Genomic DNA, 42,690 nt, shown 5'->3' with positions numbered 1-42,690 from the left:
GGGCCGAACTCGTTCCGGACGGCCTCGAACACCGACGGCAGGTGCCGCAGGTAGGCCCGGGTGTCCCAGTCCTCCTCCTGCGGGAACGCGCCGCGGCCGGCGGGCTCGTAATCGTAGCGTTCCCCGGAGGCCTGGGCCTGCGCGGCGACGCCGTAGACGGCCTTGATGCCGGGGACGGCCGTCTGGATCCGCACCGACTTGTAGCCCAGGTCCAGGTGCTCCCGGACCGAATCGAACAGCGACGGAAGGTCCGAGCCGGAGGCGTGCCCGTAGGCGCGCAGCCCGTTCCGGGACGCCCCGCCCAGGAGCTGGTACACCGGCATGTTCGCGACCTTGCCCTTGATGTCCCACAGCGCCATGTCCACGGCGGCGATCGCGGCCATCGTCACCGGCCCGCGGCGCCAGTACGAACTGCGGTACAGGAACTGCCAGGTGTCCTCGATCCGGTGCGGGTCCTTGCCGATCAGCAGCTGCGCGACGTGCTCCTTCAGGTACGCGGCGACGGCCAGTTCACGCCCGTTCAGGGTCGCGTCGCCGATCCCGGTGACGCCGTCCTCCGTCGTGATCCGGAGGGTGACGAAGTTACGGGAGGGGCTGGTCACGAAGACTTCCGCGGCAATGATTTTCACGGCAGTTCCTTTCAAAATGGACTGTGTCGGGCTGGGTCGGTGGTGGCTAGTGGCTGGCCGGGCCGGGCGGCGTGGTTCCGCCGGAGCCGACGGCGGCGGCGTCGGGCGTTGCGGGGGTTCTGCCGGTTGCTGCCGTTTGGGCGGAGCTGTCGGCGGTCTTGCGGCGCTCCTGGATCTCGGCGAGAATCCGGGCGTGCATGGCATCGGTGAGGGTGTACCTGGACATCACCAGGACGGCCAGGATGGTCATGATGGCCGGCAGCGCACCGGCCGCGAACTGGATGCCGAAGACCGCGTCCGCGGTCTGGGCCGCACCGGACTTGTAGCCGCCCAGGGCCAGGGCGTAGGCGGCGAGGGCGCCCCCCACCGCCTGGCCGGTCTTCCGGGTGAAGGAGAACAAGGCATAGGTGATGCCTTCGGTGCGCACGCCGGTGCGCCATTCGCCGTATTCCACGGTGTCGGCTTCCAGTGCCCACACCACGATGTTGACGGCAAGGACCCCGACCAGGCTGACAACGAGGCCGGCGAAGCCGATCCAGACCTGGCTGGCCGGGGTGAAGAAGATGATCGCGCCACCCACGACGGTGAGCAGGGACGCGTAGACGTAGACGCCCTTCTTGCCCAGGCTCCGGACCAGCCTGGGCATCACTGCAGCCAGCACGAAGGTGAGCACCAGCTGGATGATGGAGAGGACGGGGTACAGGTCGAGGCGGTGCAGGACGTCGCGCAGGTAGTACAGCTGCACCGAGGTGAGGGCCAGGTAGCCGGTGAGGAAGAAGAAGGAGCTCAGGCAGAGCATCAGCAGCGGCTTGTTGCCTTTGAGCGTGTCCATGCTCTGCTTGAACGTGACGTTGGGGACGGCGCGGTGGACCCGCTCCTTGGCTGTCAGCACGGTGAAGAAGTAGAGTGCGGCGCCAATGACCACGAACACCAGGGTGATGGTGGTGAATGTTGACTGCAGGTTGGCGCCGGGCTTGATCAGCGGAGCCACGAAAATACCCAGGGCGGAGCTAACGAGCATTGCGCCGACCAACCTGGCGGAGCCGAGCTTGGCCCGGTCCCCCGGGTCCTGCGTCATGGCGCCGGCCAGGGAGCCGTAGGGGATGTTGACCAGGCTGTAGGCCAGGCCCAGGGCCGCGTACGTGACGTAGGCATAGAGCAGCATGCCGGATTCGCCGAGCTGCGGGACGGAGAACGTGGCCACGCTCAGCAGGAGCAGCGGGATGGAGCCGAACATGATGAACGGGCGGAACTTGCCGAACCGCTTGCTGAAGGCGCGGTCCACCACCCGGCCGGCAAAAACGTCAGCGAAGGCGTCGAAGATCCTGACCGCCAGCAGCAGGGTGCCGGCCGCTGCGGCCGAAATCCCGGCCACGTCCGTGTAGTACACCAGCAGGAACATCGTGGCGGTGGTGAAAGCGAGGTTGTTTGCCGCATCGCCGGCGCCATAGCCGATGATGCTGAGCTTGTTCAGCTTTTTCATGTTGTGGGCTCCTTTACCCGGTGCCGGCCCCTTGGGGACCAGCGAAAACGCATGTTAATAAAGGCTATGCCTTGGTGGAGTTCTTGATGCCGCCCAGCGCAGTCCAGCGCTGGCGCAAGGCATAGGCTGCGGGCTTGGGGCGGCGGTCGCGGGTGAAGACACCCTTCTTGTTGCCGTCCACGCGCATGATGCCGTTGGAGGTCTGGAAGTCCGCAAAATTCCAGACCTGTTCGCCGGTCATGGCGTCCACGCGGTCAAAGACCCGGTGGTACATGGCCAGGAAGGCGGCCTGGTATTCCTCGCTCCAGGGCTGCTCGTAGATGGAGTGGAAGCCCGGCATGGTGTCCGGACCGTACTCGGTCATGATCATGGGCTTGCCGTACTTGGCTTCCCACTCACGGAGTTCCTTCTCGAGGACCTGCTCGGCGGTTTCCAGGTCGCCGTTGTGCAGGTACCAGCCGTAGTAGCGGTTGAGCATGATGACGTCGAACAGATCGCCCAGCAGTTCCTTGTCCGGAGTGTCGAACATGACGTTGACGTAGCCGACGGGGCGGGTGGGGTCCAGTTCCCGGGTCAGCTCCGCGAGGGGCTGGAAGTATTCGCGGGCGCCTTCCTCGGAGCCGTTGGGTTCGTTGGCAATGGACCAGATGACAACGGAGGGGTGGTTCTTGTCCCGGGCCACGAGCTCGGAGATCGCCTGCCGGTGGTTGGCCGCCGTCTTGGCGTCCACCCCGCCCTCGACGTAGGTCTTCTTGGAGATGCCGCCGAAGACGGCGCCGAAGCCGAGGTGCAGGCCCACCGCTGCGGTTTCGTCGATCACCACGATCCCGTGGCGGTCGGCGAACTCCATCACCTCTTCGGCGTAGGGGTAGTGCGAGGTCCGGAAGGAGTTCGCGCCCACCCAGTCCAGAAGCTGGAAATCATTGACCATCTGGGCGTTGCTGTGGCCCTTGCCGATGCCGATGTGGTCCTCGTGCATGCCGAAACCCGTGAAGTAGAAGGGCTCGCCGTTGATGAGGAATTCCTTGCCGCGGACCTCCACGGTCCGGACGCCGACCGGCAGCGTGTAGCTGTCCAGCAGCCGCCCGCCGTCGCGGATCTCGGCGGTCAGGCTGTAGAGGTAGGCGGCGCCCGGCTTCCACAGTACGACGTCGGCGATCACCAGGGTGCCCCGGGCGCCGTCGGCCCGGGCCACTTCCACGCCGTCGGCGTCCTTCAGGACGACCGTGACCGCTTCGCTGCCGCTGCCGCCGGCTGTTCCGATCGTGTAGTCGACGCTGCCCGTGGCCCCGTCGAAGCCGGTCACGACCGTGATGTCGTCCAGCGTCACCGCCGGGGTGCTGTACAGCCAGAGGCTGCGGTGCAGGCCAGCGTAGTTGTAGAAGTCGTGGAGGTAGCCCTGCTGGCGGCGGCCGTCCTCCGTGACCGTGATGCTGCCGGGCGGGATGGTGGCCTGGGTGAGTTCGTTGTTGACGGAGACGGTGAGGCGGAACGTCTGCCCCGGTGTCACGTGCTCCGTGATGTCCGCACTGAACGGCATGTAGCCGCCGGTGTGCTGGGCCACCAGGACATCGTCAACCCACACCATTCCCTCGTGCGTTGCCGAGTCGAGCCGGAGATGGATCCGTTCCCCGGCCCAGCCGCGGGGAACCCGGACGTCGCGCTGGTACCAGACGTAGCCCACGTGGTCCCGGATGGCCTTGTCCGGGAAGACGTCGTTGTAGCTGGCCGGGACACCCATTTCCAGCGGCGACGCCAGGGGCGCCTTGAACCATTCCTCCTGGTGGCCGGCGCGGTCAAAGTCCACTTTGAACCGGTAGAGCCCGTCGAGGTTGACCATCTCACGGGTTTCACTTGCCTGGGGCTTGAGCATCTGGGGGGAATCCTTCGCATCGTTGCGGGGTGGGACCGTTGGGAGATCCGCTGGGCCGTGCTGGCGGCCCGCGTTTTTGTCTGGCTGTAATCCTAGTCACGTGGCAAACATTTGGCAAGCGGTTGCCAGATATTCACATCGCCGCGCCCGGACATGGGCGGCCTAAACGGACACTGCCCGGGCCTCCGGCAGGTGCCGTGGGCCCGGACAGTGCCGCCTGCAGCGTCGGGGCTACTCCTGGACAGCCGGCCCGGAGAAGGTGCCGCTGAGGTCTTCAACGAGGCGGACCACGGCGTCATCGGCGGCGAGGTCCGGATTGAGCAGGGCCAGCAGGGCGCGGACACGGTCTGTGCCGCCGAGCCTGTTGGCCGCGGCCACGTCTGTGGCCAGGGGGTCGTGGAACTCTGCCGCCGCCGCGCTGAAATCCATCCAGGCGGAGATCATGAGGGCTGCGGCCTCCCCGGAACGGCCCTGCGCCCGCTCGGCGAGCAGCACCGGGACGGCCCGCATCCGCAGCTTGGTGCTGCCGTCCATCGCGATCTGGGCCAGGTGGTGGGCGATCCGGGTGTTCCGGAACCGGGCCAGCAGTTCGGCGCGGTATTCGGGGATCCGGAGGTCCGCGCCGTGCAGGTTGGCCTCGGCTTCGCCCCAGAACCGTTCCACGGCCTGCAGGCACAGCGGGTCCGCCAGGGCCTCGGCCACCGTGGTGTGGCCGCGCAGCTGCCCGGCATAGGCCAGGAGCGAGTGGGCGCCGTTGAGGAGCCACAGCTTCCGGTTTTCGTACGGCTCGATCTCGTCCACGAACACCGCGCCGGCGTCTTCCCAGCGCGGGCGTCCGGCCGGGAAGGCGCCGCTGAGCACCCAGTTGCGGAACGGTTCGGCCACCACCGGCGAGTTGTCGCGGTAGCCGCACTCGGCCTCCACCGCTGCGAGGTCCGCGCCGGTGGTGCGCGGCGTGATGCGGTCCACCGAGGTGCTGACAAAGCTGATGTTCTCATCGATCCAGGCGGCGAGGCCGGCGTCCCAGGCCTCCGCCAGGCCCACCACTGCATGGCGGGCAACCGTTCCGTTGCTGGACAGGTTGTCGCAGCAGACGACGGCGAGCGGTCCGGCGGCGGCAGCCCGGCGGGCGGCGAGGGCAAAGACGAGCCGGCCCAGCGGCGTCGTCGGCGCTCCGCTGCCCGAAGCCAGCAGCGCAAGGTCGGCGACGACGTCGGGGGCCGCCCGGTCCAGGCTGCCGTCGGCGCCCAGGCGGTAGGCGGCCTCGGTGATGGTCAGGGTGATCACCGCCGTGGCCGGTGCGGCGACAAGGGCGGCGAGCCGGCCGACGTCGGCGCCGTCCACTGCCTCGACGATGCTGCTGACGATCTCGAAGGAATCGCCGCCATCGGCCCGCTCGACCACGGTGTACAGGCCGTCCTGCTCGGCCAGTGCCAGCGCCGCGTCAGGCCGGCGGCCGGTGAACGAGGCGATGCCCCACCCGGCGGCGTCACCGGCGTGGTGGGTGTACCAGGCCTGGTGCGAGCGGTGGAAGGCACCCAGCCCCAGGTGGACGATCCGCACGGGCGCCTTTGCCGAGGGCCGGATGGCCCGGCTCAGCTGCGGCAGCCGGGCGGGCGGCAGCCCTGTTGCGTCCGGAGCGGCTGTCGCGTCGGGAGCATCGGGAGCGGCTTTGGAGTCGGTCTCGTGGATGGTCACAGCTTGAAAACCCTTCGCGGGGAGGAATCGACCAGGTCGACGATGATTTCGTGCGCACGGTCCTCGCTGACCCGGTGCTCCGCCACGAGCCGGGCCAGGAAGGAGGCCTCGATCCGGCGGGAGGCATCGTGCCGGGCCGGGATGGAGCAGAACGCGCGGGTGTCGTCGATGAAGCCCGAGGACCGCGAGAATCCGGCGGTCTCCGTGACGGCGGAGCGGAAGCGCAGCATGGCGTCCGGGGCATCGAGGAACCACCACGGCGCGCCGAGGTAGACGGAGGGGTAGAAGCCCGCCAGCGGTGCGAGTTCGCGCGAAAACACGGTCTCGTCCAGCGTGAACAGCACCAGGTGGAAGTCCTTGGCGGTGCCGAAGTCCTGCAGCAACGGGCGGATGGCCTCGGTGTAGTTGGTGGCGACGGGGATGTCGTGGCCCGTGTCCGCCCCGAAGGTGTTGAACGTGGGCTCGTGGTGGTTGCGGAACGAGCCGGGGTGGATGGTCATCACCAGGCCGTCCTCGACGGACATCCGGGCCATCTGGTACATCATGTGGGCCTCGAAGTCGTCGCGGTCCTGCGCGGTGGCCTGGCCGGAGCGGGCGCGGTCGAACAGCCGTGCCGCGTCGGCGGCGTCGAGCTTCAACGTGGCGGGCGTCCTGACGCCGTGGTCAGCGGAAACCGCCCCGTGCTCCACGAAATAACGACGCCGGTTCTCCAGTGCCGTGACGTAGCCGGCATAGCCGGTGGCGCCGTCGCCCGCAGCCGCGATGAGCCGGTCGACATTGGCGGACCAGGTGGGGTGCGCGATGTTGAGGTAGGCGTCCGGGCGGAACGTGGGCAGCACCCGGCCGTGGAAGCTGGGGTCCTGGGCGATCGCCTGGTGGCTGGCGAGGTCGTCGAGGGGGTCATCCGTGGTGGCCAGGACCTCGATGTTGAAGTCCTTGAAGAGCTGGCGGGGCCGGAAACCGGGCTCCTGGAGCCTGGCGGAGATGGCGTCGTAGCTGGCATCGGCGTTTTCGGCGCTGATCTCCTGCTGGAGGCCGAAGACGCTGTGGAACTGGTTGCGCAGCCAGTAGCCGGAGGCGGTCCCCTCCAGCAGCGGCCACGCCGTGCAGAACTCGCGCCAGACGCTGCGGGAATCCGGCGCTGCGCTGCTCGAGCCGCGCAGCTTGTCAAGGGAGACACCGCTGGCATGGATCAGCCGGGTGACGTAGTGGTCCGGGCTTACCAGCAGCGCTGCGGGGTCAGGGAAGGGCGTGTTGTGCTCGATGACGGCGGCATCAACGTGGCCGTGCGGGGAAATGATGGGAAGATCCTGGACCCGGGCCAGGAGGCCGCGCGCAATGCTTCGCGTTCCGGGATCCGCGGGCAGGAGCCGGTCTGGGTTGGCTGCAATCGACTGTGACATGGATCAATAATCCGGCCTGGCTCGCTCGCTTGTCAACCGGTTGCCAAAATTTGCCGCCGGGATGCCGGGAGGGGTCACGATGCGGTCTCTGCCCGGCAGCTAGCCGGAGGGAAGAAGCCGGCCGCTGGAGCCCCGCAGCACGAGCTCCGTTTCCACCCGCAGGATGGCCGCCGGATGCTCGATGCCCTGCAGCGCGTCCAGGAGCAGGCTTGCCGCTTCCGTGCCGCACTCCGCCATCGGAGAGCGCACGGTGGTGAGCGGCGGGGTGGTGAAGTCCGCCCCGAAAATATCGTCGAAGCCGACAATGCTGATCCGGTCCGGCACCACGACGGCGGCGGCCTGGAGTTCCTGCATGAGGCCGATGGCCAGGAGGTCGTTGTAGGTCAGGACAGCCGTGGCTCCGCTGGCCAGGACGCCGCGGGCCACCTCCCGGCCGCCGGAGACCGTTGGCCGGGAGGACTCAAGCCGCACGGCTTCCAGCCGGGACCACTCGCACGCGGTTTGCACGCCTTCCCAGCGGCGGCGTGACATCCACGACTCCGGCGGGCCGGCCACGTAGGCGATCCTGCGGTGGCCGTTGGCGGCGAGGCTGCGGATGGCTTCGGCGATTCCCGTGTTGGCGTCCGGCACCACGCACGGCACGCCGTCCACCTCGCGGTTGATGACCACCACGGGCTTGCCCCTGGCGAGGGCACGGATGTTGTCGTCATCCATGCGCGGGCTGGCCAGGATGAGCCCGTCCACGGTCGTCATCATGCGCCGGGCCGCGGTCAGCTCGGTCGCGGGCGATTCGGAGGATTCGGCGAGCATCAGCGTGTAGTCGCGCGCCGTGACCGTTGCTTCGGCACCCCGGATGACGCCGAAGAAGGTCGGGTTGGTGATGTCCGCGACGATCAGGCCAAGCGTGCTGGTCCGCCCGGTGGGCAGGGCGCGGGCAAAGGGGTTGACGTGGTAGTTGAGCTCGGCGGCGGCATGCTCGATCAGCTTCTGTGTCTTGGCGCTGACCCGGCCCGGTTTGCTGAGCGCCCTGGAGACCGTGGACGGATTGACTCCGGCAACCCTGGCGACGTCGTAAATGGTGGCGCTGGACTTGCCGCCCAGGCCCTTCCTGCTGACCGGGCCCGTTGATGCGGCAGCTTCCGGATTCTTGGGTTCAGTCACCGCCCCATCCTATCGATGAAACCCACCCGACTGGCTCGCAGTTGTTGCCGTTTTGAGCGCTCAAAACGGCAATAACTGCGAGTCAGTCGGGCCGGGATGCGGCCGCGGGGCGGCCCGAGGTCAGACGCGCTCGGGGAATTTGCCTTCTTCGCTGATGCGCTTGTTCAGCTCCGCGAGGAACTCGTCCTCGTCGAAGTCCAGTCCAACTTCCTTGCCGGTCCAAGCGGAGAGGTGGATGGCGTTGGCCAGGCGGACACCGTTAATGCCGTCCGAGCCCGGAGCGAGCAGCGGGGTGCCGTCCAGGATGTTGGCCGCGAAGTTCTCCAGGACGCCGGAGTGCTGCGCACCCCAGGCGGACTCGAACTCGATGACCTCGGTGGTGTAGTAGTCCTCCGGATTCAGTTGGCCAGTGAAGAGCTTCATGACGTCGCCCATGTCCATGCCTTCGCTGAGCTCGCGCTCGGGCTTCTTCAGGCGGGTCACGGTGGCGGTCTTGCTGTTCTCGACCACGATCTTGCCCTGGTCGCCCAGAATCTCGAAGCGGTCGGTTCCGGTCAGATCGTGGGTGGCGGTGACGAAGACGCCGGTGACGCCGTCACCATAATCCACTACCGCAGTCACTTCATCTTCGACGGCGATGTCGCGGCGGAAGCCGAAGGCAACCTTGGAGTAGACAGACTTCGGGACGCCACAGATCCACTGCCACAGGTCCAGCTGGTGCGGTGCCTGGTTGACCAGGACGCCGCCGCCTTCGCCGCCCCACGTCGCGCGCCATTCGCTGGAGTTGTAGTAGCCCTGCGGACGCCACCAGTTGGTGATGATCCAGTTGCTGCGGCGGATCCTGCCGATCTCGCCGTTGTCGACAATCTCCTTGAGCCGCTGGTACAGCGGGTTGTTGCGCTGGTTGAACATGATGGCGAAGGACAGCTCCGGCTTGCTGGCAGCGAACTCGTTAAGTTCCTTGACCTGCTTGGTGTAGACGCCGGCGGGCTTCTCCACGAGGGCGTGGATGTTCCGCTTGAGCGTTTCGATGCCCATTTCGGGGTGCAGGAAGTGCGGCACGCAGGTCACGACGGCGTCCACGTCGCCGCTTTCCAGCATGGCGATGTAGTCGTCGTAGAACGGAACTCCTGGGTACTCTGCGGCGAAGCGGTCCTTCTTGCCGGCGTCGTGATCGCACAGCGCGCCGATCTCCATGTTGGGGACCAGTCCGTCCGTGATGAACTTGGCGTACATGCCGCCTTGCTGGCCCAGGCCGATGATGCCGAGGCGTACTTTATTGCTCATGTGGTGTTTCTCCGTATCGTCTTAGAACAGCTGGGAGTGGCCCATGGCCACGAGGTTGTCGTGGGAGGTCTGCAGCGCCTCCCAGACGGTGCGTCCGTAGAGTTCGTCCTGCTCCACGAGCAGGTATTCGGCCCCGGCGGCCCGGGCGGCGTCGATGATCGAGGGGAAGTCGAGGTTGCCCTCACCGACCTCGGCGAACTGGACCACGTTCTTGAACTCGGCCATGAAGCCCATGATGTCGCCGGTGTCCAGCAGCCCGAAGGCGGCTTCCGGGAGTTCGCCGATCCGGTAGTCCTTCAGGTGGACCATGGCGGTGCGGCCTGCGTACTTTTCCAGCGTCCGAACCGGGTCCAGGCCGCCGCGCTGTACCCAGTGCACATCGATTTCCATGCCCATGGCCGGGGAGTTCTCCGCGATGATGTCGAGCATGTACTTGCCATCGAACTTCGCGAACTCGATGTGGTGGTTGTGGTAGTACAGGCCGATCCCGTGTTCGGCCAGGCGTTCGGCGTACCCGTTGGCCTCCTTGGCGAAGTCGATCACGGCACCAAGGGACTTCATCGCAGGGAACGGCAGCATCCCGATCCGCAGGAGCTTGGAGTCCAGCCGCTTGGCGTCGTCGACGATCTTGTCGAAGTGGTCCTTGAGGGAGTCGCCGGGGCGCCCCTTGGGCATCTCCATTGCCACGGACAGCGCGGCGATGTCCATCCCGAGCTCTGTGCGGGAACTGTCCAGTTCCGCGACGTTCTCCGGGGTCATGGGGATCTGCGAGATCTCGACGGCGTTGTAGCCGATCGCGCTCACCTTGCGGAGCGTCTCGAACGCCCCGATTTCGCTGAAGCTGTCCTTCAGCATCATTGCCTGTACGCCTATTGTGGCTGTTGTTTCCACGGTCTTCCTCCGTTGTGGGCCGGGTCCGCAATCGTAGCCGGCTGCTTGGTTCTTGTTGGTGGTTGGTTCCTTTTCCCGCCCGGGCCGCGCCCTCAGGCGAGGGCGACGGCCTGTTCGTCCTGCATCCGCTGGATCTCGAGCAGCCGGTGACGGTCCGCGCGCCGCTGCTCCTGGCGGTCCGGGTCCGGCACAGGTGAGGCCAGCAGGAGGCGCTGGGTGTAGGGGTGTTCGGGGTCCCGGGTGACGACGTCGGCCGGGCCCTGTTCGACGATCCCGCCGTGGTACATCACGGCCACCCGGTGGCTGATGTGGCGGACCACGTCGAGGTCGTGGGAGACAAACAGGTAGGAAACCCCGGTGTCCTGCTGGATCTGCAGGAACAGGTCGAGCACGCGTGCCTGGGTGGTCAGGTCCAGGGCGCTCACCGGTTCGTCGCAGACGATCAGCTTCGGGGACAGCGCCAGGGCGCGGGCAATGGCCACGCGCTGGCGCTGGCCGCCGCTGAATTCGCGCGGCAGCCGGTGGATGGCGTCGGCCGGCAGGCCCACCTGGTCCAGCAGTTCCCGGACGCGCTTCCTGGCCTCCGCCGGCGGCTTCCCCTGCACGCCCAGCGGCTCGGCGAGGATGTCCCCGATTTCCAGGGCCGGGTTCAGCGAGGTGTAGGGGTCCTGGAACACCACCTGCAGGTCACGGCTCAGGACGCGGCGCTGTTTACGGCTCGCATGGCTGATGTCCCGGCCTTCGAAGGTGATTTTTCCGCCCGTGACGGGCGCGAGACCCAGCACGGCCCGGCCCAGCGTGGTCTTTCCGGAGCCGGACTCCCCCACCAGGCCCAGGGTTTCGCCCTGGCCGATGGAGATGTTGATGTCCGTCAGGGCGCGGAACGGCCTGGCGCGGAAGCCTTTGCTGGGGTATTCCACCACCAGATTGTCCACCCGGAGGAGACTTTCACGTTCGCCGGCGGGACCTGTTGCAGGGTCGGTGGCTACGGTTGCACTCATGATGCCGCCCCCTTGGCGGTCGATGAAACAAGCATGGACATGGGTTCCTTGCCTTCCAGCATGGACCCGAGCAGTACCTGGGTGTAGGTTTCCTGCGGGTTGCGGAGGATGTTGCGGACAGTGCCCTCTTCCACCAGGCGTCCGTTCTGCATCACCACCACGCGGTCGCAGAGGTCGGCGACCACGCCGAAGTTGTGCGTCACCAGGATCACGCCGATGTTCAGGCGGGAACGGAGTTCGCGGATCAGGTCCAGCACGTCGGCCTGCACCGACACGTCCAGGGCCGTGGTGGGTTCGTCCGCGATCACCAGGTCGGGTTCGCAGCTGATGGCGCCGGCGATCAGCACGCGCTGGGCCATGCCGCCGGAGACTTCGTGCGGGTAGGCATCGAAGGTCCGCTTCGGGTTGACGATTCCGACGTCGGACAGCAGTTTCATGGCACGGGACGTGGCCTCGGCCTTGGGGATGCCCAGCACACGCACCATGGGCGTGACCAGCTGGTATCCGATGGTGAAGGCCGGGTCCAGGTTGCTCATGGGCTCCTGCGGGATGTAGGAGATCCGCTTGCCGCGAAGCTTGGAGAGCCTGCCCTGGTTCACGACGTCCTCGCCCGGAGCCGCCGTGTAGTTGCCCTCGAACTGGATCGAGCCGGCAACAATCCGTGCGGTGTCCGGCAGGAGACCCAGGATGGAGAAGGCGGTCTGGGATTTCCCGGAGCCGGATTCGCCCACGATGCCCAGGATCTCGCCGCGGTCCACGTGGAAGGAGACGTCATCCACGACCTTCTTGATGGAGCCGTCGGCCTGCGGGTACCCGACGCCGAGGTGGGTGACCTTCACCAGGTGGTGTTCGGTCCCGGCGTCGACGGCGGGAGCCACGGCGTACCGTGACTGGCGCGCGGGGGCCGGGGCCGCCGTCGTGCGTTTGTCTGTGCCCTTAACAGGCTTCTTGCGGTGCTTGATCTTTTCGCCGTCTTCCAGGGCATCGCGGATGGCGTTGCCCAGGAGCACCAGGGCGCCGATGGTCAGGGCCATGGCCAGTGCGGGCCAGAACAGGAGCGTCGGCGTGAGGTAGACGTTCTTGAAGCCTTCGCTGAGCATCACGCCCCAGGTTGCCTTGGCCGGATCCCCCAGCCCCAGGAACTCAAGGCCGGACTGGATGGCGATGGCCACCCCGGCGATCGCGGCGGTCTGTATGATGATGGGCGCGCGGACCACGGAAAAGATGTGCCGGGTGATGATGCTCAGATCGGACAGGCCCGAGACCCGGGCGGCATCCACGTAGAGCTCGTTCCGGACCGACTGCACTGCGGAACGCGTCAGGCGGAAGTAGGAGGGGCTGATCAGGATGCCGAACGCGATCATGGCGATCCACACCGACGGTCCGAAGGCCGCACGGATGGTCAGCAGCACGATCAGGCCGGGGAGGCTCATCAGGATGCTGACGATCCAGTTGGAGACTGCTTCGAACTTGCCGGCGTAGTAGCCGGCCAGCAGACCGGCCGGGAGGCCGATCGCGATGGCGACGGCGGCGCAAAGCAGCGCGGAGAGGAGCGTCAACTGCGCCCCGAACAGCAGCCTGCTCCAGACGTCGCGTCCTGAGCTGTCCGTTCCCAGGATGTTGACGGAGTCCGGGGCGGCGAGGGTCTTGGAAATGTTGGCGAAGTTCTCGTCGAACGGGGCCAGGACATGGGCGAACACGGCCAGGAGGGCCATCCCCAGCAGGATCACCATGGCGATGATGCCGAGCGGGTTCCTGAAGAGCCGCTTGAGCACCGTTGAACGGACCACGGTTCCGGTCTGGCCGGCGGGAGCCCCCTGCCCCGGTAAAGGCGTCAGGGCTGAGGTTTCGACGGACTCGGTCACGAGGCACGCACCTTCGGGTTGAGCCAGCCGTTGAGCAGGTCAACGATGAGGTTGACCGTGATGACAACGGCGACGGTGTACATGACAACGCCCATGACGACGGGCAGATCAGTCTGGCTGGTGGCAGCCACGGCAAGCGGGCCCATGCCGGGAAGGGCAAAGATCTGCTCGATGATGACCACGCCGCCGAGCATGCCGATGAGCTGCAGGCTGAGGACGGTGAGCCCCGCCGGCGCAGCACTTCGCAAGACATGCCTGGACAGGATCTCGCCCTCACCGATGCCGCGGCTGCGCAGGGTTCGGACGTAGTCGCGTTCGAGTTGCTTGATGACGGCACTGCGGATCTGCTGCGCGCCGCCGGTGACTCCGTTGATCAGCAGGGCGATCACCGGAAGCGTCAGGGACAGCACCCAGGCGGACGCAGGTGCGCCCGGGGAAATGGTGCTGGTGGCGGGGAACAGGCCCAGCTGGATGGCCAGCACGGTCACCAGGATGATGCCGATGACGAACCCGGGAATGGAGTCGCCGATGATGGCGCCAATCTGGACAACACGGTCGACCCAGCCGCGCTTCACTGCCGCGGCAACACCGATGAGGGTCGCAATGATGGCGATGAGGATCATGGCCGCGAACACCATGGTCATGGTGACGGGGATGCGGGTGGCGAGCGCGTTGGCCACCGGTTCGGAGGTGAACCAGGATGTGCCCAGATCCCCCCTCAGGGCGCCCGTGAGCCAGCTGAAGTAGCGGACGGGCATGGGCTGGTCGAGTCCCAGTTCGGCTTCCTTCACGGCCAGCTGCTCCGGTGTTGCCTGGTCTCCCAGGATGTTCCGGGCGATGCTGCCGCTGGATATGTAGAGCAGGAAAAAGGTGAGGACCGAGACGGCGAACAGGACCACGAGTCCGCTGCCGAGGCGTTTGAGGATGAATCTGATCATTGCTGGCTCCATTGAAATGGCATGGTGGGCTGCCTTGTTCCGGCAGCCCGTCCTGTGCTGGACGGGCTGCCGGAACGGGAAGCTACTGCGCTGGCTGCTATTTCGCCGGCGAGTAGTTGTAGATCGACGGGACAGCCTGCTGGATCTGCGGCGTGACGTTGATCTTGGAGTTGTGGTAGTACATCTGGTTCACGCGGAACATTGGGGCGAACCAGGCCTGGTCAACCACGTACTTGTTGACTTCCTGCGCCAGCTTGGGAGCATCCTTGCCGCCGCCCTGCACGGCATCGATCTTGGCCTGCAGCTCGGGACTGGTGGTCTTGAAGGGGTTGTACAGGGCCTTCGTGGAGATGATCTGGTTGATGGCAACCCACGGCTCACCCTGGAAGAGCGAGAAGTACATGCTGGTGAACTTCTGCCCGGCGACGTCCGTGGTGTAGGTGTTGGTGATCGCGGCGCCAATGTTCACGGTGATGCCGACGTCAGAGAGCTGCTGCTTGATTACTGCCAGCTGGGTTTCAAACCCGGGAACGGACGGGAGCTCGAGGACGACGCCGGTTTCGAAGCCTGCTTCCTTCAGCAGTGCTTTGGCCTTGGCTGGGTCGTAGGGGTACTTGTTCTCAAGGTCTTCAACCCAGGCTCCGCTGGCCTTCCCGAAGGGCTGGGACGTGGGTGTGCCCTGGCCCAGCAGGACCTGGTCGAGGATCGTCTTGCGGTCAAACGCGTAGTTGATGGCCTGGCGGACGCGGACGTCCTTCAATGCGGGGTTCTTGGCGCCATCGCGGTCGAACAGGGTCAGGCCCTGCCAGTCCACCTCGTTCGCGGCGAGGATCATCTTGGCGCCCTCGGCCTGCTTTCCGGTCTTGGGGTCCAGCAGTGTGGCGTCAACCTGTCCCGAAACCAGTGCGTTGGTGCGGGCGGTCAAGTCAAGCAGGATCTTGAAGGTGATCTTCTCGAACTTCTGGTTGTCCTTGTTCCAGTAGTCCTTGCGGGCTGTGAACACGGACTGTGAGTCCTTGACCGTGGCTGCCTTGTCCATCACGTACGGGCCGCTGCCCACAGGCTCGGTCTTGATGCCCTCGGTGCCCAGCGCCTTGGGACTGCCCATCAGGCCGGCGGCCTGGCTGAGGTAGAACTCCAGCGAGGGATCCGGCGTCGTCAGGTCCAGCTCAATGGTGTCGGCATCCACAACCTTGATGTCCGAGACTGCGGTGAGCTGGGCCATCTGCGGGCCGTTGGCCGTCTTGAAGTGGTCCAGGTTCGCCTTGGCCGCTGCGGCGTCGAACTTGGCGCCATCACTGAAGGTCACGTCCGTGCGGAGATCAACCGTCAGCACCGTGTTTGCCGCGTTGTACTTCCACGCGGTGGCCAGCATGGGGCTGAGCTTGCCGTCCGGTTCCCGCAGGAGCAGGGAATCGTAGGCCGCCTGGTACGGCTGCAGGAAGTGGCCCACATGCGCCTGGGCCGGGTCCCAGGAGCGGATTTCCTGGACGGCACCCAGGGTCAGCGTCGTGGCCGCCGGGGCGCCGGCGCCGGCGGGCGCGGCAGAGCCGCCGCCGCAGGCTGTCAGCGCGAGGGATGCGCTGAGGATGAGGGCAGCTGACGCTGCCTTGGGACCTAACTTCATTGTTGGCTCCTATGAGTCTGATGGAACTGGTGACTTCAGCAGTGAGCGGGTGTGGCCTGGGCCACATCCGATCCGTGTGATTGACAGTACGCATTGTTGCCCGATTTGGCAACCGATTGTCACATTCATTTCGAAAGTTTCGCGGACGCGGGAATAAAGCCCGACAACACGCCGGAAAGGAGGTGATTCCATCCCCTTGACGGTCGCAACCGTTTGCACACGGGCGTGTGCCAGCCCTCGCCGGGCCAAGGGACGAAGACGGTCTCAGCGCACGGCGTCGAGCGACTCCGGGTAGCTTTGCCGGTAAATCTCCTTGACGATCCGCAGCGACTTCGCGGCCTCGGAGGGGTTGATCCAGAACGGGCCGTCCTCGCCCAGCCGGGCATAGAAGTCGGCGATCAGCAGCTCATGGGACACGCCCCAGTACGCCCTGCCACCGGACTCCATCACGCGTTCGGGCACCACCTCGACGCGTCCGTCCCCATGCGTCACCGTGAGGTCGCCGCGCAGGCTCAGGGTGGCCTGCTCCGTGACGATGTCCAGGGTCACGGGGGCATTCACCGCGTTGGCGAGCGTGGCGTAGAAGGCGCTGCGCGCCCCGTTGGCGTGCTCCGCCACGAATTCGGCGGTGTCTTCAACGTCGATGGTCCCGCCCAGGAAGCGGGTGGACGCATTGCCGTTCAGCGACACGACGTCACCCACCAGCCACTGCAGCAGGTCCACGGTGTGGATGGCCTGGTTCATCATCAGCCCCCCGCCGCCGCCGGCCCAGCTGCCGCGCCACGGCCGGCTCCGGTAGTAGCCGGCACTCCGCTGCCACATCACGGTGGCCGAGGCGCCGAGGACGGCGCCGAGCTCACCGGAGTTCAGGAGTGCGTGCATGGCCTGCGCGGTGGCGTTGTACCTGTTCTGGAAGCACACGGCGATCTTGGCGCTGCTGCGTGCGGCGGCCTCAATGAGCCGGCGCCCCTCCTCCAGGGTGTGCGCCAGCGGCTTTTCCACGATGACATTGACGCCGCGCTCCAGGCAGTCCGCCGCGAGGGCGGCGTGCTGGTCATGCGGGGTGCTGATGTGGACCACGTCCGGCTTCTGCTCCGCAAGGAGGCTGAGGTGATCCGCAAAGCCGGGCACACCGTAGGCGGCCACCGCCGCAGCCAGCCGTCCCGGATCCGTATCGCAGACCGCGACCAGTTCGACGTCGTCGAGCTTTGCGATGGCTCCGAAGTGGACGGTCGAGACGTCGCCGCATCCGATCACTGCCGCCTTGACGGTCATGACAGCGTCACCCCGTGCTTGGCGGCGAGCCCGGCGAAGGCCCGGGCAGCGGTGCCGAAGGCCACCGGCCCGGAGAAGCCGCCCAGTTCATGGGCGCTGGCCAGGTGCGGTTCGAGCGAGGCGAACCCGGCGAATCCGTCGGCTTTCAGCGCGGCGATGGTGGCGTCCAGTTCGCCGTCGCCCTCGCCGGCAGGCACCACCTCGCCGGTCGCCAGGATGGCATCCTTGACCTGGAAGTACTCAAGGTACGGGCGCAGCATCGCGTACCCGTCCGTGTAGGGCTTGACCCCGACCTGGACGAAGTTGGCGTTGTCCCAGGCGATCCGCAGGGCCGGCGAATCGACGGATTCCATGATGTCCAGGACCCGTTCGGGCGTATCGCCGTAGATGCCCTTCTCGTTTTCATGCAGGAGTACGACGCCGGCCTCCGCAGCTTCCGCCGCCAGCGCGGCCATGCGCGTGAGGACATCCTCCCGGATGTCTTCCTGGCTCTGGCCCTCGGCGCGGTAGAACGAGAAGATCCGGATATAGGTGGTGTCCAGGGCCTTGGCGACGGCGATGATCTGGCGGAGCCGCTGAACCTCGTGCTCCACCGGCAGGCTGACGTCCACCTTCCCGATCGGGCTCGCAACGGCAGAAACCTTGAGCCCCTTGTCGTCCAGGATCGCCTTCAGCGTGGCGACTTGCTCAGGCTCCAGCTCGGAGACGTTGGTGCCCCAGGCGCTGCGGACTTCGATATGGCTGGCGCCCAGGGCCAGCAGCACGGCCGCCTGCACGGCCGGGTCCGGATCCACCTCGTCGCCAAATCCGGAGAGCGGCCACACGGCTGTTGATGTTTCGGTCACGGGAAGCTCCTTTGGGTTGCGCCAACGCTTGGCCGGCAACCGGGAACTCCGGCTCCGGCCCGCGGTGACTCAATTCACAAATCAGGTATCGGCGCCAGTCTAGCCCGGCAGACACACTCTGACAACCGGTTGCCAAACCGTGCTGGGATATGGCAACCTTGACCCCATGACGCTGTGGCAAGAGTCACAATGGCGATTTCCGCTGCCGGGTCATCACGTTCAGAGAGGAACGCTGTGGCTGCACCAGCCGGGGTCAACCGCCCCGCCACCATCCACGACATCGCCGCCATGTGCGGAGTGGCGGCGTCGACGGTTTCCCGCGCGCTCTCCACGCCGGACCGGGTTAACTTCCGCACCCGTGCGCGGATCGAAGCCGCGGCAGCGGAGCTGAACTACACCCCCAACAGCCAGGCCAAGGCGTTGAGCTCGGGCCGGACCGGGGCCGTGGGAGTGCTGGTTCCGGACATCACGAACCCGTTCTATTTCGACCTCATCAGGGGAACCCAGCTCCAACTCAAGGCGGCCGGCTACACCCAGTTGCTGGTGGACACCGAGGAGTCGGACGAGGTGGAGGCCAGCACCATGGAGCAGCTGCGCAAGGGTGCCGACGGCATCATTGTCACCGCCCCGCGGCTGGGCGATGACGTCCTGCTGGCCGCCGCGGCGAAGATGCCGATGGTCACCATCAACCGGGATGTACCCGGCGTGCCCGCGGTCATCATCGATACCCCCACGGCGACCGGCCAGGCCCTGGATCACCTGGTCTCGCTGGGTCACACGCGCGTCGCCTTCATGGCAGGTCCGTTGACTTCCCAGTCCAGCTCGCGGCGGTGGGCTGCCCTTTCGTCGGCGGCGGAGGAGCGCGGCGTGGAGGTCCTGCGGCTCGGGCCGTTCGCACCGAAAACACAGTCGGGCGCGGCCGCGGCCGATTCCGCCGTGCACAGCGGCGTGACCGCCTGCATAGCCTTCAACGACCTGATAGCCATCGGAATGCTCCAGCGGCTCCGTGAACGCGGCATCCGGGTTCCGGAGGACATGAGCATCGTGGGCTGCGACGACATCTTCGGTGCGGACTTCTGCAACCCCCCGTTGACCACCATGACGTCCCCGATCGAACAGGCCGGGCGGGTGGCCGTGTCGATGCTGCTCGGCCGGCTCAATCCCCTGGCCGGTGGCTCCAACCGCAGCCGTTCCGTCATGCCGACCCATCTGACCGTGCGTGGATCGACGGGGCCCGCCAGGGTCGTCTGATGCCGGTTCGTCGGCGTCTTTGGCAGCCGGCGTCTTTGGCAGCCACTGTCTTTGACTGCCGCTGGTCCGGGAAGCGGTCTGCGGCCTGGTCAGGGTGTGCCGTAGTGCACCACGATGGTCCGGCCGGGCTGGCCGTCGTGGGAATAGGCGACTGTGCTCACCGGCACTCCGTAGAGTGCGGAGAGCGCCGTGTCCGTGAGCAGCTCGGCAGCCGGCCCGGTGCGCGCACCGGTGCGGCCCAGCAGGACAACCCGGTCCGCCAGGTACAGGGCATGGTCGGGATGGTGCGTGCTGAGCAGCAGGGCCATTCCGTCGGTCATCAGTTCGCGCAGGAGCGTCAGCACCCGGACCTGGTTCTTCAGGTCCAGTCCGGTGGCGGGCTCGTCCAGCACCAGCACCGGGCAGCCAGCCGCGATGGCCCGCGCGATCAGGACCAGTTGCTGTTCCCCGCCGCTCAGGGTGGGGAAAAGCCTGTCCTGCAGTGCGGCCACGCCTACCCGTTCCATCGCGTCCAGCGCGGCGGCCCGGTCCGCGGACCCGGGGCTCCGAAAAACGCCCACCTGCCTGGCGCGGCCCATCAGGACCATGTCCAGCGCCCGGTACGCGAAGGCGCTGCCATGGGCCTGCGGGACGTACCCGGCACCCGTCTGCCGGCGGACGGTTCCCTCCGCCGGCGCCAGGAGCCCGGCGGCGCAGCGCACCAGGGTGGTCTTGCCGCTGCCGTTGGGGCCCAGTACGGCGGTGGCCGTGCCGGGGCGCACCCGGAAGCTGACGCCCCGGAAAACCCAGTCCGCCCGCGAGTAGGTGTAGCCCACGGTGTCCAGCTCAAGCACTTTCCCAGATCCTGTCCCGGTTCCGGCGCAGCAGCAGGAAGAAGACGGGCGCGCCGATCAGGGCTGTGAGCACGCCCAGCGGGATCTCTCCGGCGGTCGCCGTGCGGGCGACGGTGTCGACGAGCACAATGTAGGCGCCGCCCAGCAGGAAGGACACCGGCAACAGCACACGATGGTCCGGTCCCACCCACATCCGTGCCAGATGGGGAATCACCAGGCCCACCCAGCTGACTACCCCGCTGACAGCGACCGCCCCGGCCACGATGAGCGACACCGCCACCAGGACAACCCAGCGCAGGGGGCGCGGCTGCACGCCCAGGGCTGCGGCGTCCTCGTCGCCCAGGGACAGGACGTTGATCCGCCAGCGCAGGGCCAGCAGCACGACGGCGCCGCCCAGGACGGGGATCAGCGCCACCAGCACTTTGGTGAAGGTTGCCGTGGAGACGCTGCCAAGCAGCCAGAATACGATCGCCGGCAGCGTGGTGTTGGGATCCGCAATATAGGTCACCAGGGCGACCAGGGCCGAGAAAAAGGACCCCGTCACCACACCGCCGAGCACGATCATCAGCATCGGCGTTCCGCCGCGGCCCGAGGTGATGAGGACCAGGGTGGCGAGGGCAACCAGGCCGAACACGAAGGAGCCGGTGACCAGCAGGACAGAGCCCAGGCCGAGCAGCAGGGCCAGGGCGCCGCCGAACGACGCGCCGGCGGATACGCCGATAATTTCCGGGCTGACCAGCGGATTGCGGAAGATGGCCTGCAGCGCGGCCCCGCCGATGGCCAGGCCGCCGCCCACGAGCAACGCGAGCAGGATCCGCGGCATCCGCACCAGCAGGACCACATTCTGTTCCGTTCCGCTCGCCTCGACGGGGAACGGGACAAGCTGGGCGGCGAGGATCTGCACGACATGCCAGAGGGGCACGTTGTAACGTCCGACGGTCAGCGCCAGAAGCACGACGGCGCTGAGGACGGCGGCGGTCACGGCGATGGGCACGAAGACTGCCGGCTCCCTGCGCCGGTCACGCGGTCCGTGACCTCTTTGCCGGCCGGATTGCCGGGCTGTTTGTCGTCGCTCCGCCGGGGTACGGTTGCTGCTCAGCCGCGGGACCCGGGCGTCATGCAGCATTGAACTGCTGATAGTCGGCGGACTTGCTGTTGGCCGCCGTCCACAGGATCTTATCCAGCTCTTCACCGGTGGGCTCGTGGTTGTAGAGGAAGCGGAAGTAGTCGGTGACCTTGGCGCGAAGTCCGGATTCCGGCCGGGGAAAAGCGATATCGGTGAGCCAGTGCCACATGAGCGGTGATTCCTGGCCCGGCGGGTCCCAGCGGTAGCCGCCGAGGGGAACCTTGTAGACGCGCCGGGAGCGTACCGCCGAGATGCCCTGCCAGACGGGGTCCGCATAGATGTCCTGGGGCATCGCCGCGTCGAAGTTGCCCAGCAGGATGACTTCCGGGTCCCAGCTCAGGACCTGCTCGATGTCCAGGCCCACCATGCCGGTGCCGGGCAACGGGTGCGCTCCCGTGGCGGGGTTGGTGCCTCCGACGAGCTTGATGTAGAAGTCGTTGTAGGTGTTGGCCGCGGCGGCCTTGAGTCCGCCGGTGTAGCGGTTGAAGTAGAGAATGCTGGGGCCGGCGGAGGTCCGTCCTGCTGCGAGTGCCTTGATTTCGGCCAGTTCCCGATCACTGCGTGCCTTCATTTCGGTGGCCCGCTCAGGCTTGCCGAGCATGGCGGCGAACATTGCCACCCAGGCGTCCACATCCTCCTGTTTGCCGGTGTTCGCCAGTCCGATGACCTTCAGCCCGGCTTTTTCGAGGGGCTCGATCAGTTGGGCATCGGACCACTGGATCACGACGTCGGGGTTGAGGGCGCGGACGCTCTCGACGTTCGCGATGAAGTCCTGGCTGGCAATGTCATGCGGCAGGTCCAGGGCGGCGGGGAACATGGACCCCATGATGCCGTCGCGCATCGCCACCCACGATGCGTTGTGCATGGCGCCGAGATGGTCCGCGCTGCGGTCGACGGCGACCAGCAGTGATGCCGCCGGCATCGGTATGGTCACCACCTTGGTGACCGGCTTGTCGAACGTGACCGTCTTCCCGCGCTGGTCGGTGATGCTGATGCTGCCGCCGGCCGCGGCGCCGGACGGGGCACCGGACGGGGAGGCCCCCGGCGCAGGGCCGGCGCCGCACCCGGCCAGGACGGCCGCGGAGCCGCCCGCCACGAACACCTGCAGTACCGTGCGGCGGTTCAGTCCGGCGTTCGGATCGGCGTCCGGCATAAGTTTGACCCCCTGTGCGTAGGTTCTTCAAAGCATCCGCTCGAAGGGCATGGCTGTCAACGGCGCGAGCCGCCGGCTCCCGGTCCGTGCTGCCTCCTGTTCCACCCGGCTCCCGCCCTGTTCCCGCCCTGCGGTCGGCTACTTGTCGCGGACCGGGCCCGGTGCTAGGTTCAGAAGACGTTTGCAGAAGGTGGCCAGGTGATGGTTGTCGACGGTGCCCAGTTGTTTGTCCGCTATGCCTACCCTCCGAATTCGAGGGGCAGCTGCGGGCCGCCGGACAGCGATGCGCTGTTGCACTATGGCCAGTCCGGCGTCACGGACCAGGGTCTCCGCGACCTGGCCAAAGGCTTCGCCGGCGCCTGGCCCTACCTGGAGCTGATTGCCGCCGCCACGGGCATCCCCGATCCGCTTGATGCCCGTGTCGTCGAAGCGTACTGGGTCGGAAACAGCCTGCTGGACGCCGTGGGCATCACCAACATCGGCAACTCGATGGAGGACCGCTTCCGGGCCCGCACCGGACGGCAGTTCCCGCATCTGGTGGAAGGCGTCCTGGCCGGCGGGGTGCCGCACCACAGTTTCCACGTGTTCGAGATCTATCCCTGGCTGGGGCTGCTCCACGACGACCGCCGCCACGCCACGGCGCTGGCTGTGCTCGACCGGTGCCGGATCCGTTGGGGCGAGGTGCTGGCGGTCTCCGGCGATGACGCCGTGGTTCGTTCCCGGCCGCTGGTTTGGGATGGGACGGCGCTCGCCGTGGGAGACCCCGTCGTGGAGTCGGCGAAGTACGCCGTGAACGGAACAGGGTTCGTGGCGGGCCTCGCGGCGGGAGACGTCGTTTCGCTCCACTGGGACTGGATCTGTGACCGCCTGTCCGCCCAGCAGCTGCACCGCCTGAAGCACTTCACCGCGCGGCACCTGAGGATCGCCAACAGCGGCGTCGAACACCGCGGCGCAGCCATCGCGCTCGAACATTAGGAGCGCGCTGAATACGCGGCGGGATTAAAGCGCGGCCGCCGGAATCCCGAACACCGGGCCCCGGAGGCCGGAACCCGCGCTGATGTCGCTAGGGCGACTGGGGCGCGGCGCTGTCGGGATCCTCCGGAGGATTCACGCCCGTCGCATCGCGCGGGGACGATTCGCCGGTGGGGCGGTCCGCCGGCGTCGGGTGCGTTCCGGTGTCCTCCCTGCCGTGCTCCTTGCCTTCCCCTTTGACCACATCCTCACCCCGCCTCGTGGTGCTCTCCCCGACTCCCTCTGGCGGCATCGCCGCGTCCTCAGGGGTCTCATCGGACCCGGGCTGGGCGGGCTCCTTCACCGGCGGTTCGCTCCCCCAGGCGCGCGCCGTGCCCGGGGCAGTCCCGTTGTCCGGCTGGGTCGGATTGGACGGATTGGACGGATTGGACGGATTCGTGGGTGACATCGTGCTCTCCTCGCTGTGCTTGTATGCCTTGCCCGTGACGGGGGGTGCCCTTATGCCGGGCCGCCCTGCTCCCTGGGACGGCCCATAAGTTCCAGACCGCTCATCGCCTGCTCGGCGCCGGCAGCGTCCACCCGTTCCAGGGCGAAGCCCATATGGATCAGGACCCAGCTGCCGGGCGGCAGCGGCCCTTCGTCCAGGAGCCCGATATTGATTTTCCGCCGCACCCCTGCCACGTCCACGAGGGCGAGCTGGCCGCCGTAGCCCTCCACCAGTCCGATGACCTGGCCCGGTATTCCAAGGCACATGTGCGCACTTCCTTACGGATTGGCCGAAGCGTGGAGGGCAAGAAGTTCAGCGACGGCGGCCAGCGCCTCCGGCACCGCCGCTGCTACCGGCGCGGACAGGCCGATGCCTTCCGCGAGATCGGCGGGCACGCAGCCCACCACGTACGTGAGTGGCAGCTCACCCCCCAAGGAACGCAGACGGCCCAGCACTGCCACCGGATCCATGCCGTGCGGGTCGAAGGACGCGCTGGAATCCAGGTCCCCGCTCCGTACCTGCAGCACCCTGATGCTTCCCGGGGCCGTGTCCTCGTCTGCGTCCGGCGGCATGGCATCCACCAGCACCAGGACGTCCACGCCTGCGAGCAGATCGTAGGCCAGGTGCATGCCGCGGATGCCGTAGTCAACAACTTTAACGCTCTGACCCACCGCAACCGCTGCCGGGTCTGCGGCCGAGTCCGAGTCCGAGGCCAGCCGGCGGGCTACCTCCGGGCCGAATCCGTCATCACGCAGGAACATGTTTCCGACGCCGGCAACGAGGACGCTGGCCCCACGCTTCGGGGATTCAACGCCGGTCCGGCCGCGCGGGAGCACGTGCATCACATCCGGCGCGCTTTGAGGTATCGCCGGATGTCCGGCACGGAACGAATCCCGACGTATACGGCGCCAAGGGCCACCGCCACCACAAGACAGACCGTGGCCATTCCAACAGCTCTCATTGTGCGTCTTCCTTTCCATCCTGAATCCTGGGTGCCGTCATGCCTGGTCCTGCGGTCCCTGGTCCCGTCATGCCTGGCCCCGCGGGCGGGGGCCCGGTTCCAGCGGCTCCAGTTCGTCCGGCGCGTAGTAGAAGGACCTGCCGTAGCCTTCGTGGAGGTCCGCGGCCGGATCCTGTTCCAGGACCAGGCCCACGTGGGTGCTGCCGTCGACGTCGAAATGGACGCTGGTGACCCGGCCCGTCTGGCCGGCAAAAAAGAGGTCCTGGGCATCGGCGCGCCGGCGCGGATGGACCCTGACCCGGCTGCCGCGGGCCACCGGAATCCCGTCGATCAGGACGGCGTCCATCTCGGGCCGGACGCTGGCTTCCGCCTCCGGCCGCCACCAGCTCAGGTCCCCGTCGCCGCCGCCGGGTGAGGCGCTGCCGGCCGGCGGCCCGATACGTGGCGGCCCGATAGTTGGCGGCCCGGCCGGCAGGGTGGGGTCTGCCGGCAGGGTGGGGTTGGCCAGGGCATGCGGATTCCGCAGGACGCCGTGCAACTGCTGCAGTTCCTCCGCCGTCATGGCCTCGCAGCGGTCGATGACCGCGGCCGCCCGCGGATCGGTGGCGCGGGCCTCGGCTTTTTCCTCGTCGGTCAGCGTCAGCACGCGCAGCGTGAGGATCTCGTCGATTTCGGTGGAGTCGTACAGCGCCACCGAGCTTTCCGGGGCCACCGCCGGGTGATCGTAGAGAATGATGGGCGAGACCAGCAGCACGTCGGTCTGTCCCTCCGGGCCGGCCAGCACCGGCCAGCAGCGGTGCTGGGAGCAGTGCCGGGCCGTGTCCGCGGCCCATTCGGGCGGTTCGAGAAGCGAGACAAAATCCCCGTCCTGCACGCTCAGCAGCAGATGCGAGCCGATGAAGGACCGGGCGATCGCTTCCTCCTTGCTCCAGGCGTGCGGAGCCAGGGCGTGCGGAGCCACGGAATCCGGAGGTGGCGGTGCGGTATTCGACACGGTCACGCGCAGCCGCAGCAGCCGGCCGGTGACGGCGGCGGCCTCCAGCCTGACTTCCGCGCTGAGGGCGTGGCGCCGTCGCACCAGCCGGCCGGCCGTGCGCCCGCCGGCGTCGGTAAGTTCCTCGAGGTCCATGCCAGCGGGTATCTCCACCGGCAGCGTCTCCTCCGTGCCGGTCAGCCGCCCCAGCGGAAAGGGCCCCAACGTGATTTCGTGCTCCACGGCCTCATCCCAGCTCAACCAGCGCGAGGCGCCGGCGGCGAGCTCGCCCACGGGAGTGAACCCGCCGGCGTCGTCCGCTTTTTCGGCGGTGCGCGTCTGAAGCTGCAGAAAGCGCAGGTGGACCTCCAGCCCGGACGCCGGGCCCGGGCTCAGCAGGCAGTCGGCGAACATGGCCGGCTCCTCCCCGGTGCCGGCGGCCGCCGCGCCCGGCGGCCCCAGGATGCCGAACTGCCAGCGGGCCTGGTTCTTCTGCGAGGACGCCCGGTAGGGGTACAGGAGGTAGCCCTCGTAGAGGACGGCGTCCGCGACGGCGCGTGCAAGGCTGAGGCTCATGTTCATCGGAGCGGGTCTCCCGCCACATCCGCGGCGGCGCCGGCCAGCAGACCCTCCACCGCAGCTTCCCAGGACGTGAGTCCGCGCGCGGACTTGTACTGTGCCAGGGCTGCCAGGACGTTCCGGTCCAGGCGGATCCACCCCGCGTTGGGGAAATACTGGTCCATCAGCAGGCGCCAGGCCTCCACGGGAAGCCGGTACGAGGCCTCGAGATCCCAGGGCACCGGTTCCACCCCGAATCCCGTCTGGCCTCTCGTGAAGACGGTCCCCGAGAACAGCAGCTCCAGCGGGATCTCGCCGTCGTGCAGGGCATGCAGGTACTTCGAGGCGGCAACGTCGAAATCGAAGGTGCACGGCAGCGGAAGCTCGATTTCCGTCTCCCCGGTGAAGCCTTGCACCACGGTGCTGCACTGCATCCAGAGGAAGGACTTCAGGGTAGTGGGCCAGCGGCCGCGGTCACCGAAGAGGTCCAGCAGCCCGGGTTCCTCCCCGGCGGTGTAGCCGCGGCGCTGGGGCAGGATGCGGACCTGGCAGCGCAGCGCGATGGCATGGACCACTGCTCCGGTCGCCTCGGTCAGCCTCAGGCGGGCGGTCAGTTGCGGGGCCGCGGCGTACGGTTCGGGTTGGATGTCCAGGACGGCGAAGGCCAGTTCGGTCATTAGGAGCCTCCGGGGACGGCGTCGCGGTTTTCCTCGTGCACCGGCTTGCTGCGGCTGCTGACCCGGGCGAAAAACGCGGCGAGCTGCTCGCGGGCCTCCTGCCCGCCGTCGAACCCGCGCCACCGGCGCCGGAGCTGCCCGACCAGTTCATAGCAGGCGTCCACGGGGACGAGGTGGCAGTCGGCCTGGGGGCGGCCCGGCCCGGGACCGCGGATCAGCAGCGCCTCGGTGTCCGGGGCCGCGCGGCCCAGAGCCGGATTCCTGGCCAGCACGGCGGCCCAGGCGTCCAGCGGAAGCTCGGATTCGGTGGCGCCGGCAGGACCGGGATAGAAGGCGACGGTGCGGTCAAGTTTGGAGCTGCGGAAGAAGAAGGCGAGGCCCACCGGAATTTCCAGCTCGTCCCACTGGCCCGGACCCAGCTCGAAATCCGGAAAGGAGAAGTACCGGTCCGGCACGGAACGGTACCGGAGATGGGCGGTGCTGTCGGTGAAGAGGAGGTAGCACGGCCGGCACGTGCACATCATGGCGTGGCTGTCCAGATCCACGACGTGCTGATGCGTCTCCGGGATGGGTTCCCCGCACATCTCGCAGCGTTCGCCGGCGGCGGGGGCGGGCGGGGCGACGGCGATCCGGCGCAGCAGCGCCACCGGCAGGCCGCCGGAGCCCGGCGTACGGCCGGAGGCGGCGGACTCCGCGGGGTTCATCTCAGCCGCCCTGTCCGGAAGGGACCGGCACGGCAACGGACATCACGCCGTGCCGGACCAGCAGGGGCAACGGGTCCAGGTGCAGGCCCTTGTCCTCCAGGCACGCGCCGGCCTGCCGCACATCGAAGTGGGCCCGGCAGCCCGGGCAGCGCAGCAGGCCGCCGCCGGACGGTGCCGCGAGCGCGCGCTGCAGCGTGGCTCCCGCCATGGAACCGGCGCAGCGGGGGCAATAGTCGCGGTAGGCGTACACGTCCTGCCCGGTCCGGCAGGCGAGCACCGGGTACCCGTCGACGAGGAACCCCGCCACGTCGCCGGGTTCCAGCCGGGCGATCTCCGGGACGGGTTCCCAGGACCCGCCGGCATGGAGCTGCCAGCTTTCTTCGGCCGTCCCGCCGTCCTGGGCCGCCAGCTGGTTGACCCGGACGAGCAGGGCGTCGACGGGGATCAGTGCCGGCGTGGCGGCATGTTTTTCCTCCTCGACGACTTCGATGGCCGTCACCTCCGGCGCTGCGGATTCAATGGCCTCCTCGACGGCGAACTTGAGCGTGACGGCCGACGACGGGCAGCCCTGGCAGGTCCCGAGCAGCCGCAGCCGCACCACGCCCTCGGTGCTGATGTCCATCAGCTCGACGTTGCCGCCGTGGGAGCCCAGGTAGGGCCTGACGCTGTCCAGCGCGGCTGCCACGCGGGTTTCCAGGTCCTGGGGGTGCAGCCCGTGGATGATGAGCAGGCTGGACACCAGGTCGTCGGAGGTCAGCGCCGCCAGCGTGGCGCCGTCGAGTTTGCCTTGTTGGTCGAGGATTTCCAGGATCCGCTCCAGGCCCGAGCCGTAAAGGTCCGTGACCTGCCGCACCAGGTCCTCGGCCCGCCCGCGCGCCACCGCCCCGCCGGCGCCGAGGGCGTCGAGGAGGGTGCCGATCCGTTCGCCGGCCTGCAGCGCCCGGTCCTGGCCGTGCATGGCCGGTTACTCTCCGGTCAGGGACTGGGTCGGGGAATGCAGCTTGTCCAGGGTCTGGCCGTTGCCCAGATACATGTGGACGCCGCACGGGAGGCACGGGTCAAAGCTGCGGACAGTGCGCATGATGTCGATGCCCTTGAAATGCTCGCGGTCATTCTCCTCGAAGATCGGCTGGCCCTGCACGGCATCCTCGTAGGGGCCGGAGACGCCGTCCGAATCCGTGGGACTGGCGTTCCACGGGGTCGGCGGGTACGGATGGTAGTTGGCGATCTTGCCGTCGCGGATCACCATGTGGTGGGACAGGACACCCCGCACCGCCTCCGTGAAGCCGCAGCCGATCGCTTCATCGGGGACCTCGAAGGTTTCCCACGTCTTGGTCCGGCCGGCGCGGATTTCCTCGAGGGCCTTTTCCGCGAAGTGCAGGGCTGCGGCGGCGGCATACGCCTGGAAGTACGTGCGGGCCCGGTTGCGTTCCAGCGTGTTGCTCCACTGCGGAATGTTCCACTCGAAGGACACCGGCCCCTTCAGAGCGGTCTTAGGGAGGTTGATCTGGACGCTCCTGCCGGTGGACTTGATGTAGCCGATATCCACCAGCCCGGCGAGCGCCGTGGACCAGAGCCGGGCCAGCGGTCCCCCGCCGGTATCCAGCGCCAGGTTCTTCTCGCCGTCGAACCAGCGCGGGGACATGACCCAGCTGTATTTCTCCGCCAGATCCCGCTTCTGCGGTTTCGGGTTCGTGTGCTGGTTCCAAGGATGGCGGCGGTCCACCGGATTGCCCAGCGGATCGTGGGTGACGAACATCTCCTGGTCTTCCCAGTCCTCGTAGTAGGAGGAGCCGAGCATGATCCGGATGCCCAGATTGATCCGCACCAGGTCAGTGGTGACGAGCTTGCCGTCCACCACGACGCCGGGGGTGACGAACATCTTCCGGCCCCACTCGGTCATGTCCTTGTACTCGAAGTTGCAGTAGTCCGGGTCCTGGAACGAGCCCCAGCAGCCGAGCAGCGTGCGACGCAGTCCCACCTGTTCGTAGCCCGGGAGGGCCTCGTAGAAGAAGTCGAACAGGTCGTCATGCATCGGGACGACTTTTTTCATGAATTCGACGTACCGCATCAGCCGGGTGATGTAGTCGGTCATCAGCTGGATGGTGGCCACCGTTCCCACGCCGCCCGGGTACAGCGTGGACGGGTGGACGTGGCGGCCTTCCATGAGGCAGAACATCTCGCGGGTCAGCCGGCTGACCTGCAGCGCCTCCCGGTAGAACTCCCCGGTGAACGGGTTGAGCGAGCGCATGATGTCGGCGATGGTGCGGTAGCCGTGGTCTCCCTCGTGCGGGGCGCGGGTGTTTTCCGCCTTGGCCAGCACGCCGGGGTTGGTCTCGGAGACCATCTTTTCGCAGTAGTCCACGCCGACGAGGTTTTCCTGGAAAATGTTGTGGTCGAACATGAATTCGGCAGCTTCGCCGAGGTTCACAATCCATTCGCCCAGATTCGGCGGCTTCACGCCATAGGCCATGTTTTGCGCGTAACAGGAGCAGGTGGCGTGGTTGTCGCCGCAGATTCCACAAATGCGGCTCGTGATGAAGTGGGCGTCCCGCGGGTCCTTGCCCTTCATGAAGATGGAATAGCCGCGGAAGATCGAGGAGGTGCTCTTGCACTCCACCACCTGGTTGTTCTCGAAATCGATCTTGGTGTAGATGCCGAGGCTGCCGACGATCCTGGTAATGGGGTCCCACGCCATCTCCACCAGCTTGTTGTTACCCGCTTCGCTCCCGGACTGCATTGGAATCGTGGAGGTCATTGTGCTTCACCTGTCTGGACGTGTGGAGGGGTTTCTACCAGGTGCGCTGGGCGCCGGTAAGGAGCTCGGGTCCGGGCCGGCGCCACTTCGGCTCCTGGTCCAGGGTGTGGGTGGTGATGCCGCGCAGGGCCCTGATGGCGGCCCCGTAGGGGCGGATGCTGTTGGTGGACAGCTTGCCGCCGGGGGGCTCATCCATGAAGGGCATGAACTTGTCCGGGAAGCCCGGCATGGTGCAGCCGATGCAGATGCCGCCGACGTTCGGGCAGCCGCCGATGCCGTTCATCCACCCGCGCTTGGGCACGTTGCACTTGACCACGGGACCCCAGCATCCGAGCTTGACGATGCACTTCGGGGAGCCGTACTCGGTGGCGAAGTCGCCCTGCTCGTAGTAGCCCGCCCGGTCACAGCCCTCGTGCACGGTCTTGCCGAACAGCCAGGTAGGCCGCAGCGCCTCGTCGAGCGGGATCATCGGGGCCTGGCCGGTGGCCTGGTAGAGCAGGTACGTCATGGTCTCGGAGAGGTTGTCCGGCTGGATCGGGCAACCCGGGACACAGACGATGGGGATGCCGGCCTTGGACTTCCAGTCATAGCCGAGGTAGTCCGGAACTCCCATGGCACCGGTAGGGTTCCCCGCCATGGCGTGGATGCCGCCGTACGTCGCGCAGGTACCGGCTGCAATGATGGCAGTGGCTTTCGGCGCCAGACGGTCCAGCCACTCGCTGGTGGTGATGGGCTGGCCGGTCTCCAGGTCGTTGCCGAAGCCGCACCAGTAGCCCCCGGGGTCGTGCAGTTTTTCGTTGGGGATGGACCCCTCGACGACCAGCACGAACGGCTCCAGCTCCCCGCGGTCCGCCTTGCGGAACCATTCCAGGAAGTCGTCGGCCCCTTCCTGGGGTCCGCACTCGAAGTCGATCAGGGGCCAGTGCATGGCGATCCGTGGCAGGCCGGGCAGTGCGCCCAGGGCGATCTCCTCGACGCTGGGCTGGGTGGCGGCCGTCAGGGCGACCGAATCGCCGTCGCAGCTCAGTCCGGCGTTGATCCACAGCACGTGGATCAGGGCTTCTTCGGCCTTGAGGGAAGTTTCAGTAGGCATCGTGGCCTCTTTCAGTGGCCCGCCAGGGGCTTAATGTGCGTCTGTCAGGGATTCAGTCAAGGTGTCTGACCGGGTGCTGGCGTTGTCGAGCCAGTCATACCAGCCGGCGAGGCCTTCGCCGGTGGTGGCCGAAAGGACCAGGAAGTGGGCGTGCGAGTTGAGCTGCCGGATCTGGCGCAGGCACTCGTCGACGTCGAATTCAACATAGGGAAGCAGATCCGCCTTGTTGACGATCACCAGGTCGGCTGCCCTGAACATGTGGGGGTATTTCTGTGGTTTGTCATCACCTTCCGTAACCGAAACGACTACTACTTTGGCTGTTTCGCCGAGGTCAAACAGTGCCGGGCATACGAGGTTGCCGACGTTTTCGATGAAGACCGTGGATCCCGTCTGCGGGTCGAGGGCGTCGAGACCGCGCCGGAGCATGTCGGCGTCGAGATGGCATCCGGCGCCGGTGTTGATCTGGATCACCGGGCGGCCCACGGCACGGATCCGGTCGGCGTCCAGGGACGTCTCCTGGTCCCCCTCGATGACCCCGGCGTTCAGGCGCGCTCCCAGTTCGGCCAGGGTGCGGACCAGCAGGGTGGTCTTGCCTGCCCCCGGTGAACTCATCACGTTCAGCGCCCGGATTCCCCGGCCGGCAAGCCAGCCGCGGTTCCGGGCCGCCAACAGGTCGTTCTTGGCGAGCAGGTTCTGCTCCAGGGTGATCGTCTCGGGGTGGTGGACGGTGTGTTCATGACCCGGGCCGTGTCCGTGCGGATGCGGGTGGTCATGACCCTCGGCGTGGACGTGCGGGTGCTCGTGCTCCAACATTCCTTCGGGTTGCTGGAGGGTCGAAACCCGCGTGTTGGCCTCATCGCCGCAACCGCATGTTGTACACATCTTCTACGCCACCTCCACCGACATCAGCATGAGTTCGCGGCCGCTGAGCACTTCGACGTCGGCGCTGCCGCAGGGGCACAGGAGGATCAGGTCAGCCAGTACGAATTCCTCTGCACAACTCCGGCACCGGGCCACCCCCTCCGGCTCATCGATCTGCAACCGTGCGCCGGCCAGCGGGGTGCCGGCAGCAACTACGTCAAAACAAAAACGCATGGCATCAGGCAGTACACCTGACAGGGACCCGACCCGAAGGTTGACCGCCGCAACCGGCCGTTCGCCCGTGCGGTCCAGAACGGCGTCAACCAGGCCCTGCATGATGGAAAGCTCGTGCATGGTCGCGCTCCTTCCTGCCAAGATAGGCTCGCAGCGGACAAAGCGCAACCATCTAAATTGACACCGGCGTATACTTCCGCTAAGTGGACGAAGTCATCCCGGCAATCTGCATCTTCTGTGGAATCAGAGGCTGGAATCATGAAGCAACCGGAGGAGCAACCGGAGGCCGCGCGACCGGCCCGGGCCGGTGGCCCACGAACCGTCCTGACCGGCAGGGAGCGGGCATCGCTTGGCGGGATGGCCGGGTTTGTCGCCCTCCTGCACCTTCTCGGCTGGGGCGTGCTGGCAGGAGTGGCGGCGCCAGGGAACTTCCCCGCCGGCGCCACCGGCGCCTTTGGCATCGGTCTCGGCGTGGCGGCCTACACGCTCGGCCTGCGCCATGCCTTCGACGCCGACCATATTGCGGCGATTGACAACATCACGCGAAAACTCTGCAGCGAGGGCAAGCGGCGGATGTCCGTCGGATTCTGGTTTTCCCTGGGCCACTCGAGCGTTGTGTTCGGCATGTGTGCCCTGTTGGCGGCCGGAATCCGGAGCCTGGCGGACCGGACGGCGGCGGGCACGGCGGACCTTCATTCTTTTCTGGGGCTCTTCGGCACCACCGTCTCCGGGCTGTTTCTGTACTGCATCGGCATTGTGAATCTGGGGGTCCTGCTGGGTACGATCAGGTCCGTCCGGCGGATGCGCAATGGTGACTACGGTGCGGCCGAGGCGGACCGGCAGGTGTCCGCGAACCGGGGTCTGGTGAACCGCGTTCTCGGCCGGGTAACGCGATCGGTCCGGCGCCCCTGGCAGGTGTACGGCGTCGGACTGCTGTTCGGTCTCGGGTTCGATACGGCCACGGAGGTCAGCCTGCTGATCCTGGCAGGCGGAGCGGCGGCGTCGACGCTTCCGTGGTACGCGATCCTCACGCTGCCCGTCCTGTTTGGCGCCGGAATGAGCCTGCTGGACTCCGTTGACGGCGCCTTCATGAACTTCGCCTACGGCTGGGCGCTGTCCAAGCCGGTCCGCAGAATCTACTACAACATCGTCGTCACCGGACTTTCCGTCGCCGTTGCCCTGGGCATCGGCTCGGTCGAGCTGATTTCCATCGCGGTGGAGCGGATCGGGATCAGCACGGGCCCCTTGGCCGACATCGGCGGACTTGATTTGAGCTCGGTCGGGTACACGATCGTTGCCTTGTTCGTCACCACGTGGATCCTCGCGCTGGCGGTGTGGCGGTTCGGCCATATTGAGGAACGGTGGACCAGCCCCGTCCGGGACGCCGACGCCGGCCGCGACGGCTAGCACGGGCCGGCGGAGGCGGGGCAGCGCACGGCCCGGCGGGCTGAACCGTAGCACAGGCCACGGACGGCGCCTTAAACGACGCCTTCTACGACGCTGCCTTCGAATCACCGTCGATAGGGAGCATCTGCCCGGAGATGGATCGGCCGTGCGGACCGGTGAGGAACAGCACCATGGCGGCGATGTCGGCCGGGTCCACGAGCCTCTTCACCGCTTGGAGGGCCAGGGCATCCGCCAGCTCCTCGTCCACCGTGCGGCCGGACAGTTCGGCCCTCCCGGCGATCACGCTCCGGAAGCGCGGCCCGTCCACGGCCCCGGGGTGTATCGAGTTGGCCGTGATACCGTACTGGCCCAGCTCGAGGGCCAGGGTTTTGGTGAATCCCACCAGCCCCCATTTGGTGGTGGAGTAGGCGACCCGGTTGGGATAGCCGAACCGGCCCGCGAGCGAGGACATGACGATGATGGATCCGGCCGCGGATTCCTTGAGCAGGGGTATGGCCTGCTGGGTGACGTTGAAGGTGCCGTTGAGGTTCACGGAGATCACGCTGTCCCAGGCATCGGCGGGGAGGTCCTCCACCGGTGCCGTGGGGCCGGAGATTCCGGCGTTGTTGACCAGCACGTCCAGTCCGCCCAGGTGCTCCTGGACGTCGGCGATGATGCGGGCGACGTCGGCGGCCTTGCTGATGTCCCCCGCGGTCCCGCTGACGGCGTCGGACCCGGACGTGATCCGGCCGAGCGCATCGGTGTCGACGTCCGCGATGTGAACCCTGGCGCCGGCGTCGTCGTAGGCCTGGGCAATCGCCTGGCCGATCCCTCCGGCTCCTGCGGTGATCAGCACGCGCTGTGCGGTCACGGTCCGTTTCCTTCCACGGAGGTCGCTGCAGCGGGGGTCGCTGCTGCGTCCAGCCCCAGCAGCCGGAGGGCGTTCTCCCGCATGATGAGGGGACGGACCTCAGGTTTGATGGCCAGTTTCTCGAAGTCCGCGATCCAGCGGTCCGGCGGGATCATGGGGTAATCAGAGCCGAAAAGCACCCTGGTGCGCAGGAGCGAATTGGAGTACTGGACCAGGTTTGCCGGGAAGTACTTCGGGGACCAGCCGGAGAGGTCGATGTAGACGTTGGTGTGGCGGGCGGCGACCGCCAGGGCCTCATCCTGCCAGGGGAAGGACGGGTGGGCCATGATGATCTTCAGCTCGGGGAAGTCCACCGCGACGTCGTCGAGGACGATGGGGTTGGAGTATTTGAGCCGGATTCCGCCCGAGCCCGGCATGCCGGAGCCGATCCCGCTTTGTCCCGTGTGGAAAAGCGCCGGCACGCCCAGCTGCTCGATCGCTTCATAGAGCGGATAGGCCACGGGGTCGTTGGGGAAGAAGCCCTGCAGGTTCGGGTGGAATTTGAACCCCTTGATCCCGAACTCCTCCACCAGGACTTTCGCCTCCTCGATGCCCTCGGCGCCGCGGGCAGGATTGATGCTGGCGAACGGGATCAGCACGTCCGCGTGCTCGGCGGCCTGGCGGGCGATCTCCCGGTTGGCGATCGGCGGGTGCCCGGTCACGGACTCATGGTCCACCGTGAAGACGACGGCGGCCATGTTGCGTTCGCGGTAGTGCGCGGCCACGCTGTCCACGCTCAGGGGCTCGTGCGAAGTCCCGAAGTGCTTGCGGGCAGCCTCGCGGAAGTCCTCGGGCATGTCGGTGTGGCCGTGGCCGTCCGATTCGATATGCACGTGCATATCAACGGCAACGAGGTCTGCAATATTCGCGGTGGCATTCACATTCCTGGTCGTGGTCACGCGGCAAAGGCCTCTTTGATGATCCGGACGGTGTCTTCGACGTCGTCGGGCTTCACAAGCACTCCCGGGTCCAGGACATCGCCCAAGACGGCGCCCTGGATGACGCGCTTGAGGGGGATTTCCAGCCGCTTGCCCGATGGGTTGCGGGGAATGCTGGGGACAAATACGACGTCGTCCGGCACGTGCCGGGGCGAGAGTTCCGTCCGCAGCGAACGGCGCACCGCAGCCTCCAGCACCACCTTGTTGGCGCCTTCCTGCGGTTCGATCAGCAGGACCAGCCGGCCCATCCCGCCGTCGGGATCCTCAAAGTGCAGCACCATGCTGTCGTTGACCTCGGCCAGCCCGTCGAGCACCGCGTAGAACTCCGCCGTGCCCAGCCGGACACCGCCCCGGTTGAGGGTGGCATCGGAGCGGCCCGAGATCACCCAGGTGCCCCGCTCGGTCTCGATGAGCCAGTCGCCGTGGCGCCAGACCCCCTCGTAGGCGCCGAAGTAGCTGCCGCGGTAGCGCTCCTGGTCCTCGTCCCCCCAGAAGAAGACGGGCATGGACGGCATCGGCCTGGTGGCCACGAGTTCGCCGGCCGCACCGTGCAGCGGCCGCCCTTCGGGGTCCCAGGATTCGACCGAGACGCCCAGCGGCCGGCAGGACATCTCGCCGGCGTAGACTCCGGTCAGGGGGCTGGCCCCGAGGAAGGCCGCGCAGATGTCGGTTCCCCCTGAGGTGGGGGCCAGCAGCAGGTCCGGGCTGACGTCGTCGTGCACCCAGCCGGCGACGTCCGCCGCGAGCGGCGAACCCGAGCACTGGATTTCCCGCAGCCGGCTGAGATCCCAGGTGGCGCCCGGCGTGAGTCCCACGTGCGCACACGCTGCAAGGTAGGCGGAGCCGGTGCCGAGGTAGGTGGCCTCGGTTTCGGCGGCCACCGCCCACTGGGACCACTCCCCGTCCAGCGAAGGCCAGTTCGGGTCGCCGTCCATGAGCACCATCGCAGCGCCGGTCAGCAGCGTGGAAACCCCCAGCGTCCACACCATCCAGCCGGTGGTGGTGAACCAGAACGCGGTATCCTTCGGGCCCATGTCAAAGTGCAGCCCCATCGCTTTGAAGTGCTCCAGCAGCAAGCCGCCGTGGGAGTGCACGATGGCCTTGGGCTTGCCGGTGGTTCCGGAGGAGAACAGCACAGTGAGCGGGTGGGAGAAGGGCACCGCATCACAGCGGATGTCCCCGGACTCGCGGGTGAAGTCCTGATAGGAGACGGCGCCGGCAGGAATGTCACAGTCCGCATCGAGGTACGGCAGGAGCACCACGGGCGTCTGCGGGAGCTGCTCGCGGATCCGTGCCAGATCGTCGGCCCGGGAGAGGTCTTTCCTGCCCCACCGGTAACCGTCAATCGCGAGGATCAGCGAAGGTTCCAGCTGGCTGATCCGGTCCAGGACAGATTTGGGGCCCATCTCCGGAGGGACCGAGCACCAGATCGCACCCAGCGCGGCGGTCGCCAGGTAGGCGGCCAGCGTCTCGGGAATGTTGGGCAGATAGCCGGCCACGCGGTCCCCCGCGGTGATGCCCATGCGGATCAGGCCCTGCTGGATGCGGCCGATTTCCTCCAGCAGGCGTCCGCCGGTCCACTCGGAGCTGCCGTTGGTCTGGCTGCGGGACTTGACCATGACCTCGTCGCGGCGCTGGCCGACGGCGCGGACGATGTGTTCGGTGTAATTGATCGTTGCGCCGGGGAACCAGTCGGCGCCGGGCATCTTCTGCTCGCGCAGCACTGTTTCATACGGGGTGTGCGTGATGATCTCGAAGTGCTCCCAGACGGCCCCCCAGAACTCCTCCAGATTGTCGACGGACCATTGCCAGGCGTCGTCGTAGCTGGCGAACCGCCGGCCCGTCTTCTGCTCGGTTTCCTGCAGGAAGACGCCCATGCGGGACTCGGACCAGTCCTCCCTGGCGGGGGCGGCTCGGAGCAGGGTGCCGGTTTCAATAGAACGCATGAGGTTTTCCTTCGGGGGTGTTTCCGGGTGTTTCTGGGGATGGGGGCTGTTGGTGCTGCTCAGGCAGCGGCGGTGGGGGCGACGGCGGCGTCGGCAAGCGCCGGCGGCTGCGTGCGCTTCAGGGAGATGCCCAGCGACACGACGCACAGGGCCGATGCGGCCAGCGGGATGGCGAAGAGGAAGAAGATCCTCTCCGGCTGCCACCCGCCGGAGATCAGGTAACCCACGAGGATCGGCGCGACGATGGAGACCAGGCGCCCCAGGCCGATCATCCAGCCGATGCCCGTGGCCCGGGCCCGCGCAGTGTAGATGTCCGGTGCGACGGCGTAGAAGCCGGCGATCCCGGCCGTGGTGAGGATGCCCAGGAACAGGGCCACGACGATGGCGACGCTGATCTGCGTGAACACAACGCCGAACAGCAGGTAGGCTGCGGCGGCGGCGCCCAGGGCCCACACCAGCAGCGGGCGGCTGCGGAACTTGATGGCCAGGGCACTGAAGATGAAGCAGCCGAGAATGCCGCCGGCGTTGGCGATCACGCCGATGGTCACGCCCAGGGAATCATTGCCAGAGGCCGCCGCGACAATCTTCGGCGTCCAGGTGTTCGCGAAGTAGTAGGCGGCGACCAGGCAGGCGTACCCGATCCACAACGCCAGGGTGCGGAAACGCGTGGGCCTGCCCAGGATCTCAGCCACGGCGCTCTGCTGGCGGACGGCTTCGGGGAGGGCGGGCAGGTCGTTCAGCGCCGGGCGGCCGATCTTGGCCAGGATGCCGTTGATCCTGGGCAGGGCACCTGCCGGGCGGCGGGTCAGCAGGTAGTCGAGGGACTCGGGCAGGAAACGCCAGGAGATGAGCAGCATCAGCACCGTCAGGGCGGCACCGACGATGAACACTGCCTGCCAGCCGTAGAGCGGGATCAGCGGCGCCGCCACGAGTCCGCCGACGGTGGCGCCGATCGGATAGCCGGCAGCGTAGATCCCGATGATCGTGCCGCGCCGCTTGTCAGAGGAGTACTCGGAGACGAGCACGTTCAGGTTGGCCATCATGCCGCCCACGCCCAGGCCGGTGACGATCCGGAAGGCCATCAGCTGCATCGCGTCCGCGGCGAAGACCGAGAGGACCATGCCGATGCTGATGATGACCAGGGAAATCAGCGCGAGCTTCCGGCGCCCGATCTTGTCCGCGAGCGGGGTCAGGAAGATGGAACCGGCTGCCATGCCGAAGAGGCTGGCGCTGAGCAGGAAGCCCAGGGTGACCGGGTCCAGTCCCCAGGCCCGGGAGAGGCTCGGGGCTGCGTAGGCCATCACGGCCACATCGAATCCGTCGATGAGGATCAGCGTCAAGGCGATCGCCACGGCCATGACCTGGAAGCGGGTCATCCGCGACTGGCGGATCTGGGTTAAGACGTCCATGTCTTCTTTCCTGGTACGTAAAAGTTTTTTGGGCAACACAGTGATCGTAGTCACAGCGTTTCGCAGCCGTCCACGATTCTGTTTGAAATTTCGACTAGCGAAATCATCTTCACCGGGTCCCACCACTGGAGCTCTCGCCGCTACTGAACAGTTGGGATCCACCGCCCCTGGCCTGAGGCGATCGCACTGTGCAAAGATTCTGCTATGCGAAATTCCGACACTCCCTCGAAGCTCGAATCAGTTGACCGCGCCCTCCAGCTGCTCGTCAGCCTTCGCGGCGGGGAGGTGATGAGCGTCAAGTCCGCAGGAGAACGCCTGGGCGTGGCACCCTCGACTGCCCACAGACTGCTCGGCGCCCTCGTCGCCAGGGACTTCGCGGTGCAAGACCGGGAGCGGCGGTACCGCGCCGGGCCCCAGCTGGCCCCTCAGGGCGAGAGTCATTTCTCGGTGAACCAGTTGCGGCAGGTGGCCCGGCCATCCTTGCTGAAACTTCATGAAGACATCAACGACACCGTCCAGCTCATGGTGCTCACGGGCCCCAACATCCGTTTCATCGACGGCATCGAGTCCGAAGAGGTCCTCCGCGTCAAAGCCAGGATGGGGGATCTCATGCCGGCCTACTGCTCCGCCGGAGGTAAGGCGATCCTGGCCGAGCTCGGCAACGTGGAAGTGGAGCAGATCTACCGCGGCGGCCTGACGCCGTGGCCCACCGCCAGGATCCATAGCCTGCCCGCACTCAAGCGCCAACTGGCGGCCGTCCGCAAGGCAGGCTACGCAGCGAACCTGGAGGAGACGGAGCAGGGGGTGAGCGGCCTGGGTGTCTGCATCAGGGACGCCATCGGAAAGCCCGTCGCCGCGTATACGACGGCCATCCCCACGGCGAGGTTCAGGAAGGCCTCGATCCCCGAGTACGTCAAGGCGCTGCGGGAGGCGGCAGCCGCGACGGAAAGTGGCCTGCTCGCGGCGGCAGCCGACAGCCGCCCGCTGCCCGGCACCTGACACGGGCTTCCGGCGGACGCCGCCCGCACCACGGCCGGCCCGGAACGGCCGGGCGCCGAGCCAACCCGGGCGTTTATTGCGCACAGCGGAATGATGTCCTGGATCACGGGCAGTATTTCCGGATCGGCTGCAGCACCGGCGCCTGCAAGCGCGCACGACGCCTCACACCAGCACTAGGGCGTACAAACTCTCGCTGGACAAGCCGGTCCGGTCATCCGCTGGGTGACCGGACCGGCTTTTGCCTGTGTGGAACGGCCGCAGCACACCTTTCAGGGCCGCACACCTTCCGGCCGCGCACCCGCTAGGGCATGCCTGCTGCAGCTGTTGCTCGACTGTTGCGGCTGCGGCCCGCAGGGCGTCGACGTAGGCGGGCATCTCCGCCCGCCGGAACCGGATGCTGGGCGTCGCCGTCGTCAGGGCGGCTATCGGCTGGTCCGCGGTGTCGTTCACGCTGACGCCCAGGCCGACCAGCCCCTGCTCCGTCTCCTCGAAGTTTTGTGCCGAATTCCGCGCGCCGGACCCTTGTCATGCTCCTCTTGAGCATCGCCAACGAAGTGATCCTCCCCGTGGGCCACGATGGCAGGCCATTCCGGTAGAGCTCGTCAAGCTCCTCATTGCTGAGCTGTGCCAGCATGGCATTCCCCCGGCGGAGACAAACGCCGGCATCTGGGCACCGAGAATCATTCCCACCCGCAACGAGGAATCCGATTCGATCCCGTCGATAGACTGCACGTTCCCGCCGCGCAGCACCATGAGTTGTACGGTTTCGCCAACAGCCGCATACAGGGCCGCCAGCGCACCGCGGGCACGTTCCCGCAGCAACTGGACAGTGAACACCTCCGCCGCATGGCCCCACAGGGCCGGCCCGGGCCGGTAGCGCCGCTCGTGGTCCTGGATACAGAACCCTCCAAACGCCAGCGCCGAGAGCAGGCGGCGGGGTTTCCTGGGTGCTTCCGGGTGTGGCCCGGTCAGCCGCGTTTGAGGAAGATGCTGACGTCGTCGTTGCTGATCAGGTCCGGGACGGTCCAGCCGTCCAGGTCGTATTCGGCCAGGCACTGGTCCGCGAAGCCCTTCATGTAGTCCGTGGTGCCCTGCGCCTGCGCGGCGAAGAGGATTTCTGCCTTCACGTTCTCGTGGTTGCCGGAGTAGTTCCGCTCGTAGAGTTCGTGCCGGCCGCCGAATTCGGTGCCGATGGAATCCCAGAGCAGCTTCATCAGCTTCACCCGGTCCACGGCCTCGACGCCGTCGGAACCGCGGACGTACTTGTCCAGGTACGGCCGGATCTCCGGGGTCTTGAAGTCCAGCGCGGACGAGTTCACGTAGATGAGTCCGGACGCGACGTCCTGTTCGATGATCTCCTTGATCCGCGGGTAGCCGATGGACATGAACATCCGGTAGGACAGGCCGTAGTCCAGCTTGGGCAGCACGGTCCCGTTCGGGCCCGGGTCCGGGTTGAATGTCATCCCGTCGATCAGCGCGTAGAACATGTTCCGCCAGCCCAGGACCTCCCCGACGCGGGTCTGGACGCCGCGGAAGTCCTGGGTCCCGGCGATCTCCAGGGCCTTCATCAGCAGACCGGCGATGAAATCAAGCTTGGTGGCAAGGCGGATCACGCCCTGGAAGGTGAAGCGGTTGATGAAGCCCGTCTGCGGGAAGAAGTTGTTGATCTTCTCCACGTCCCCGTAGGCGAACACGTTCTCCCACGGGATCAGGACCTTGTCGAAGACGAACACGGAGTCGTTCTCGTCCAGCCGGCTCGAGAGCGGATAGTCGAACGGGGTTCCCATCACGGCGACCTGGTGGCTGTAGGAGGCCCGGCTGATCAGCTTCACGCCGGGCGCGTCCATCGGGACGGTGCAGATCAGCGCGAATTCCTTGCGCTTGATCGGCAGCCCGTAATGGGCGATGAAGTTGTAGTTGGTGATCGCCGAGCCGGTAGCGACGACCTTCGCGCCGGAGACGATGACGCCCGAGTCGGTCTCCTTCTCGACCTTCATGAACACATCGCCGACCTCGTCCGGCGGCAGGTGCCGGTCCACCGGCGGGTTGATGATCGCGTGGTTCCAGTACAGGACCTTCTCCTGGGACTCCTTGTACCAGCGCTTCGCGTTCTCCTGGAACGGCTCGTAGAAGTCCGGCATCCCGCCCAGGGTGCCCAGGAAGGCCGCCTTGTAGTCCGGGGAACGCCCCAGCCAGCCGTAGCTCATCCGCGCCCACGTCTCGATCGCGGTCCGGTCCTGCTTGAGGTCCTCGACACTGTGCGGGGTGCGGAAGTAGGACATCGTCTTGCCCCCGGACCCGGTGTCCGTGGGCACCATCAGCTTGTCCTGCAGCTCGGGTTTGTGCATCGCATCATAGAGCCGGGCCACCATCCGGATGGAGTTCCGGAACGCCGGATGCGTGGTGACGTCCTTGACCCGCTCACCATAGATCCACACCTCCCGGTCATCCTGGAGGGAGGCGATGTATTCATCCCCCGTCATCG

The 42,690-nt window shown here is 67.0% G+C and carries 38 protein-coding genes and 1 pseudogene (1 of these 39 running past the window's edge); 4 read left to right on the top strand and 35 right to left on the bottom strand.

Translation table 11 applies throughout. The annotated features are described in order from the left end of the window. From J9611_RS08350 to J9611_RS08285, 14 genes are all read right to left on the bottom strand, one after another. Window positions 1-629: enolase-like domain-containing protein (locus J9611_RS08350; RefSeq protein ID WP_504741946.1), on the bottom strand; the 629-nt coding region annotated here is incomplete at its 3' end. Between the two features lie 46 nt (window positions 630-675). Then, a complete protein-coding gene (uidB, locus tag J9611_RS08345; RefSeq protein ID WP_246527539.1) occupies window positions 676-2,112 on the bottom strand; it encodes a glucuronide transporter in 1,437 nt (478 codons plus the stop codon). A 64-nt stretch (window positions 2,113-2,176) separates the two neighbouring features. Beyond that, window positions 2,177-3,985, bottom strand: coding sequence for a beta-glucuronidase (gene uidA, locus J9611_RS08340; protein ID WP_211879268.1), 1,809 nt, complete (start codon window positions 3,983-3,985; stop codon window positions 2,177-2,179). A 231-nt stretch (window positions 3,986-4,216) separates the two neighbouring features. Next, window positions 4,217-5,608, bottom strand: coding sequence for a mannitol dehydrogenase family protein (locus tag J9611_RS08335; RefSeq protein WP_211879297.1), 1,392 nt, complete (start codon window positions 5,606-5,608; stop codon window positions 4,217-4,219). A gap of 71 nt (window positions 5,609-5,679) precedes the next feature. Then, window positions 5,680-7,086 carry a glucuronate isomerase gene (uxaC, locus tag J9611_RS08330; protein ID WP_211879267.1) on the bottom strand — a complete coding sequence of 469 codons (1,407 nt, stop codon included), beginning with the start codon at window positions 7,084-7,086 and terminating at the stop codon, window positions 5,680-5,682. Window positions 7,087-7,185: 99 nt separating this feature from the next. Beyond that, entirely contained in the window at window positions 7,186-8,247 is a 1,062-nt protein-coding gene (locus J9611_RS08325) for a LacI family DNA-binding transcriptional regulator (RefSeq protein WP_211879265.1), read from the bottom strand. Between the two features lie 120 nt (window positions 8,248-8,367). Continuing rightward, entirely contained in the window at window positions 8,368-9,534 is a 1,167-nt protein-coding gene (locus J9611_RS08320; RefSeq protein ID WP_211879263.1) for a Gfo/Idh/MocA family protein, read from the bottom strand. Window positions 9,535-9,555: 21 nt separating this feature from the next. Next, complete coding sequence (locus J9611_RS08315) at window positions 9,556-10,425, bottom strand: sugar phosphate isomerase/epimerase family protein (RefSeq protein WP_307857051.1); 870 nt, start codon at window positions 10,423-10,425, stop codon at window positions 9,556-9,558. 92 nt (window positions 10,426-10,517) lie between these two features. Continuing rightward, the gene (locus tag J9611_RS08310; protein WP_211879261.1) at window positions 10,518-11,426 is read right to left on the bottom strand and encodes an ATP-binding cassette domain-containing protein; all 909 of its coding nucleotides are present in this window, start codon (window positions 11,424-11,426) and stop codon (window positions 10,518-10,520) included. Continuing rightward, window positions 11,423-13,291 carry a dipeptide/oligopeptide/nickel ABC transporter permease/ATP-binding protein gene (locus J9611_RS08305; RefSeq protein WP_211879259.1) on the bottom strand — a complete coding sequence of 623 codons (1,869 nt, stop codon included), beginning with the start codon at window positions 13,289-13,291 and terminating at the stop codon, window positions 11,423-11,425. The genes J9611_RS08310 and J9611_RS08305 overlap by 4 nt, the downstream gene beginning before the upstream one ends. After that, window positions 13,288-14,229: an ABC transporter permease gene (locus tag J9611_RS08300; protein WP_211879257.1), complete on the bottom strand. Its 942-nt coding sequence runs from the start codon at window positions 14,227-14,229 to the stop codon at window positions 13,288-13,290. Before J9611_RS08300 ends, J9611_RS08305 begins: the two co-directional genes overlap by 4 nt. Before the next feature lie 97 nt (window positions 14,230-14,326). Beyond that, window positions 14,327-15,856 carry an ABC transporter substrate-binding protein gene (locus tag J9611_RS08295; RefSeq protein ID WP_211879255.1) on the bottom strand — a complete coding sequence of 510 codons (1,530 nt, stop codon included), beginning with the start codon at window positions 15,854-15,856 and terminating at the stop codon, window positions 14,327-14,329. A gap of 264 nt (window positions 15,857-16,120) precedes the next feature. Continuing rightward, window positions 16,121-17,131 carry a Gfo/Idh/MocA family protein gene (locus J9611_RS08290; RefSeq protein ID WP_211879253.1) on the bottom strand — a complete coding sequence of 337 codons (1,011 nt, stop codon included), beginning with the start codon at window positions 17,129-17,131 and terminating at the stop codon, window positions 16,121-16,123. Beyond that, the gene (locus tag J9611_RS08285; protein WP_211879251.1) at window positions 17,128-17,976 is read right to left on the bottom strand and encodes a sugar phosphate isomerase/epimerase family protein; all 849 of its coding nucleotides are present in this window, start codon (window positions 17,974-17,976) and stop codon (window positions 17,128-17,130) included. The genes J9611_RS08290 and J9611_RS08285 overlap by 4 nt, the downstream gene beginning before the upstream one ends. A gap of 189 nt (window positions 17,977-18,165) precedes the next feature. Here J9611_RS08285 and J9611_RS08280 point away from each other — a divergent pair, with 189 nt between their 5' ends. Next, on the top strand, window positions 18,166-19,227 hold the full coding sequence (locus J9611_RS08280; RefSeq protein ID WP_211879249.1) for a LacI family DNA-binding transcriptional regulator: 1,062 nt from the start codon (window positions 18,166-18,168) through the stop codon (window positions 19,225-19,227). Window positions 19,228-19,316: 89 nt separating this feature from the next. On the opposite strand, the gene J9611_RS08275 is transcribed toward J9611_RS08280, so the two are convergent. From J9611_RS08275 to J9611_RS08265, 3 genes are all read right to left on the bottom strand, one after another. After that, a complete protein-coding gene (locus tag J9611_RS08275; protein WP_211879247.1) occupies window positions 19,317-20,060 on the bottom strand; it encodes an ABC transporter ATP-binding protein in 744 nt (247 codons plus the stop codon). After that, window positions 20,053-21,054, bottom strand: coding sequence for a FecCD family ABC transporter permease (locus tag J9611_RS08270; RefSeq protein WP_307857049.1), 1,002 nt, complete (start codon window positions 21,052-21,054; stop codon window positions 20,053-20,055). The genes J9611_RS08275 and J9611_RS08270 overlap by 8 nt, the downstream gene beginning before the upstream one ends. A gap of 121 nt (window positions 21,055-21,175) precedes the next feature. Continuing rightward, window positions 21,176-22,339: an ABC transporter substrate-binding protein gene (locus J9611_RS08265; RefSeq protein ID WP_211879243.1), complete on the bottom strand. Its 1,164-nt coding sequence runs from the start codon at window positions 22,337-22,339 to the stop codon at window positions 21,176-21,178. A gap of 201 nt (window positions 22,340-22,540) precedes the next feature. Between J9611_RS08265 and J9611_RS08260 the strand changes: the two genes are divergently transcribed. Beyond that, window positions 22,541-23,314, top strand: a complete 774-nt coding sequence (locus J9611_RS08260) for a DUF6390 family protein (RefSeq protein ID WP_211879294.1) — start codon at window positions 22,541-22,543, stop codon at window positions 23,312-23,314. Between the two features lie 88 nt (window positions 23,315-23,402). Here the strand turns inward: J9611_RS08260 and J9611_RS08255 are convergent, their stop codons facing one another. From J9611_RS08255 to J9611_RS08205, 12 genes are all read right to left on the bottom strand, one after another. Beyond that, on the bottom strand, window positions 23,403-23,759 hold the full coding sequence (locus tag J9611_RS08255; protein ID WP_211879241.1) for a hypothetical protein: 357 nt from the start codon (window positions 23,757-23,759) through the stop codon (window positions 23,403-23,405). A 50-nt stretch (window positions 23,760-23,809) separates the two neighbouring features. Further along, window positions 23,810-24,064 carry a HypC/HybG/HupF family hydrogenase formation chaperone gene (locus J9611_RS08250; RefSeq protein WP_211879239.1) on the bottom strand — a complete coding sequence of 85 codons (255 nt, stop codon included), beginning with the start codon at window positions 24,062-24,064 and terminating at the stop codon, window positions 23,810-23,812. Between the two features lie 12 nt (window positions 24,065-24,076). Beyond that, window positions 24,077-24,640, bottom strand: coding sequence for a hydrogenase maturation protease (locus tag J9611_RS08245; RefSeq protein WP_211879292.1), 564 nt, complete (start codon window positions 24,638-24,640; stop codon window positions 24,077-24,079). Continuing rightward, the gene (locus J9611_RS22725) at window positions 24,640-24,744 is read right to left on the bottom strand and encodes a DUF6893 family small protein (protein WP_372447774.1); all 105 of its coding nucleotides are present in this window, start codon (window positions 24,742-24,744) and stop codon (window positions 24,640-24,642) included. The genes J9611_RS08245 and J9611_RS22725 overlap by 1 nt, the downstream gene beginning before the upstream one ends. Before the next feature lie 82 nt (window positions 24,745-24,826). Beyond that, window positions 24,827-26,308 (bottom strand): hypothetical protein, encoded by a 1,482-nt coding sequence (locus tag J9611_RS08240; protein WP_246527537.1) that lies wholly within the window; start codon window positions 26,306-26,308, stop codon window positions 24,827-24,829. A gap of 2 nt (window positions 26,309-26,310) precedes the next feature. Further along, on the bottom strand, window positions 26,311-26,967 hold the full coding sequence (locus J9611_RS08235) for a DUF6084 family protein (RefSeq protein WP_211879236.1): 657 nt from the start codon (window positions 26,965-26,967) through the stop codon (window positions 26,311-26,313). After that, complete coding sequence (locus J9611_RS08230) at window positions 26,967-27,671, bottom strand: DUF5947 family protein (RefSeq protein WP_211879234.1); 705 nt, start codon at window positions 27,669-27,671, stop codon at window positions 26,967-26,969. The genes J9611_RS08235 and J9611_RS08230 overlap by 1 nt, the downstream gene beginning before the upstream one ends. 1 nt (window position 27,672) lies before the next feature. Next, window positions 27,673-28,629: a NifU family protein gene (locus tag J9611_RS08225; protein ID WP_211879231.1), complete on the bottom strand. Its 957-nt coding sequence runs from the start codon at window positions 28,627-28,629 to the stop codon at window positions 27,673-27,675. Between the two features lie 6 nt (window positions 28,630-28,635). Continuing rightward, window positions 28,636-30,429, bottom strand: coding sequence for a nickel-dependent hydrogenase large subunit (locus tag J9611_RS08220; RefSeq protein WP_211879229.1), 1,794 nt, complete (start codon window positions 30,427-30,429; stop codon window positions 28,636-28,638). Window positions 30,430-30,463: 34 nt separating this feature from the next. Then, window positions 30,464-31,522, bottom strand: coding sequence for an NADH-quinone oxidoreductase subunit B family protein (locus tag J9611_RS08215; RefSeq protein WP_211879227.1), 1,059 nt, complete (start codon window positions 31,520-31,522; stop codon window positions 30,464-30,466). 30 nt (window positions 31,523-31,552) lie between these two features. After that, window positions 31,553-32,404: a hydrogenase nickel incorporation protein HypB gene (gene hypB / locus J9611_RS08210; protein ID WP_211879225.1), complete on the bottom strand. Its 852-nt coding sequence runs from the start codon at window positions 32,402-32,404 to the stop codon at window positions 31,553-31,555. A gap of 3 nt (window positions 32,405-32,407) precedes the next feature. Beyond that, window positions 32,408-32,737 carry a hydrogenase maturation nickel metallochaperone HypA/HybF gene (locus tag J9611_RS08205; RefSeq protein WP_211879223.1) on the bottom strand — a complete coding sequence of 110 codons (330 nt, stop codon included), beginning with the start codon at window positions 32,735-32,737 and terminating at the stop codon, window positions 32,408-32,410. 138 nt (window positions 32,738-32,875) lie between these two features. Here J9611_RS08205 and nicT point away from each other — a divergent pair, with 138 nt between their 5' ends. Then, window positions 32,876-34,024, top strand: a complete 1,149-nt coding sequence (nicT, locus tag J9611_RS08200) for a Nickel transporter NicT (protein ID WP_246527535.1) — start codon at window positions 32,876-32,878, stop codon at window positions 34,022-34,024. An 85-nt stretch (window positions 34,025-34,109) separates the two neighbouring features. On the opposite strand, the gene J9611_RS08195 is transcribed toward nicT, so the two are convergent. From J9611_RS08195 to J9611_RS08180, 4 genes are read right to left on the bottom strand one after another with little or no spacing between them, the layout of a single operon-like run. Further along, a complete protein-coding gene (locus J9611_RS08195) occupies window positions 34,110-34,874 on the bottom strand; it encodes an SDR family oxidoreductase (RefSeq protein WP_211879221.1) in 765 nt (254 codons plus the stop codon). Beyond that, a complete protein-coding gene (locus tag J9611_RS08190; RefSeq protein ID WP_443701377.1) occupies window positions 34,871-35,812 on the bottom strand; it encodes an amidohydrolase family protein in 942 nt (313 codons plus the stop codon). The genes J9611_RS08195 and J9611_RS08190 overlap by 4 nt, the downstream gene beginning before the upstream one ends. Then, complete coding sequence (locus tag J9611_RS08185) at window positions 35,809-37,797, bottom strand: acetoacetate--CoA ligase (protein ID WP_211879219.1); 1,989 nt, start codon at window positions 37,795-37,797, stop codon at window positions 35,809-35,811. The genes J9611_RS08190 and J9611_RS08185 overlap by 4 nt, the downstream gene beginning before the upstream one ends. Window positions 37,798-37,856: 59 nt before the next feature. Next, entirely contained in the window at window positions 37,857-39,206 is a 1,350-nt protein-coding gene (locus tag J9611_RS08180) for an MFS transporter (RefSeq protein ID WP_211879217.1), read from the bottom strand. A gap of 204 nt (window positions 39,207-39,410) precedes the next feature. Here J9611_RS08180 and J9611_RS08175 point away from each other — a divergent pair, with 204 nt between their 5' ends. Beyond that, window positions 39,411-40,205 (top strand): IclR family transcriptional regulator, encoded by a 795-nt coding sequence (locus J9611_RS08175; protein ID WP_211879215.1) that lies wholly within the window; start codon window positions 39,411-39,413, stop codon window positions 40,203-40,205. A gap of 162 nt (window positions 40,206-40,367) precedes the next feature. On the opposite strand, the pseudogene J9611_RS22885 reads toward J9611_RS08175, so the two are convergent. Together J9611_RS22885 and J9611_RS08165 are read right to left on the bottom strand one after the other, a co-directional pair. Next, a pseudogene (locus J9611_RS22885) lies at window positions 40,368-41,042 on the bottom strand (IclR family transcriptional regulator domain-containing protein). Between the two features lie 131 nt (window positions 41,043-41,173). After that, window positions 41,174-42,690, bottom strand: the 3' portion of a protein-coding gene (locus J9611_RS08165; RefSeq protein WP_211879213.1) for a 4-hydroxyphenylacetate 3-hydroxylase family protein. The gene runs 79 nt beyond the window's last position; only the last 1,517 of its 1,596 coding nucleotides appear in the window; the start codon falls outside the window, past its right edge; its stop codon occupies window positions 41,174-41,176.

Source organism: Pseudarthrobacter albicanus (genome assembly GCF_018224015.1).
Classification (GTDB): domain Bacteria; phylum Actinomycetota; class Actinomycetes; order Actinomycetales; family Micrococcaceae; genus Arthrobacter; species Arthrobacter albicanus.
This window is presented reverse-complemented; position numbering and strand designations above follow the sequence as displayed.

Coding starts and splice junctions, on each gene's coding strand:
- J9611_RS08260 (WP_211879294.1), top strand. CDS start 22,541: ATGGTTGTCGACGGTGCCCAGTTGTTTGTCCGCTATGCCTACCCTCCG.
- J9611_RS08295 (WP_211879255.1), bottom strand. CDS start 15,856: ATGAAGTTAGGTCCCAAGGCAGCGTCAGCTGCCCTCATCCTCAGCGCA.
- uidB (WP_246527539.1), bottom strand. CDS start 2,112: ATGAAAAAGCTGAACAAGCTCAGCATCATCGGCTATGGCGCCGGCGAT.
- J9611_RS08265 (WP_211879243.1), bottom strand. CDS start 22,339: ATGCCGGACGCCGATCCGAACGCCGGACTGAACCGCCGCACGGTACTG.
- J9611_RS08280 (WP_211879249.1), top strand. CDS start 18,166: ATGGCGATTTCCGCTGCCGGGTCATCACGTTCAGAGAGGAACGCTGTG.
- J9611_RS08225 (WP_211879231.1), bottom strand. CDS start 28,629: ATGCACGGCCAGGACCGGGCGCTGCAGGCCGGCGAACGGATCGGCACC.
- uidA (WP_211879268.1), bottom strand. CDS start 3,985: ATGCTCAAGCCCCAGGCAAGTGAAACCCGTGAGATGGTCAACCTCGAC.
- nicT (WP_246527535.1), top strand. CDS start 32,876: ATGAAGCAACCGGAGGAGCAACCGGAGGCCGCGCGACCGGCCCGGGCC.
- J9611_RS08320 (WP_211879263.1), bottom strand. CDS start 9,534: ATGAGCAATAAAGTACGCCTCGGCATCATCGGCCTGGGCCAGCAAGGC.
- J9611_RS08240 (WP_246527537.1), bottom strand. CDS start 26,308: ATGAGCCTCAGCCTTGCACGCGCCGTCGCGGACGCCGTCCTCTACGAG.
- J9611_RS08220 (WP_211879229.1), bottom strand. CDS start 30,429: ATGACCTCCACGATTCCAATGCAGTCCGGGAGCGAAGCGGGTAACAAC.
- J9611_RS08180 (WP_211879217.1), bottom strand. CDS start 39,206: ATGGACGTCTTAACCCAGATCCGCCAGTCGCGGATGACCCGCTTCCAG.
- J9611_RS08235 (WP_211879236.1), bottom strand. CDS start 26,967: ATGACCGAACTGGCCTTCGCCGTCCTGGACATCCAACCCGAACCGTAC.
- hypB (WP_211879225.1), bottom strand. CDS start 32,404: ATGTGTACAACATGCGGTTGCGGCGATGAGGCCAACACGCGGGTTTCG.
- J9611_RS08245 (WP_211879292.1), bottom strand. CDS start 24,640: ATGCACGTGCTCCCGCGCGGCCGGACCGGCGTTGAATCCCCGAAGCGT.
- J9611_RS08310 (WP_211879261.1), bottom strand. CDS start 11,426: ATGAGTGCAACCGTAGCCACCGACCCTGCAACAGGTCCCGCCGGCGAA.
- J9611_RS08255 (WP_211879241.1), bottom strand. CDS start 23,759: ATGTCACCCACGAATCCGTCCAATCCGTCCAATCCGTCCAATCCGACC.
- J9611_RS08205 (WP_211879223.1), bottom strand. CDS start 32,737: ATGCACGAGCTTTCCATCATGCAGGGCCTGGTTGACGCCGTTCTGGAC.
- uxaC (WP_211879267.1), bottom strand. CDS start 7,086: ATGTCACAGTCGATTGCAGCCAACCCAGACCGGCTCCTGCCCGCGGAT.
- J9611_RS08290 (WP_211879253.1), bottom strand. CDS start 17,131: ATGACCGTCAAGGCGGCAGTGATCGGATGCGGCGACGTCTCGACCGTC.
- J9611_RS08250 (WP_211879239.1), bottom strand. CDS start 24,064: ATGTGCCTTGGAATACCGGGCCAGGTCATCGGACTGGTGGAGGGCTAC.
- J9611_RS08175 (WP_211879215.1), top strand. CDS start 39,411: ATGCGAAATTCCGACACTCCCTCGAAGCTCGAATCAGTTGACCGCGCC.
- J9611_RS08215 (WP_211879227.1), bottom strand. CDS start 31,522: ATGCCTACTGAAACTTCCCTCAAGGCCGAAGAAGCCCTGATCCACGTG.
- J9611_RS08185 (WP_211879219.1), bottom strand. CDS start 37,797: ATGCGTTCTATTGAAACCGGCACCCTGCTCCGAGCCGCCCCCGCCAGG.
- J9611_RS08300 (WP_211879257.1), bottom strand. CDS start 14,229: ATGATCAGATTCATCCTCAAACGCCTCGGCAGCGGACTCGTGGTCCTG.
- J9611_RS22725 (WP_372447774.1), bottom strand. CDS start 24,744: ATGGCCACGGTCTGTCTTGTGGTGGCGGTGGCCCTTGGCGCCGTATAC.
- J9611_RS08230 (WP_211879234.1), bottom strand. CDS start 27,671: ATGAACCCCGCGGAGTCCGCCGCCTCCGGCCGTACGCCGGGCTCCGGC.